The organism is Mycobacterium venezuelense (genome assembly GCF_054919535.1).
The window spans coordinates 1-57,671 of sequence record NZ_JBONDW010000031.1; the positions used below are offsets into that span (position 1 = coordinate 1).

General features: G+C 63.7%; 38 protein-coding genes (1 of these 38 running past the window's edge). 14 read left to right on the top strand and 24 right to left on the bottom strand.

Annotated features, from left to right (window positions below):
• Nucleotides 1–492: aldehyde dehydrogenase family protein (locus ACRCUN_RS31985; protein ID WP_462145624.1), on the bottom strand; the 492-nt coding region annotated here is incomplete at its 3' end.
• 87 nt (nucleotides 493–579) lie between these two features.
• Between ACRCUN_RS31985 and ACRCUN_RS31990 the strand changes: the two genes are divergently transcribed.
• Complete coding sequence (locus ACRCUN_RS31990) at nucleotides 580–1,473, top strand: LysR family transcriptional regulator (protein WP_462145625.1); 894 nt, start codon at nucleotides 580–582, stop codon at nucleotides 1,471–1,473.
• A 4-nt stretch (nucleotides 1,474–1,477) separates the two neighbouring features.
• On the opposite strand, the gene ACRCUN_RS31995 is transcribed toward ACRCUN_RS31990, so the two are convergent.
• Together ACRCUN_RS31995 and ACRCUN_RS32000 are read right to left on the bottom strand one after the other, a co-directional pair.
• Nucleotides 1,478–2,893, bottom strand: coding sequence for an amidase (locus tag ACRCUN_RS31995; RefSeq protein ID WP_462145626.1), 1,416 nt, complete (start codon nucleotides 2,891–2,893; stop codon nucleotides 1,478–1,480).
• A 35-nt stretch (nucleotides 2,894–2,928) separates the two neighbouring features.
• A complete protein-coding gene (locus ACRCUN_RS32000; RefSeq protein ID WP_462145627.1) occupies nucleotides 2,929–4,392 on the bottom strand; it encodes a purine-cytosine permease family protein in 1,464 nt (487 codons plus the stop codon).
• Between the two features lie 379 nt (nucleotides 4,393–4,771).
• On the opposite strand from ACRCUN_RS32000, the gene ACRCUN_RS32005 reads away from it, so the two are divergent.
• A complete protein-coding gene (locus ACRCUN_RS32005) occupies nucleotides 4,772–8,086 on the top strand; it encodes an NAD-glutamate dehydrogenase domain-containing protein (RefSeq protein WP_462145659.1) in 3,315 nt (1,104 codons plus the stop codon).
• Here the strand turns inward: ACRCUN_RS32005 and ACRCUN_RS32010 are convergent.
• The 7 genes from ACRCUN_RS32010 to ACRCUN_RS32040 form a co-directional block, all read right to left on the bottom strand.
• Nucleotides 8,083–8,958 (bottom strand): LysR family transcriptional regulator ArgP, encoded by an 876-nt coding sequence (locus tag ACRCUN_RS32010; RefSeq protein WP_462145628.1) that lies wholly within the window; start codon nucleotides 8,956–8,958, stop codon nucleotides 8,083–8,085. The genes ACRCUN_RS32005 and ACRCUN_RS32010 overlap by 4 nt on opposite strands.
• Entirely contained in the window at nucleotides 8,916–9,455 is a 540-nt protein-coding gene (locus tag ACRCUN_RS32015) for a hypothetical protein (RefSeq protein WP_462145629.1), read from the bottom strand. Before ACRCUN_RS32015 ends, ACRCUN_RS32010 begins: the two co-directional genes overlap by 43 nt.
• Nucleotides 9,456–9,635: 180 nt before the next feature.
• Entirely contained in the window at nucleotides 9,636–9,980 is a 345-nt protein-coding gene (locus ACRCUN_RS32020; protein WP_462145660.1) for a type II toxin-antitoxin system PemK/MazF family toxin, read from the bottom strand.
• On the bottom strand, nucleotides 9,973–10,209 hold the full coding sequence (locus ACRCUN_RS32025) for a type II toxin-antitoxin system antitoxin MazE7 (RefSeq protein WP_462145630.1): 237 nt from the start codon (nucleotides 10,207–10,209) through the stop codon (nucleotides 9,973–9,975). The genes ACRCUN_RS32020 and ACRCUN_RS32025 overlap by 8 nt, the downstream gene beginning before the upstream one ends.
• A gap of 90 nt (nucleotides 10,210–10,299) precedes the next feature.
• Nucleotides 10,300–11,178: a sugar phosphate isomerase/epimerase family protein gene (locus ACRCUN_RS32030; protein ID WP_462145631.1), complete on the bottom strand. Its 879-nt coding sequence runs from the start codon at nucleotides 11,176–11,178 to the stop codon at nucleotides 10,300–10,302.
• Between the two features lies 1 nt (nucleotide 11,179).
• Nucleotides 11,180–12,199, bottom strand: a complete 1,020-nt coding sequence (locus tag ACRCUN_RS32035; protein ID WP_462145632.1) for a Gfo/Idh/MocA family protein — start codon at nucleotides 12,197–12,199, stop codon at nucleotides 11,180–11,182.
• 6 nt (nucleotides 12,200–12,205) lie between these two features.
• A complete protein-coding gene (locus ACRCUN_RS32040) occupies nucleotides 12,206–13,624 on the bottom strand; it encodes a sugar porter family MFS transporter (RefSeq protein ID WP_462145633.1) in 1,419 nt (472 codons plus the stop codon).
• 147 nt (nucleotides 13,625–13,771) lie between these two features.
• Here ACRCUN_RS32040 and ACRCUN_RS32045 point away from each other — a divergent pair, with 147 nt between their 5' ends.
• On the top strand, nucleotides 13,772–14,764 hold the full coding sequence (locus tag ACRCUN_RS32045; RefSeq protein WP_462145661.1) for a LacI family DNA-binding transcriptional regulator: 993 nt from the start codon (nucleotides 13,772–13,774) through the stop codon (nucleotides 14,762–14,764).
• A gap of 37 nt (nucleotides 14,765–14,801) precedes the next feature.
• Nucleotides 14,802–16,271: an amidase gene (locus tag ACRCUN_RS32050; RefSeq protein ID WP_462145634.1), complete on the top strand. Its 1,470-nt coding sequence runs from the start codon at nucleotides 14,802–14,804 to the stop codon at nucleotides 16,269–16,271.
• 22 nt (nucleotides 16,272–16,293) lie between these two features.
• On the opposite strand, the gene ACRCUN_RS32055 is transcribed toward ACRCUN_RS32050, so the two are convergent.
• From ACRCUN_RS32055 to ACRCUN_RS32070, 4 genes are read right to left on the bottom strand one after another with little or no spacing between them, the layout of a single operon-like run.
• Nucleotides 16,294–17,013 (bottom strand): hypothetical protein, encoded by a 720-nt coding sequence (locus ACRCUN_RS32055; RefSeq protein WP_462145635.1) that lies wholly within the window; start codon nucleotides 17,011–17,013, stop codon nucleotides 16,294–16,296.
• Nucleotides 17,006–18,400 carry a tyrosinase family protein gene (locus ACRCUN_RS32060; RefSeq protein WP_462145636.1) on the bottom strand — a complete coding sequence of 465 codons (1,395 nt, stop codon included), beginning with the start codon at nucleotides 18,398–18,400 and terminating at the stop codon, nucleotides 17,006–17,008. Before ACRCUN_RS32060 ends, ACRCUN_RS32055 begins: the two co-directional genes overlap by 8 nt.
• Nucleotides 18,401–18,430: 30 nt before the next feature.
• Nucleotides 18,431–19,786: a ferritin-like domain-containing protein gene (locus tag ACRCUN_RS32065; RefSeq protein WP_462145637.1), complete on the bottom strand. Its 1,356-nt coding sequence runs from the start codon at nucleotides 19,784–19,786 to the stop codon at nucleotides 18,431–18,433.
• 9 nt (nucleotides 19,787–19,795) lie between these two features.
• Complete coding sequence (locus tag ACRCUN_RS32070) at nucleotides 19,796–21,502, bottom strand: WD40/YVTN/BNR-like repeat-containing protein (RefSeq protein ID WP_462145638.1); 1,707 nt, start codon at nucleotides 21,500–21,502, stop codon at nucleotides 19,796–19,798.
• Between the two features lie 218 nt (nucleotides 21,503–21,720).
• Between ACRCUN_RS32070 and ACRCUN_RS32075 the strand changes: the two genes are divergently transcribed.
• Entirely contained in the window at nucleotides 21,721–23,241 is a 1,521-nt protein-coding gene (locus ACRCUN_RS32075) for a gluzincin family metallopeptidase (protein ID WP_462145639.1), read from the top strand.
• On the opposite strand, the gene ACRCUN_RS32080 is transcribed toward ACRCUN_RS32075, so the two are convergent.
• From ACRCUN_RS32080 to eccA, 5 genes are all read right to left on the bottom strand, one after another.
• Complete coding sequence (locus ACRCUN_RS32080) at nucleotides 23,230–23,412, bottom strand: hypothetical protein (RefSeq protein ID WP_462145640.1); 183 nt, start codon at nucleotides 23,410–23,412, stop codon at nucleotides 23,230–23,232. The two genes, ACRCUN_RS32075 and ACRCUN_RS32080, sit on opposite strands and share 12 nt — an antisense overlap.
• Nucleotides 23,413–23,443: 31 nt before the next feature.
• Nucleotides 23,444–23,680 (bottom strand): hypothetical protein, encoded by a 237-nt coding sequence (locus tag ACRCUN_RS32085; RefSeq protein WP_462145641.1) that lies wholly within the window; start codon nucleotides 23,678–23,680, stop codon nucleotides 23,444–23,446.
• Nucleotides 23,681–23,828: 148 nt separating this feature from the next.
• Nucleotides 23,829–24,452 (bottom strand): FMN-binding negative transcriptional regulator, encoded by a 624-nt coding sequence (locus ACRCUN_RS32090; RefSeq protein ID WP_462145642.1) that lies wholly within the window; start codon nucleotides 24,450–24,452, stop codon nucleotides 23,829–23,831.
• Between the two features lie 26 nt (nucleotides 24,453–24,478).
• Nucleotides 24,479–25,582, bottom strand: coding sequence for a MinD/ParA family ATP-binding protein (locus ACRCUN_RS32095; protein ID WP_462145643.1), 1,104 nt, complete (start codon nucleotides 25,580–25,582; stop codon nucleotides 24,479–24,481).
• 15 nt (nucleotides 25,583–25,597) lie between these two features.
• Nucleotides 25,598–27,415 carry a type VII secretion AAA-ATPase EccA gene (gene eccA, locus ACRCUN_RS32100; protein ID WP_462145644.1) on the bottom strand — a complete coding sequence of 606 codons (1,818 nt, stop codon included), beginning with the start codon at nucleotides 27,413–27,415 and terminating at the stop codon, nucleotides 25,598–25,600.
• A gap of 216 nt (nucleotides 27,416–27,631) precedes the next feature.
• Between eccA and ACRCUN_RS32105 the strand changes: the two genes are divergently transcribed.
• The 9 genes from ACRCUN_RS32105 to ACRCUN_RS32145 all read left to right on the top strand — a co-directional run bounded on the left by ACRCUN_RS32105 (nucleotide 27,632) and on the right by ACRCUN_RS32145 (nucleotide 33,210).
• Entirely contained in the window at nucleotides 27,632–27,937 is a 306-nt protein-coding gene (locus ACRCUN_RS32105) for a hypothetical protein (protein ID WP_462145645.1), read from the top strand.
• Nucleotides 27,934–28,290, top strand: coding sequence for a YbaB/EbfC family nucleoid-associated protein (locus ACRCUN_RS32110; RefSeq protein ID WP_462145646.1), 357 nt, complete (start codon nucleotides 27,934–27,936; stop codon nucleotides 28,288–28,290). The genes ACRCUN_RS32105 and ACRCUN_RS32110 overlap by 4 nt, the downstream gene beginning before the upstream one ends.
• Nucleotides 28,291–28,682: 392 nt before the next feature.
• A complete protein-coding gene (locus ACRCUN_RS32115) occupies nucleotides 28,683–28,967 on the top strand; it encodes a hypothetical protein (RefSeq protein WP_462145647.1) in 285 nt (94 codons plus the stop codon).
• Nucleotides 28,968–29,223: 256 nt separating this feature from the next.
• The gene (locus ACRCUN_RS32120) at nucleotides 29,224–30,288 is read left to right on the top strand and encodes a hypothetical protein (RefSeq protein WP_462145648.1); all 1,065 of its coding nucleotides are present in this window, start codon (nucleotides 29,224–29,226) and stop codon (nucleotides 30,286–30,288) included.
• A 23-nt stretch (nucleotides 30,289–30,311) separates the two neighbouring features.
• Nucleotides 30,312–30,608: a PE family protein gene (locus ACRCUN_RS32125; protein WP_462145649.1), complete on the top strand. Its 297-nt coding sequence runs from the start codon at nucleotides 30,312–30,314 to the stop codon at nucleotides 30,606–30,608.
• A gap of 50 nt (nucleotides 30,609–30,658) precedes the next feature.
• Nucleotides 30,659–31,753 carry a PPE domain-containing protein gene (locus ACRCUN_RS32130; protein WP_462145650.1) on the top strand — a complete coding sequence of 365 codons (1,095 nt, stop codon included), beginning with the start codon at nucleotides 30,659–30,661 and terminating at the stop codon, nucleotides 31,751–31,753.
• Nucleotides 31,750–32,571 (top strand): ESX secretion-associated protein EspG, encoded by an 822-nt coding sequence (locus ACRCUN_RS32135; protein ID WP_462145651.1) that lies wholly within the window; start codon nucleotides 31,750–31,752, stop codon nucleotides 32,569–32,571. The genes ACRCUN_RS32130 and ACRCUN_RS32135 overlap by 4 nt, the downstream gene beginning before the upstream one ends.
• Nucleotides 32,572–32,636: 65 nt before the next feature.
• A complete protein-coding gene (locus ACRCUN_RS32140) occupies nucleotides 32,637–32,909 on the top strand; it encodes a hypothetical protein (protein WP_462145652.1) in 273 nt (90 codons plus the stop codon).
• A 13-nt stretch (nucleotides 32,910–32,922) separates the two neighbouring features.
• Nucleotides 32,923–33,210 carry a hypothetical protein gene (locus tag ACRCUN_RS32145; RefSeq protein WP_462145653.1) on the top strand — a complete coding sequence of 96 codons (288 nt, stop codon included), beginning with the start codon at nucleotides 32,923–32,925 and terminating at the stop codon, nucleotides 33,208–33,210.
• Between the two features lies 1 nt (nucleotide 33,211).
• On the opposite strand, the gene ACRCUN_RS32150 is transcribed toward ACRCUN_RS32145, so the two are convergent.
• From ACRCUN_RS32150 to ACRCUN_RS32170, 5 genes are all read right to left on the bottom strand, one after another.
• Nucleotides 33,212–33,766, bottom strand: coding sequence for a hypothetical protein (locus ACRCUN_RS32150; protein ID WP_462145654.1), 555 nt, complete (start codon nucleotides 33,764–33,766; stop codon nucleotides 33,212–33,214).
• Nucleotides 33,767–33,948: 182 nt separating this feature from the next.
• Entirely contained in the window at nucleotides 33,949–36,192 is a 2,244-nt protein-coding gene (locus ACRCUN_RS32155) for a TPR repeat domain-containing protein (protein ID WP_462145655.1), read from the bottom strand.
• A gap of 2 nt (nucleotides 36,193–36,194) precedes the next feature.
• Nucleotides 36,195–36,536 (bottom strand): hypothetical protein, encoded by a 342-nt coding sequence (locus ACRCUN_RS32160; RefSeq protein ID WP_462145656.1) that lies wholly within the window; start codon nucleotides 36,534–36,536, stop codon nucleotides 36,195–36,197.
• 110 nt (nucleotides 36,537–36,646) lie between these two features.
• Nucleotides 36,647–38,389, bottom strand: a complete 1,743-nt coding sequence (locus ACRCUN_RS32165; RefSeq protein ID WP_462145657.1) for a hypothetical protein — start codon at nucleotides 38,387–38,389, stop codon at nucleotides 36,647–36,649.
• Nucleotides 38,390–38,515: 126 nt separating this feature from the next.
• A protein-coding gene (locus ACRCUN_RS32170) for a toxin glutamine deamidase domain-containing protein (protein WP_462145658.1) crosses the window boundary here: on the bottom strand, nucleotides 38,516–57,671 show its 3' portion. The gene runs 3,650 nt beyond the window's last position; the window shows 19,156 of its 22,806 coding nt (coding positions 3,651–22,806); its start codon lies off the right edge, out of view; its stop codon occupies nucleotides 38,516–38,518.

Genomic DNA, 57,671 nt, shown 5'->3' on the forward strand with positions numbered 1-57,671 from the left:
CACCATGGCGGGGAAGTTGAACGGGCTGATCACACCGACCGGGCCCAGCGGCTGCAGTACCGAATGCACGTCGACGTTGGTCGAGGCGTTCTCGGTGAACCCGCCCTTGAGCAGACTCGGGATGCCGCACGCGAACTCGACGACCTCCAGGCCCCGGCTCACCTCGCCGAGCGCATCCGACAGCACCTTGCCGTGCTCGGCGGTGATCAGCGCGGCCAGCTCGTCCTTACGCGCGTTGAGCAATTCCCGAAACGCGAACAACACCGACGTCCGCTTGGCCAGCGACGTGTCTCGCCACCCCGGAAAAGCCGCCACCGCCGCATCGATCACCGCACGCGCATCCTCCACACTGGCCAACGCGACCTCACCGGTCACCGCACCCGTCGCCGGATTCGTCACCGGAGCGCTAGCGCCGGACGTGCCAGGAAAAGGCGTGTTGTTCAACCAATGTGGGATGGGTTGGATCCGGTCTGCGTGCGTGGTCTCCGTCATAGGTCCATGCTCGGCGGGCATTGATGCATTGGTCAACGGCCAATGTTGCACATTGTGGTGCAAATTTGCACGTGTAGGTTTGGCCTGATGCAAAGCGCGGACAATCTTCGTTTCTTCCTCGAAGTGGCACGCACGGGACGCCTCAACGAGGCCGCCCGCAATCTCGCGGTCGACCACACAACTGTCGGGCGGCGGATTACCGCGTTGGAGAAGGCGTTTGGGGTGCGATTGTTCGACCGCTCACCGGGCGGTTGGCATCTGACCGAGGCCGGTGCGGATCTGCTGCCGCGTGCCGAGTCGGTCGAGTCGGCGGTGATCGCGGCCTATGACGCGCGCACCTCGGCGGCCGGGCCGTTGACCGGGACCGTGCGTATGGTGGCGCCGGACGGGTTCGGGGCATTCGTCGTGGCTCCACGACTTGTCGAACTGCGGCGCACCCATCCCCATCTGGACGTCGAACTCGTCACCGCGACCGAGCACGGTTCGCTGTCGGCCCGCCAGTTCGACATCGCGGTGACGCTGGAGGAGCCGCTGCCCCGTGCCGTACAGGTACACCGCCTGGCCGCCTACGACCTGTGCCTGTATGCCGCACCGGACTATCTCGCGTCCGCGCCGCCGATATCCCAGCTGGCCGATCTGACCGATCACACGTTGATCTGGTACATCGATGCGCTGCTCGACGTAGCGCCGCTGCGAATATTGGACTCGTTACCGCACAAGCAGCGCGTGGCGGTTCAGACCAACAACATCACCGGCCACTGGACGGCGGCTCGCAGCGGTTTGGGCATCGCCCCGCTGCCGCAGTACATCGGCGAACCGGATATCTCGCTGAAAATCGTTCTCCCCGATTCATTCTCGGTGCGCCGTACCTACTGGCTGGTCATCCCACGCGAACTGCAGCAGGTCGGTCGGGTACGAGCCGTCGCACAGTTCCTGCGATCGACTGTGGCGACGAACCCGTACCTCACCTACCTGGGCTAGCCGCTCACAGGTCGGGATGCTGCTTATTCCACGGGGTTGCGGCCTGGAACGCGCCGACCACATCGACAAGTCGCCGCTCGTCGAACGCGCTGCCGACCATCTGCAGGCCGACCGGGAACGGATTGCCGGCCTCGGTCGTGGTGAAACCACCTGGAAACGTGATCGTCGGCAACTGCGACAGCGTGAACGGAACCGTGAACCGGTGTACTCCGGCCGTGGTCTCTTCGTCCATCCGGATCATTTTCTCCACCGGCGGCGCGATGAATGACATCGCCGGGATGAGAACGGTGTCCACGCGCGAGAGGGCGGCCTCCATCTGGCCTTTGAAGATCAACCGTCGTTGCAGCAGTTGATCGTATTCGATGCCCGACATCGCGATTCCGCGATCGATGAGCTCGCTGAGAGCCGGACCGTAACTGTCCTTCTGCTCGGGGTACAGCCCCTGGTGGGCACGCGCGGTCTGCACGGCACACACCCCGAACCAGTCGGTGATGGCCTCGGTGGGATCGGGCAGCGTGACGGGGATGAGCTCGGCACCGAGGTCCCGCAACACCTGCTCGGCTTCCTGATGTGCCTTCTCGACGTCGATGCTGACGTCGCGATAGCTCCACTCCGGGTCGATGCCGATCCGCACGCCGCTCAGGGAGGCCGGTGTGGTGGTGCTGAACCCGGGGACTGGGCGCAACGACGCCGTCGGATCCCGGGGATCGGCACCGGCAATCGCACCGAGGATGAGTCCCGCGTCACGGGCGGATCGGCAGATCGGGCCGACGTGATCCAGCGTCGCGGCGAGTTCGACGACGCCCGCGCGGCTCACCCGACCCCACGTGGGCTTCAAGCCCGTGGCTCCGTTGGAGGCCGACGGCATCCGGATCGATCCGCCCGTGTCGGATCCCAATGCCCCGTAACACAATCCGGCCACCGGGGCCACGCCGCTGCCGCTCGACGACACTCCGACCCAGCGGTTGGGATCCCACGGATTCAGCGGGGCACGGAACGGCGGCGTGTGTTCGGTATAGACGCCTTCGGTGGTGTGCACCTTGCCGACGATCACCGCACCCGCCTCGTCGAGACGCTCGACGACCGTTGCCGTGCTTGTCGCGACCTGGCCCGAACGCACGGCCATACCGGCTTCGGTGCGCCACCCCTGCTTGTCGTAGATGTCCTTGATGGCCAGGGGAATACCGTCGAGTGGGCCGCGCACCGTGCCGGCCTTGCGGCGTTCGTCCGATTCGGCAGCCTTGGCCAGGGCCTCGTCCGGCGCGACGAACGCGTACGCGCCCAACCGCTCGTCGACCGCGGCGATCCGGTCGAGGGTCGACTCGGTCAGTTGCCGTGCGGTGACCTCTCCGCGGGCCAACAGCTCCACCAGTTCACAGATCTCGCGGTAGTGCAGTGCGTCGTCGGTCGTTTCAGTCATCTCGTCAATCTCTCTGTACCGTAACTATTTCGGGTTCACTCGACCGCTTCGGCCACCTCGGTCCTGCGGCCGTCCACCACGTCGTCGTCGGCAACCCGCGTTGGTGAACCATACTGTGAGCCCTTGGTCAGGACCGCCAGGGGGATGTAGACGATCGGCCCCACCAGCATGGCCGCGAACGACGCGAAGTGCATCGGGTACGCGCCGGCAACCCCGAGCGCTCCCACCGCGAGCCCGGTCGCCAGCGCCGCCATCCCACACAGGTTCCAGTCTTTGACCCGACCTTCGCGGTATTCGATCTGGCTGCTGGGAGCCAGCTTGAACAGCTTGCGGCAGACGAAGTAGTCACTGAGCAAGATGAAGATCCAGGTGTTGGTCATAATTCCGGTCACCGCAAGGAACTTGTCGGTGTACTGCAGCACGTTGATCGGGTAGAGCACCACCCCGAGCACGACGAGCAGCACCATCCACCACTGCCTGCCGATTTTTCTGGGAGACAACACATCCCAGGCATTCGACAGCGCAAGCGAACCCGAGTACAAGTTCATCACGTTGATCCGGACCTGCGTGAGGATCGCGAATATGACTCCGAGGACGCCCATTACGACCGCGAAGATCAGCCCTGGGTCCGTTGCGGCCAGCTCCTGCTCGGCGCGAGTGCCGTCGAAGTGCGAGATCATCGTGAAACCGAGGAACACACCCAGCACCATCACGACCGAGATCATCAGCAGTTCGACGAGCATCACGCCGGCGGTCCCCGCATAGGACACAGACCTCTTGACGAACCGTCCGTAGTCGGTTGCGATGAGCGCCTGGAACACCACCTGGCCGTTGGCAAGGCTGAGCGCCTGCCACATCGCTGTAGCGGTCACGCCGTCCTGCACGGCCCACTCTCCCGGCCCCACCAACACGTAACCGTTGGCCAGCATCACCATGCCGATCACGAACAGGATGAGGAATATCGGCATACCGAAGCGCTGCAAGATGTTCATCGAGTGCATGCCGCGCCACGAGTAGTACAGCGCGATGAGCGCGACGACAGCGAACACTACGGTTGCGCCGGCCGAATCGATTGATATACCGGCGATCTCACTGAGACCGTGCGAGACGATGCTGCCCTCGAAGATGAAGTAGAAGACATAATTGACCGCATAGACGAACGACGCGATCGCAGAGCCGCGTGCACCGAAGCCCAGCCCCCGCGACAGCAGCGGCAGTGACAAGCCTTCCTGACTGGCGATCCGCATCACCAGAGCACCCACGATCGTTGCGCCGATGACCATGTAGGCGATCGGGATGAGCAGCGCGGGCCAGCCGACCAGAAAGCCCATCTGGCCGCCGAGCGCGAACCAGAACATCGCCGTCACGTTTCCGGTCAGCACGAGGAGAATGGCGGGCCGACGCCACCGCTGACTATCGGGCACCCGCGTGGTGGCGTAGCTCTCGATCTGATCATCCAGGCTCGTTGCCGGGCCCTGGAAGTAACTGCTGAGGCTCAACGCGTGAGTCCTTTCCCGCCTCCGGTGCGCGCGCCGATACCAGCGCACACGGGAGGAGATCGATCCGTTTCAAGACCGCAGGTGCACTGTCGGCGTTGCCTGGACGGGTGGCCGCGCATCCTTGCGATGTGAATTACATCCCAGCCTGGGACGAGAGCTAAGTCAACGAACAGTGCTGCACTCCGAAGTGCATAAATGCACGAGCGAGCACGCAATTTCTCTCGGGCGGGACAGGAAGCGCAGCCTGAGGACGCTTACAAAGTGTAAATATTCCGCCCAACCCGTTTACGTATTGCAGACATCGGGCGGCTTCTTTCGAATCGAGGCTTAGTCCATCGTCGCCCACCGTCCCTACCACCGAGGAGTACACCCCGTGAACGTGTCGAGCGCCAAAGCCGTCACTCACCGTTCCCCGGCAAATCCCGCCGATCTGCCGCCGTCCGTACCCGATCGGCTCATCGAGGCCGAGCAGATCGACGCGCTCGTCGGGGACGCCATCGCAGTCGGTCTCGAGCAAGCCCATGACGACGGCCGCCTACGGTTCGCGCTTGCGGCGTTGGAGGCGGTCCCATTGCGCCGGATGCTCCCCGCGCTACAGAGTATGGACCTGGAAGTGCTTCAGGAGCAGGCGGGTTCGTGGACGCGCGCCGACGGCCGAGTGTGCCACGTGTATCACCTCGTTCTCCAGGCCGGTAACGACGCGGCAGATGAACTGGCGCGCCACGACAGCGCAACCGAGACCCGTATCTGCGAAACGTTTCAGGCGATTTGGGCTGGACGTGCGGAATCTGACAGATTCAACGCGCTGATCATGCGGGCTGCGCTGGACTGGCGACAGGTGTGTGTTCTGCGAAGCTACAGTCGGTACCTGCGCCAACTGCCGTTGCCATACGGCCAGAGTCGAATTCAGCGGATCCTACTGGACAACCCCACGGCGACGCGGGCGCTCATGGCGCTGTTCGAAGCACGATTCGGCCGAGTCGAACAGCCCGCCGACAGCCCACACCGGGTCGCACGTATCGCCGAGGCCGAGCACGTCGTTTCCACCGAAATCGACCAGGTATTGCATATCGATGCCGACCGGACTCTACGGGCCTATCGCAGCCTGATCAATGCGACCATGCGGACCAACGCATTCGCTCCGGATGCGTTGAGCATCAACGCGCCATACCTGGTGCACAAGATGCGGGCCCACGACATCGACGAGCTTCCCCAGCCCCGTCCTCTCTCCGAGATATTCGTGTACTCACCCGAATTCGAGGGCGTACACATGCGCTTCGGCCTCGTGGCACGGGGCGGCCTGCGCTGGTCGGACCGGCACGACGACTACCGCACCGAGGTCCTCGGGCTGGTCAAGGCCCAGGCCGTCAAGAATGCGATGATCGTGCCCGCCGGAGCCAAAGGCGTCTTCGTGGTGAAGGCCCGCGCATCGCTCGACGGCGACGCCATGCGCACGCAGGGGCTTCGTTGCTATCAACAGTTCGTCGCCGCGCTTCTCGATGTCGTCGACAACACCACCGAGACTGACGGCCGTGCTCCGTACGGCGGTCTGGTGAGCCATGACGGACCCGACCCGTATCTGGTGGTGGCCGCCGACAAAGGCACTGCGACGTTCTCCGACTCCGCCAACGCAGTGGCCCTCAAGCGCGGATACTGGCTCGGCGATGCGTTCGCCTCAGGTGGGTCGGCCGGCTACGACCACAAGGCCATGGCCATCACCGCGCGCGGCGCCTGGGTCAGCGGCGACAGCCATCTCGCCGACCTCGACATCGATTCGCGGACTGACACATTCACCGCGGTCGGCATCGGTGACATGAGCGGCGACGTCTTCGGCAACGGCATGCTGCTGCGCCGGGGCCTGACCCTCGTGGCCGCATTCGATCACCGCCACATCTTCATCGACCCACGCCCTGACATCGAACGCGCCTTCGCTGAACGACGCAGGCTGTTCGGGCTCGCCCGATCATCCTGGGACAGTTACGATCGCGCGTTGGTCAGCGAAGGCGGTGGTGTGTGGCCGCGCACCGCGAAGACCATCCGGACAACTCCCCAGATGCGCGACGCCCTTGGCATCGCCGGGCCCGATACGGCCATGACGCCCAATGAACTGATCGCCCATATCCTGCGCGCTCCGGTGGATCTGCTGTTCAACGGCGGCATCGGGACCTACATCAAGGCGGCCGACGAACAACATGCCGACGTTGCCGACAAGGTCAACGACCCGGTTCGCGTCGATGCCGCCGATGTGCGGGCTCGCGTGATCGTCGAAGGCGGCAATCTCGGCGTCTCGCAGCGCGGACGTGTCGAGTTCGCGCGGCGTGGCGGACTGATCAACACCGACGCCATCGACAACGCGGCCGGTGTCGACTGCTCCGACCACGAAGTCAACATCAAGATCCTCCTCGACGGGGCGGCTCGGTCCGGCGCTGTCGCGAACAACTCGCGAAACCGACTGCTCGCCGAGATGACCGACGAGGTCACCCAACTGGTCCTCGCCAACAACCAGGCCCACAATCGGTTGCTCAGCGACGCGCGGTTCAACGCCGCGCAGATGGTCGACGTGCACGGGCGAATGACCGCCGACCTCCAGAACCGCCGCGGCCTGCACCGCGAACGCGAAAACCTACCAAGTATCAAGGGATTCGCCGAACTGGTCAAAGCCGGGCAGGGCCTCACGACGCCGCAGCTCGCGACCTTGATGGCCCACGTCAAGCTCGACCTCAAAGCCGATCTTCTCAGCGCCGACATGTTCGACGATCCGTATTTCGAGGCGACGCTGACCCAGTACTTCCCCGCAACGCTGCGACACCGCCTCGGCGAACCGCTACCCGACCATCCGCTACGGCGCGAGATCATCACCACCTCGATCGTCAACCGTGTGCTGGCCACTTCAGGGCTGACCTACGCCTTCCGCCTCGCCGACGAAACGGCCGCGACGACAAGCGATATCGTGCGTGCACACGCGATCGTGTCCGACGTCTTCGACTTGGACACTTTGTGGGCCGACATCCACGCCGCCGAGCTATCCCCCGCGCTGACCAACACCCTGATCATCGAAGGGCGGCGGCTCCTCGACCGGGCGTCACGCTGGTTCCTGCTCAACCGCCCGCAGCCACTCGACGTCGGTGCCGAGATCGACCGGTTCGGCCGAGCCGTTGCTGCCCTGCGGGGCCGGCTCGGCTCGATGCTGCGCGGCAACGAACTGGCCGCGGTCACACATGCCCGCGAGGAACTGACCGAATGTGGCGTACCCGCCACGATCGCCACGCACATCAGCGAATCGCTCTACGCCTTCAGCCTTCTCGACATCATCGAGATCGCCGATGCCGACGGTGCGGATCCCCTTCACCTGGCCGGAATCTACTTCGAACTGTCGGACCACCTCGGTGTCGACAGCCTGCTGCTGGCCGTCTCCTCGCTCCCCCGAGGCGGTCGCTGGCACGCGCTGGCCAGACTCGCACTACGCGAGGATCTCTACCGCTCGCTACGTGATCTCACGCTCGACGTCAGCAGGCGCGTCGCCGAACCGGCTGACATCACGGAGACCATCGAGGAGTTCGAGGCGTACAACCGGCCGCGGCTCGACCGGGCCCGGAGAACCCTGCGAGAGTTCCACGAGACCGACGAGCCCGACCTGGCAGTGCTGTCTGTCGCGTCAGCACAGCTGCGCAGGCTCACCGGCGCGCGGGTTTAGCGTAGCGGCCTACCGGTCAGCCGCAGACTTCCCGCGGCTGACCGGACCGCGTCGGTGATGGCCGTGACCGTCGGGCTGTCTAGCTTCCAGCATTGCCAGAAAAGCGGCACATCGAGGTGGTGTGTGGTGATCGGCACGAAGGACGCGTCGACGAGTTCTTCCGGGTACATCCCCCACCCCAACCCGGACTTCACCGCCGCGCCGAACCCTTCCGCGGTCGGGATGAAATGCGTCGGCCGTGCGACGTCTTTACGAAACGCCTTACGGACCAGTTGATCCTGTAGCGCGTCATCGCGATTCCATGCCAGCGACGGCGCGTTGGCCGCAGCCTCTCGCGTGAAGCCATCGGAAAAATGTCGTTGCACATACTCGGCACTGGCGACGGGCACGTAGCGCATCGCTCCCAGCGGATAAACCCGACAGCCTGACACCGCAGACCGCTCAGTCGTCACCGCGCCCATCACCACGCCCTCACGCAGGAACCGCGCCGAGAGATCCTGGTCCTCGATCCGAATGTCGAACAACACCTGCGGCAGCTGCCCGAACACACCGGTGAACCAGGTCGCCATCGAATCGGCATTGACTGCCAGCGCGATCCGGGTGCGCTGCGCGGAACCGCCACCCATCTCCGTCAGCGTCTCCGACTCCAACAACGCCGTCTGAGCCGCCAACCGCAACAACGGAACCCCGGCCGACGTTGCCGTGCAAGGCTTCTCCCGCACGACGAGCACCTGGCCGACTCGCTGCTCCAACGCCTTGATCCGTTGGCTCACAGCCGATGGCGTGACATGCAACCGTTGAGCCGCGGCATCGAAGCTGCCGAGCTCGATCACCGCGGCGAACGCGGCGAGCTGTTGACCGTCGATCTGCACATTAACGATGCTAATGCGATGGCCACCTGATCAGCTCCCTTCATGCGCGAGCAGACGCGCGGGTACCCGAGAACCGCCTTCGCTCCACTCGGTGCGTTCCCCGAAGCTGGTGTGCCCCTTGCGGTCATCAACGGCAGGCCCGTCGACGGGAACAACCGGTTGGTGAGGTCGTCGGCGGCATGGCTGCGCGCCAGCACTGGAAGTAGTCGGCTGCTGCCAAGGTCGGCGGTGACCGTCGCCTTCGAGGTCTCCAGTCGCTCGCCGATGCGCGTGGCGTACGAGATGAGGAACGATTGGCGAAACGATCGCGTCCCGTTCTCTCCGCGACTGCTGACATGACGGCCGGCAGCGAGCATCGCCCGGTTGGCTTGCACCAACGGCGATGTCGCCAGGAGTTCGACGAGTTCGAGATCGGTGTAGGCGCCGACGACCGTGATGAAGCCGAGGTTTTCCGCCCATACTCCGCGGCAGCGGTTCGCGGAGGCCACTACCAGCACCAGCACCGCCTTGGCCCCGGCGTACGGGCTGTCGATCCTTGTGCTTGGCGGCGCGCTTCTCGCGGTTGCGTCGGTTCATGGCCGGATTCTGGCCGAAGGGTCTGAGAAGATCTTCGGTCCAGCCCGCTCGGTCAATCCCATGCCTCGTGTATCCGAGATTCGTCGGCTACGAAAGCCGTGTCACCTGATCCCCAGAATCAGAGCGAGGGCATGTTCGATTTGGCGCATCGTGTCCGGTGTCAATGCGCCTAGCCGTTCCAACAGACGGGAGCGGGCCACAGCGCGAACACCGCGGCAGACTGCAACGCTCTCGGTATCAACCCCTTCGGCGGGCACGACCGCTGGCCTCAACGGGGACCCCGAGCGAAAACTCGACACTGGTACGACTACGAGGAGCTCATCCTCAAGGCCGGTGAGTATCTCATCAGCCGAAACCACGACGGCCGGGCGATGTTTGGCAGGTTCACCGCTGCGACCGGCGCCGAGCGCGACGAGCCAGAGCTCGCCGCGGCGGGGCTCAGGCAACACCGTCGCCGGTGGCATCGTCCCAATCGCGGTCCTCTTCACTCGCCGCGCGGACCTTCGCGTCAGCCCGTGCGGCCTCCCGTTCAGCGTGGAAGAACGCCTCGCGCTCAGCACTGGAAGCCAGCTCGGCGAGTAGCGCGGCGATGGAGATCCCCCGGTCACGGGCTTGTGCAGCGAGCCGGTCACGGGTCTGGGTTGGAACCCTGATGGTCGTCGTCTGAGTAGACATACATGTAGCCTACTCCGTATACACGTGCAGCGCGTCTTTCAGCTACCAGCTCGTCAGCCGTCGCTTGACATCGGAGCTATTGCTCGACGCTCAAACTGACCGGTACTTGTTCATGTACTCCGTCATGGTGGCGAGTTGATAACGCGAAACCTCCTCGGCGTTCTCGTCTTCGGCGAAGACCGACGACACCATGACGGTGTCGGGGCGGTCATAGAAGCCGACCTCGGCGAGGCCGGAGAAGAACTCGTCCCAGTTGATGTCGCCGTCACCGATCTTGAGGTGTTGGTGTACCCGCACCGGGTTGCCGGGCGGATTGGTGATGTAGCGCAGGCCGTGTGAAGCATGGTGATCCATGGTGTCGGCGACGTGGACCAGCCGCAGCTTGTCTCCGGCCGCCCGCATGATGTCGAGCATGTTGCCCCCCATGTGGTAGGTGTGGCACGCCACGTACACCATGCCGATGTTGGACGAGTTGACGCCGCGGATGATCCGCAGCGCCTCCATGCCGTCTTCGACGAAGTCGTCGGGGTGCGGATCGATCCGCACGTCGATCCCTTCACGCTCGAAGATCGGCACGAGTTCTTCCATGGAGCGGAAGAACGCCCGCTCGGACTCCTCGGCTTTCTCCGGGCGCCCGGAGAACTCGGTGTTGATCACGTTTACACCGAGATCGACCGTGATCTGGATGACCCGCTTCCAGTAGCGCAGCGCGGCTTCACGGGCGTCCTCGTCGGGCCCTGACCACCGCAACACCGGAAGCACCGACGCGATGCCGACGCCCGCGTCGGCACACGCCTTACGGAACGCCGCAACTAACGCATCGTCGGCGCGAGGGTGGTTGAAGAACGGGATGAAGTCCCGGTGCGGGGTCAATTGCAGGTATTCATAGCCGAGTTCGGCCACGAGCCGGGGAAACTCCAACAACCTGTGCGAGTGGTGAAACGGCGTCGGATCAAGCGCGATCTTCATGTCAGGCTCCTGGGATGGATTCGCGGGCAACCATGTTGACGGCAACGGCCTCGCCGGAGTTCAGCGATTGCACGCCGGCCTCGCAGACCGCCGCGGCGGCATAGCCGTCCCACGCCGTGGGTCCGTCGACGTTGGACCCGGCGCGGACGGCGTCGACCCATCGCTGGATCTCGGTGTCGTAGGCGCGCCCGAACCGCTCACGGAAACCGGGTGTGATCCGACCGCCCCACGTGCCGGGCGCATGTTTGCGTACGAGTCCGACATCCAAACCGATCATGGCCGAGCCTGTTTCGCCGACGACCTCGGTGCGGACCTCGTAGCCAACGCCGGTGTGGACGAACAACTCGACGTCGACATGGCGATCGCTCACGGTACGCAGGATCGCGATCTGCGGATCGGCGAGACCTTCTGGGCCAGATGGATTCGGGGCCGGCTTGATGATCTGGATCGAGGCGATCTCCTCGTCGAACACGAACCGCGCGACGTCGACCTCGTGGACAAGGGAATCCCGGACCACCATCGCGCTGCCGAAACCGTGCGGTACGGCGGGATTGCGGTGAACGCAGTGCAGCACCAGCGGACGCCCCAATCCGCCGCTGTCCAGCAGAGCTTTCAGCTCCTGGTACTCGTGGTCGAATCGGCGCATGAAGCCCACCTGTATCAGTCGCCTGCCCAGCTCGGCTTCCCGGCGCACCACCTCCAGTGCGGTCTCCTCATCGGTGGTCAGCGGCTTCTCGCACATCACCGGTTTGCCGTGTTCGAGGCAGGCCAGCAGCTGCTTCTCATGCGTCGAACCCGGCGTGGCCAGTACGACGGCGTCCACATCGGCGTCGGCGATCGCGTCCAACGGATCGGCGACCGCCCGGCACCCGGGTATGCCCGCCGCGATCTCCTCGGCTTTCTCCGCGACGTAGTCGTTGACCACCGCCACACGAGCGCCCACGATCCGGCTCGTGATCCGAGCGACGTGGTCGCCCCCCATCAGGCCGACGCCGAGAACGGCAACACGTAGATCCGACATGACTTTTCAGATTCCTTTCGATGTGACGGCGACCGGCTCGGTGCCGTGTGATTCGAAGCGTTCCTCAAGTTCTTCGAGGGTGGTTCCCTTGGTTTCCGGCACGTAGCGGCGGACGAACAGCCATGAGGCGATGTTGACGGCGACGAACAGGCCGAAGGCGCCGGTCGAGCCCAGTGCGGAGTTCAACAGCGGGAACAAGAACGAGATGACGGCGTTGGTGCACCACAGCACGAAAACCGCTACACCCATGGCGAACCCGCGGATGCTGAGTGGGAAGATCTCGGCAAGGAGCAGCCACACACACGTCCCGATGAACATCTGGACGAAGGCGACGAACGCCACCATGCACGCCAGGATCACGTAACTGCGAGTCGTCGACTCCGGAAGCAGAAACACAAGCGACAGGACGGCCTGCGACGCAGCCACTCCCGCGAAGCCGATGAGCAGCATGGTGCGACGGCCCACGAAGCCGAGCAGAATGATACCGATGATCGTAGTCACCACCGACGTGACCCCGACGGCGATCGTGGCGACCAGCGCGGCGCTGACACCCAGACCGCTCTTCTCGAGAATCGTTGGGGCGTAGTAGTTCACGGTGTTGATGCCGGTGGCTTGCTGCACGACCGCCAGACCGCATCCGACGAGCACCACCCGACGGATCCATGGCACGTCCCGGATCACCGACATCGATGGGGCGGTGCTCTTGAGCATGTGCGCGGTGTGCTCGACGATCAAGTCGTATTCGGCGTCGGCCTCCGCGGGAGGACGGCTGAGCCCGAGTACCGAACGGGCCTCCGACATGCGGCCCTTGAGGCCGTACCAACGTGGCGAGTCGGGCAACACCAACATGCCCAGGAGCAACGCGACGGCAGGTATGGCGGCCACCGCGAGCATCGTGCGCCATACGTGCGGGTCGTGGATGAGCCGGTCGAGCAGCGCATTGGTGGCGAAGGCCAGCATCTGGCCCGTCACGATCATCAGCTCGTTGATCGTCACCATGCGACCTCGCCGGTCCGCGGGTGCCATCTCGGCCAGATACAGCGGGCAGGTGACGGCCGCCGCGCCGACTCCGAGACCGAGGACGATGCGGGCCGCGACCATGATCTGCACATTCGGCGCCAGCGCACATCCGAGCGCGCCGATCAGGAACAGCGCACCGCAGACCAACAGCGTCCGCTTGCGACCGATCCGGTCGGCGACCCGCCCGCCGAACAGTGCGCCGAACGCCGCTCCGGGAAACAGCAGGCAGCTGACCACCGTCGCCTCGCCGAAGGCGCTGAGGCCCAGGTCGTCCTTCATGTAGAGCAGGGCGCCGGAGATGACGCCGGTGTCGTAGCCGAACAACAGCCCGCCCAACGTGGCGATCACCGTGAGTTTGGTGAGGAACTTGCCACCGGTTCTGTCGCCTTCGGATGTGCGAGACATATCGGACCTCATTTCGAGCCTCGTACTAACGCGCGTTAGTAACGCGCGTGAGGTCTACTATGGGTGCGTGACCGAAATGTGTCAACCGTCACTTCCGCGGAACACCCCGTGACGCCCGCACCGCGGGCGGGGAGCCGCAAGCCGACGATGGCCGATGTCGCGACCCGAGCCGGCGTATCGCGCACGCTGGTGTCATTCATCCTGGACGGCAAGCCGGGCGCCAGCGAGGAAACCCGACAACGCGTTTTGGCCATCGCCGACGAGATCGGCTACCGGCCTGACGCCGCGGCACGACTGCTCGCGCAGGGCCGCAGCCGCACGATCGGGGTCCTCAACGATGTGCACCAGCTCTTTCAGGCCGAACTGGTGACCAACATCTACCCGGCAGCCGAGCGACGCGGCTACGACATGCTGCTGACAGCCAATCTCCGCGGCTATCCAGAGGCAGCATTCGTCGAGTCGCTGCTGAGCCACCGCTGCGGCAGCCTCATCCTGCTGGGCCCCCGATCCACTCAGGACTACTTGCAACAACTCGCCGAGCGAGTTCCGACCGTCGTGGTCGGTCGCCGCCTCGCGAACATGTCCCATGCGACCGGCATGCTCGCGACCGTCCGGACCAACGACACGAAGGGCATCCGGCTGGCCGTCGATTACCTCGCCGAGCTCGGACACCGCGCCATCCACCACGTCGACGGCGGTGACGACCCCGGCTCCGCTGACCGCCGTCGCGCGTACCGTGCCGCGATGCGCCATCACGGGTTGGACGACCACATCGCCGTCATCCCCGGCGCCCACAACGAAGAGGCCGGGGCGGCCGCCGCACAGGCCGTGCTCGCCGCGGGCGATCTCCCCACCGCGGTACTTGCCGGCAACGACCGCTGTGCGATCGGACTGCTCGACGGCTTCACCCGCGCCGGTGTCGATGTACCCGGTGAACTGTCACTGATGGGCTATGACGACAGCCACCTGTCCGACAACCCCCGCATCGATCTGACCACCATCCATCAGGACGCTCCCGAGCTTGCGCAGCACGCAGTCGAGCTGGCCGTCGAGCTGCTCGAGGGCAGGCGCACCGAGCCCACCGACGTGGTGCTGGAACCCAAACTGGTCGTGCGATCGACGACGGCGCCGCCCGGATAGCCCACTACCGGAGGTTCGCGCGGGATACGTTCAGACCGTGAACTTCGACGAGTACCGGGCGTACGACGCCACCGGATTGGCGGAACTGGTTGCCAACAGGCAGGTTTCGCCAAAAGAACTGCTCACGGTGGCACGCGAGCGCGCGTCGGCGGTCAATCCGCGGATCAACGCCATCGTCCGCGAAGTACCGGCCGAACCAGCCGATGACGCGAGTGGCCCATTTGCCGGCGTCCCGTTCCTCATCAAGGATCTCGCGCAGGACTATGCCGGACTGCCCACATCAGCCGGTTCGCGCGCGCAGATGTCACTGCCCGCCGCCGAGCATTCCACCATCGTCCAGCGCTGGCTCGACGCGGGGCTGGTCATCTTCGGCAAGACCAACACTCCCGAGTTCGGCGCGAAGGGCATCACCGAGTCGGTCGCGTGGGGTCCGGCCCGCAATCCATGGGATCCGACGCGCACGCCGGGCGGCTCTTCGGGTGGATCGGCTGCCGCGGTCGCAGCGGGTATCGTTCCCTGCGCGGGCGCGAACGACGGTGGCGGATCGATACGCATTCCGGCGGCATGCTGCGGGTTGGTCGGTTTGAAACCGGGTCGCGGGCTGACCCCGTTCGGGCCGGGGACAGCCGAGTCGATGCATGGTGCGGCCGTGCAGGGTGTCGTGTCGCGGACTGTGCGGGACACCGCGGCCATGCTCGACGTCATCAGCGGCAGTGAACCGTGGGGTCCGTATGTGCCTGCCGCACCCGAGTCGTCGTACTTGTCGTGTGTACGAACACATCCCGGCAAGCTCCGGGTCGGCGTTCGGGTGCCCTCGGCGATCACCCCGGCGCCGCATCGCGAGGCGGTCGCGGCCGTCGAAGGAACCGTCCGAACGCTGACCGAGCTCGGCCACCACGTCGAGGAACTGCCCGAGGCGCCGTTCGACGATGCCGCGCTCGCCCGCGACTTCCTGCTGACCTGGTTCGTCTACGCCGCATGGGAACTCGCCGAGGCGAAGCGACTGACCGGTGCCGGTGACGAGTCGTTCGAACGGGACACGCTCATCATGGCCGCCCTCGGCCGGTCGACGAGCAGTGTCGACTACGTGGATGCCGTCCAGCGCCGCCAGGACCACACGCGGCGGCTGAGCACCTTCTTCGAGTCCTACGACCTGCTGCTGACACCCACGCTGGCGACGCCGCCGCCGAAGGTCGGCGAGTTCGACCTTCCCGCCGTCCTTCAACATGCCGCCGACGCATTGCTCAAGACACGGATGGCCCGGTTGCTGCGCTACACCAAGATCATCGATGACATGGTGGACAAGAATCTAGGCTGGGTGCCCTACACACAATTGGCGAATCTCACTGGCCGCCCCGCTATTTCACTGCCATTGCATTGGACGACGGACGGCCTGCCGCTCGGCGTCCAGTTCGTCGCCCCGCTCGCGGGCGAGTCACGGTTACTCCAACTGGCAGCCCAACTTGAGCTGGCACTGCCATGGGCAGATCGCGTCGCGCCGATCTGAACCCATCGGTGCCGCGCGGCTCTCAGACCGGGATCGGGGCAAGCATCGCGACGCCGACAGCCAGGTAACCGGCGGCCAACGGCACGCGAATGTCGCGGCCGCGCACGCTGAATCGCTCCCACCACAGCAGCCCGGTGATGAGCGCGGAAGCGGTGAGAGCCGGGCTCAACGCCATCAACGTCATGGGCACGGCGCACAGCCGCATGCAGCGGTAACAAGCGTCGGCACCCCACCGCAGCCCGCCGCCGACTGGGCGACCCGGCCGCATGGGCCGGGTTCGCCGACAGGCGGTCAACCGGAGTGCACGTCCCCGACTCAGCTGCGTCGCCACACAGACACCCGTCAGCACGACGACGGCGCCGACCGGGGTCATAGTCACCGTCACCACCTCGCCGGCCAGGTGCATACCGACGGCGACGACGCACCAGATCCCGATGAACGCGGCCCACGCCGCCGAGATGGCCAGCGCCGCTTCGGTCCACAACGTGGTGCGGGCAACCGTATGCAACAGCGGAAAAGCGAACGGACTCATCATGATCAGCGTCGTACCGACTATCATGAGCACATGGCTGAAGTGGTCGGCATGCGTGTGGCCGGCGGCGCCGTGCGATCCACCCGTCTCGGCCTGCACCGCGGCTACCAGTAGCACGCCGGTCAGGACTCCGGCGGCACAACACCACAGGGGCAGCGTGTCCGCGTCGAGCCGCGGACGTGCCGGAATGGCAACCTGTTGATCAGTCATGAGCAACACTGAGCGCGACCGTGCCGACGTTGATCGGTGGAGCCGCGACCGCAGCCGGCGGCGCATCGGCCTCGGTGCCCGCAATCGGAAGAAGCGACACCCGCAACTGGGTGAGCTCGCCTGCGACAGCGTCGCCGCCTACCACATCGGTTACGTCGAACGAATAGCTCAGTGGCTTAGCGTCTTTCGATCCAGTGGTGTGCTCGATCCCGAAGAAGGACACCAGCCCGACCCGATGACTCTTGAGCGTCGCGGCGTCGGCGTCATCGGGCACGTTGACATAGACCCCGTAGATCACGTCGGGGTTGTGCACGCCGGTGATGTCGGCCAGACGAAGATAGAACCGCGGTTCGCCACCTTCGACCGCGCCACGTGGGACGGGCGGCAACGCACCGACGGCAAGCTCGGCTGATGCGCCGTCGCGGCCGAGTTCGAGCGGCTCGGTCTGCTGTGCGATGGTCTTGACCTTCGACTCCGGTGGCATCGGCACGCGCTCCTTGGGTTGGCCCGCGATCGCTGCGATCGGCGCCTCAGCCGGCAGCTTGTCGTAGGTGTAGTTCAGCTTCTCGGTGTTGACGACGTCGCTGACCGCCATCTGGACGAGCGCGCCGGACTTGTCCCGCAACCGAAACGTCTTGGTGAGCCATTGTCCGGCGGTCGGGTTGTTGCCGGTCTTGATTCGCCAACTTTCCCAGAGCCGATCGATATTGGCGTGGTGCAGCCAGAAGATCGGATCGAGTGCCGCGGTGTCCGGGTTGTTCATCAGGCCACCGATCCAGCCGTGGATGATGTCGTGCGGTTGCTGTTCGAGATCGCCCTTGACGCCGTCGAAGCCGTGGTGAAAGCCCGTCATCGGGCCGCCGAATCCCCCCGGGGTGCCGTTGGGAGGAGTGATGAACTGCGTATCGTCCATCGCGTCGACGGAGGATGCGAATTCCTCGGGCATCGGCACGCCCGCGTTGACCGCTGGCCGGCGCCGCTGCACGCGGAGCGGGTTCGGTGATCCGTCGGTCAGCGTCGGCTCGGTGAATGCCGGCGGGATCTCGAGTGCCTTGTCCGAGCGCTCGTAGTTCCAGTACGGCAGTGCCCAGTCTGCCGGGCCGTTCTGCGCGACGATCTCAGCTCGCACGATCTCCTCGAAGTGATGGAGGTACATGCGATGCCATGGTGCGAAATACCAACTGGCGTGCTGGCATTCGTTCCACGGCGCACCGGGTGGAGGCGGCGTGTTCGCGAGCCCGTGCACCGCGGACTGGTAGCGCCAACTGGTGGGGTCGGACATCGGTTTGTCTTGCATGGCGCGGATGGCCCGGGCGTACCACAGCAAGGTATCCGGCCATATTGTGTTGGCGCTCAGTGCCCATGCGTCTTGTCGGGTGAAGGTCATCATGTGCTCCATCTCGTGAAGTGGGTGAATTCAGACCGGGGCATTCGCGGGCATATCGGCGAGCCGCCGGGTGTCCTCGTCGACCAGGGACATCAGGATGGGATCCGCCGCGTCGAGCGGTTCCCGCCGCATCTGCGCGATGTGGGCCACCGACTTCTCCGTGCGTGCCCGGTGCAGCGCCCACCGCTCCGCCTGATCGGCAGGCAGGTGCAGGATCTCCGGCAGGCCGAATGCGACGGCCCCCGGCCCCGGGAGTTTGACGAGAGTTTCGTTCAGCCCGGCCAGTTGGAACATCTCTTCCAGCGCCCAAGAGGCCACCTTCCTGCGTTCACCGGCATCGGCGGTGAGCAGATAATGCTCGATGAAGCCCAGCATCAACCCGTATCGCAGGTCGGCCAGCTCGCTCCAGGCACGGGTGCGGAAATCGGAGAAGGTCGAGGCGACAGGATCGATCGGTAGGGGCCGGGTTGCGACGAAATCGTCTGGCGGGAACCTCTTCACGCCGTTCTGACCGACGAACATGTTGTGGTACCGATCGAAGTGGGACTCGATCCCACCGTCCGAGGGTCCCTCCCCCTGCACCGCGATGTCGAGGATCGCACTGCGCGCACCCGCGCGGTCGGCGATCCGGTGGATCGGCACTCCGTTGTTCTGCCAGTCTGTTCCGTCGCCCTGCCAGGTCAGGGTGTCGCGATCGATGACGTCGTCGGTGAGATGCCACGCCGCACGATCGGGGTTCTGCTCGTAGGCCGCCAGCGCGTACAGACGCAACGTATCGTCCCAGTCCTGGCTGATAGATCCGCCGTCGATCACCTCCTGCTCGGTCGAGAACACCACGCCCAGTAGCCCGTACAACGCCCCCACTCGATTGACCGCCATCCCGGCCGCATCGGCGGCAAGAGCCACGATGTCGCCGATGTCTGCGTCCCTGGGAGCCTCCGCAGTCACGTACTTGGCCAACGAACGCTGGGTGAGCGGTTCGAGGTGCAGCTTGAAAGGATAGAGATCCTTGCGTGGCGGGAAATCCTCGCGCTCCAGACTGGGCGCCAGGCCGACGGCCAAAAGCAGGTTCTGCACCGTCATTAGGTGGCCCATCTCGTCGGTCGCCGTATCGATGAGCAAGGCCTTCCACATCTTCAGCGCCGCCTTCTGCGCAGCGTCGCTAACCTCGCCGCGCGCCTTCAGCGAGAAGGCCGCGTACAGGTATTGCACCAGCAACGCATGTTCGATCTCGGCGGCGGTTTCGAGCAGGATGCGCATCTTGTCCCGTGCGGTCGGCCAGCCGCCCAGATCCGGGATCATCACCTCCTCGTCGTGGGCGATCGCGCCGGCGCGCCCGGGCCGCGCGACGGCGTAGGTCACCCATTCAAAGACCGGAGTTACCATGGCTTTCCCTCACTCCTCGATGCGCAGCAGCGTGCTGTCGGTCCGGTCGTCGATGGTGGCGCGCACCATGTAATAGCCCGGCTCGAGCGGATCGCCTGCCTCGCTGTCGACCGCCCACACGATCGTCCGCTGTCCACTGGCGGGCTGAGATTCGCGGACCAACTGCCGGACGTAGACGCCGAATCGGTCCCATACGTCGACCGACATTTCGGCGGCGTCGGCCGGAATATTCAGGGTGAGCCGCACGGGACGTGCGGTCGTACGCGGTCCCGGTTCGGTGAACAGCGACGGCGCGGGTGGCAGCGCACCGACCGGGGGTGCCCCGGATTCGGTGCTGTACTTGTAGATCGTGTTTCCCGACGCGTAGCCGACGGTGGGCGAATCACCCACGAACCGAAAGCGGTTGAGAAACTCGCCGGTCTGTGGTTCGCCCCAGTCGACGCTGGTCCAGGTCTGCCCACCGTCGGTCGTCTCACTGCTTAGTCCGTTCGGATTCAGGAAAGCCGTTGTGCCCCAACCACCGACCCAGCCGCGGTTCTCGTCGACGAAACCGATTCCTTCCAGGTTGGCGTTCTTGTTCGCGTCGTTGATCGGCAGTCGCGTCCACGTGCCACCACCGTCGGTGGTCTTGAGGATCGCGCCCTCGCAGAAGTTCTCCAACGATACGAAGCCCACCTGCTGATCGAGGAAGAAGATCTTCCAGCCCCATTCCCCGAGCGGGAATTGTGCTTCCATCCCGGCGAGCCGATTGGTCCAGCTTTCACCGCCGTCGGTGGTGTGCAGCACCACCGGCTTGATCTTCGAACGGGCGAGGTTTCGCCGGCACCGGCGATCAGCCGGCGTGACGGGGTGTTCCAGCCCGCCGACCACCCACCCGGTGTCGGGATCGGTGAAGTAGATGTCGATGAGAATCGAGGCGTGGTCGGTCATGTCCCGTGACTGCCACGTCAGACCGCCGTCGACGGTCTTCATGACCCGCGGGGTGTCCGTGGGTTCGTTGGTTCCCGATGCGTAGACCACGGCCTCATTGACGACCGAGATTCCGCACACCTTCGCGGGCGCATCGGCAGGCAGCCTGTCCACTGCGGCCCAGGTGGCGCCGCCGTCGCTGGTTTCGAACAGCTGGGCCTCGCCCGCGGTCGTACCGACCCACCCGCGGTTCTCGGTGGCGAACCCGACACTGCGCAGCCACAGGCTCGACAGCGCGACGGGTACCTGGAACTGGATCTCCCAATGCTTGCCACCGTCAGCAGTGCGCAGGATTTGGCCTGCGCTGTTGACCGCCCAACCGAGTTCGGTTGAGAGGAAACAGATGTCGTCGTAACGTTGCGCCGGCGGAGCCGTCGTCGGCCGCCACGCGAGCCCCCCGGCCATCGGCTCGTCACCCTCCGGACAACCGTCGTCGATCCAACCTTCGATGAATCCGATGTCGCTGTCGGACACGGGATCCAGTCCGACCGGCATGCGCGGGAATCGTGCCCCCGGCGGAGGATCGTCGAGATCCTCGCCGAATGGGAACTCACCTCGCAGCGACCGCACGAGATTCGAGGCTGCACCGTCTCCGACGACGAGGAGACTGTGAACACCGAACACTTTGAACGCCACGAAGTCGTCGCGGGTGAGTCCACGCCAGAACGGGCCGTGTCCGGCAAACCCCGCGTCGGGACCACCGATCGACTCGTCGAGGATGTCGATCACGCGCTGGAAACGGTTCACTGTGGACCTCCTTCATCCCGGCCAAGCGTCACGCCCGCGTTAGCCCGGACACACGCGTAGGCGACTACTCGAATTCCGCTCGACCACCACGTTCGGCCGTCGGACCGACCAGCGGGCGGGGCTCGTCTGATGCGAAAGTCGAGTAGTCAGCTACTCGTTCACTGTCGAGGTAGCGCGATTAACGTCTGCCGCATCAGCCCGCACAGGCAGGAGTGGACATGATCAACTTCATTCCCAACGATCCGCTCGTCGTCGACGTCATCCCCATGCGCCGGGTGACCGCCCGCCCGGATCGCGGCGCGGGCACCGCCGGGATCACGCTGGCAAGCAACGCCGCCGAGGGCATGTTCAAACCGGGCAATCCGGATTTCGTCGCATGGCAGGCCCGTCAGGCGGCGATCCTCGCGGTCGAAGCCTGGGAAGAAGTGCTCGGCCAGCCGTTGACATCCTGGGCGCAGGAAGCGGTGAACCCCGCCGCACTGATGCTCGTCCCCGATGCCGGCGAGGAGGTGAACGCCTATTACGACCGGGAAAGCCTTTCGTTCTTCCACGCGAGCAACGGCAACGGCATGACGTTCACCGGCGCCAGCACCGATGTGGTGGCACACGAGGTCGGGCATGGTGTTCTCGACGCGCTGCGCCCCGATCTGTGGTTCGTCAATCTTCTGGAGGTGGGCAGTTTTCACGAAGCGTTCGGTGACATCACGGCGATCCTCACCGCGTTGCGCGACGAACCGACCCGCAAGGCACTTCTCGATGTCTCGCCGGATCTGAGTGAACCCAACTTCGTCGAGGCCATCACCGAAGACCTCGCCGACACCGCCCGGCATCTGTTCGGCGCAGACTTCTCGGCAGCCAAGCCGCGACGTGCCCTCAACACCTTCAAATGGCAACTGCCGCAGACGATGCCGCAGTCAGGCGGACCCGATGTCATGATCGCCGAAGTTCACAGCCTCGGCCGCATCATCTCCGGCTGTTTCTACGACGTCCTGCGCGGAATCTTCGCCGCGGGCAACCAACAGACCGCGGCCGGATTGTGGAAGGCGACCAAGACGACGGCGGCCCTCGCCTACGAAGCCGCCCGCACTGCGCCTGCGGTTCCACGGTTCTTCCGCGCGTTCGGGCGGGCGATGGTGCTAGCCGACAGCACACTCAACGGCGGCGCACACAGCCAGATCATCGGAAAGGCGTTCTTCGATCACGGCATCGCACTGGGCGCGCAGGCGTTCCTTGCGCCTGAACTGCCGTTGGCCGGCGGCTCACCCAGCCTGAGCGCCGATGGTGTGTCGCTGGAACGAGCGACCATCAGCGATCTGCGTCGCCGCGTCGGCGCAGGCGCCAGGGCAGCGGCCACCGTGAGCCTGGTTGAGATGGGTGGGGCGACCATGGCGAACGTGACCATCCACGACGAGGTGGCGTTGGACAAAGTCGACAAGCGGTTGCGCGGCGTCGTCGCCGGCGTCGAATCGGTCGCCTTGGTCGGCGACTCGGGTGGGGCTGCGGCACTGATGACCGCGCCGCGTGCCGGTGCGGCCTCATCTGAGGTGCTGGACTTCGTCGACAGCCTGGTCAAACACGATCAAGTCGATTTCGGTTCCGCGCCCGCGGCCAAGAAACGCGCCGTCAAGGCACCGGACAAGCACTCCCGCGTGACGACGCATGCGGTCAGGAAACGCGGACGCAAACAGGAGCTACAGCGGGTCCGCTTCGCGTGCGGGGCCGGCGTGTCAGAACGCTGACATCCGCTTCCGGCGCACCTTGCGCTCACCGGATTCGTCTGTCGTCTCCTCATGGGTGGCGCCCGGCGGCAGCTCCTCGGACTCCGAGTTGGCAAGCTGACCGTGCCTGCGCAGGGATTCTTCGAATAGTTCTTCTTCGCTGCGCTCAGGGTCGTCGCGTTTGGTGGTCAAGTGGCTCACCTCCCGCCACCACGCTACCGCTCTACCCGGCGGTGCGCTGCTGCGTCAGCAGAACCTGACGGGCACGGTTCACCAGTAGTGCATCCCACTCGCTGAGTTCCGATATCTGCAGTTCAGCGGCATCGGTCACCGCTGCGAACCGTGTCCACAGCTGATGGGCGCTCATGCCGAACTCCGGAAACGCGTCGTCGTCGGTGTGTCCGCCGAACGGTGCCCAAGTCAGGACGAAATTGAGTACGTGGCGATCGAACTCGTCCACTTTTGCGGCTGCCTCTCTCGGTGCGTAACGCTCACGACGGAATTCCGTTACCCGCCATTCACTTTGTGTTCCAACGTCTTTAGCCAGCAAAAATGGCTCTGTTAGCCAGTTTACGGTGAACCGGCGCCACGGGCCTCTTGAGCGACGATCAGCGGTCGGAGTTCCGTGCGGCGACGCGTTCGGACACCGTCAGGTCCGACGGCGAATCCGACGCCGCCAACCCCGCGATGACACCCTCCCGGTTCCGCGCGGGTTGGTTCTGCGACATCTTCGCCTTGGCCTCGACCCGGTCAACCGGGAGTTCGACCCCCACGATGGCGTTGAGCTGGCCGCGCGTGAACGTCTCAGGTGCGTCGGTGACCCGCCATGGCTGCGGCCGGTCCTGTTCGTGCCGGTCGGTCAACTTGGTGACCATGGCCAGGACCCACTCGGGATCGTCGTGCAATTCAAGCCGGCCATACACGTTGAGCACCTCGTAGTTCCACGTCGGCACCACTTTGCCGGTCTCGGCCTTCGTCGCATAGAAGCCCGGCGACACGTATGCCTGCGGCCCGGCGAACACGGCCACGGACTCCGCACCCGCAGCCTGCGAATGAGGGTTGGCCCGCGCGACGTGTCCGATCAACGAATGCCGCTCGCTGTCATACAGCAGCGGGAGCGGCGTCACGACGAGACCGCTCGACGCATAACTGACCAGATGCGCGAAACCCGCCTGCTGCAGCGCGGCGCCGGTCTCCTCAGCGGTCAACGCGAACTTCGGGGGCAGGTACATGGCGGCACTCCAATCCTGTCCGCAGCCTACGCGCGCATCCCCACTCTTATTGCGGTGAAGCCCGCCGAGACTGTTGCCGCGAAATCCTCCAGTGCCTTGCGCGTGTTCGCCGCGACCAGATCGAGGTCGATCTCGGCGCCTTCGGCCAGATGATCGTCGAACGGAATCACGTGCAATGCCCGCACCCGCGGCAGGAAATGGCTCGCCAACCGGTCGATGTCAAAGCCGGTCGCGCCGGGGCGCGATGCGCTCATCACGACCGAGGCGCCCGGTACGAGATGTGAGTATCCCTGCCGGTCCAGCCAGTCCAGCGTCGCCAACGCGCTTCTTACCGAATCGACTGCGGGTGACGCCACGACCACCACGGCGTCGGCCTCGTCGAGCACACCGGTCATGGCCGAATGAACAAGGCCGGTGCCGCAGTCGGTCAGGATGATGTCGTAGAAACGCTGCAGCACGCTGAGCACACCGCGATAATCCGACTCGGAGAACGCCTCAGAAGTTGCCGGATCACGCTCGGACGCCAGGATTTCGAGGCGGCTCGAGTTCTGCGACGTGTGACGCCGCATGTCCGAGTAGTAGACGATATTGGGGTCGACCAGAACGTCGCGCACAGTCGACCGGCTGTCGTTCGGTCCCCGCTGTGCAAGGGTGCCGAAATCCGGATTGGCATCCATTGCGATGACCCGGTCACCGCGGGTGGCCGCGAGAATCGCGCCCAGCCCCACGGTGACCGTCGTCTTGCCGACCCCACCCTTCTGCGACAACACCGCGATGCTGAAGGGGCCCCGTGCCGGCTGGTTCGTCCGCGCGACGGGACGACGGTCGGATTCCTCGACCGATCCGCCGATCGTGCCGCCCGTGGCCCGCTGTAGCGCCTTGTGCCAGCTTCGTCGCGGCGCCGGCCGTACGCGCACCAACCCCAGCTCGCCGCTGGTCGGAACCATGGCTTGCGGCGTGTTGCTGCGCGCGGAGCTCGTGAACGGCGTCATCGAAGCGGGTTGGCCCAGAGCAGATTTCGGCTCTTCTTCGGCCACCATCTGCGCCGGTGCCGGTACGACCGCCAGTGGGATCGTGGCGTCGTCGAACGGCGAACTGGCGTCCGCAGGCGATGGAATCGGTTCGGTCATAGCTACCTTCGATCGTCAGTTCACCGTGAGCATGCCGAGCACCTGTTTGAGCGCGGCCTGCATGTCGGACAATTCGATCCGCATCAGTTCCGCTTCCTCGAGGTCTGCGACATTGCCACTGTGCATCTCGCTCAGCCGGTACTCGCGCTCCTCCTCGGCAGCTTCGATCACGTTTCGCACGAATCGGCCGTTACCGGCAAGGTCGATGCTGTGCCTAGTCTGGCCCGCTGGATCCACTGCCTGGCCATGGCACAGCGTGGTGCATGTCGTGACCAGTTCGTCATATGCGGCGTCCGACAATTCCGAGTCACGGGACCTCGCGATCAATCGACCGATGTCACCCAACTCGGGCGGCGAGTACGAGGCGAACCTGATCCGTTTCGAAAACCGTGACGCAAGGCCCTCGTTCGAGGCGAGGAAGCGGTCGATTTCGGCGTCGTAGCCGGCGATGATCACCACGAGGCGGTCACGGTCGTTCTCCATGCGTGCCAGCAGGGTGTCCACCGCCTCACGACCGAACGCGTCGCCGCCGGATAGTCCGGTCTGAACCAGGGTATAGGCCTCGTCGATGAACAACACCCCGTCCATCGCCGAGTCGATGAGCGCGGTCGTCTTGATCGCGGTGCTACCGAGATGCTGTCCGACGAAGTCGTTGCGCTTGGCCTCGACCACGTTCGGGGTGCGTAGTAATCCGAGCCCGCAATACGTTTGCGCCACCACCCGCGCGATCGTCGTCTTGCCCGTGCCGGGCGGGCCGGTGAACGCCAGGTGCAATGTGCGTGACGCGGCGTTGAGGCCCTTGTCACCGCGAACCTTGGCCAGCAGCGCCGCCGATTTGAGTTTTGCCACTTGCCGTTTGACTTCAGACAGACCGATCTGCCGGTCTAGCTCTTGCTGCGCCGCGAGCAGATACTCGTTGCCTCGCTCAGACACATCGTCGCCGAGCAGATCTTCGGCACTGGGCGCACTCGCCGGGTCCCACCGATCGGTGCGAGAGTCGATCACCTCTTTCGTCGTGATGACCAACCGATACTTCGGGTCGGCGAGCGCGGCCGCGTTGGCCTCGAAACCCGGTTCCTCGCTGTAGATGCGCTCGAAGATGACGCGCGCGTCTTGCTCGTTGCCGGTTTCGCGCAACGTCAGACCTTTACAGAACTCAGCGGCCCGCCGCGCCGCCGGGATGGGGCCGGCGATCGCCTGGTCAAGCCGCCGGACGCCCTCACCGAACAAGCCCAATTGTGCGCACGCCGAACCAACCATGAGGTGAGCGCCCGCAGCGATGTAGGGATCGGCGAACACAGCGGATCTACTGAGGGCCGTGAGCACGTCAGGCCAGCGCTGAGTCGTGAAATGCAGGACTCCCCGGATATAGGCGCAAATCTCAGCCGAGGGTTCATCACCGCCCGGCATGGCCGCGCGCAACGTATCCAACTCGTCGAGGACCTGTTCGGCTTCGCTGAAATCACGCGCGCTGATCATGCTGGCCGCATAGGCAAGCCACATCTCGGTTTTCGTACTGAGTGGATAATCCAGGTACATGCCGGTCTGAAACCGGGCGGCGAGCGCGCGTGGCGGGAGACCGAGCCTGCGCTGCTCGCGGTACGCCGAAACCTTGCTGGTGCGGTAGAGGTGGTAGATCACCTCAGGGCCCGCATCGCCGGCCGCTGCGCGGCCCAACCACGCGTCGCACATATCGGGGTCGTACTCGGTGGCGCGCTTGAAGGCCAGCGCCGCGTACTGCACGTCACGCTCGGCCTCGAGCCCGTCGATCGGAATGCCGAGCGAAAGCACGCCGGCATCGAACACTCGCTGCGCGTCACTGGTGCCACTCATCGGTGGTGACCTGTCTCCTCACTGCGCGGTGGAGCTTGACTGCTGTCACACCAGCAAATGTGCGGCCATCATGGGCATTTCACACGTTTGCCGAACTGCCGAGCCCCCTACAGACGTCCGTGATTGTACTAAGTTTGGAGCCTGTCACAGGCTGCCGCCATACATCCGGGGTGGCTGCCGCACAGCCGAGGGGGCCAAATCATGTATGCGAGGCCAGTGCGATCGCCAGGTGGCACGATCTCGGTGCGCACCACCGAACGCGGGCTCCCGGTTGCCCTACACCTGGAAGCCGTCGAGTTGGCCAAACCGCCCGAGCAATTGGCGCGCGACATCATGGCGTTGTGCCGGCTGTCGGCCGCCCGTGCGCAGGTGGCACGCCGAAACGAGCTGGTCGAGAACGGTTTCAGTGCCTCGGTGATCCGCAATCTCAACTTGGCCACCGACGAGGACCTGGAGCGTGCGGAACACGAGGCCATGGGCGAGGACGACGAATTACCCGTGAGCTGGAGGAAAACGGTGTGAGCAGCCTCGCCGAATCCCTGATCGCCCGTATCGTCAAGCAGCGCGACCTGATGGCCGCGATGAGTGAGCATTGCCAATCGATCTCGGCCCGGGTCATCAGCCGTGACCAGAATGTGAGCGTCGAGGTCGACGGCTCGGGTGCGATGACCGGACTGTGGCTCGCGCCGCAAGCTCACACACTGGGACCCGACGCGCTCGCCGAATTGATCGTCGATACCGCGCGCGCCGCAGCTCAGGTCGCAGCCGATCGGCAGAGTTTTCTTTCACAAGAGTTCAGCACCCGCATGCGAGAACTGCAGCAAGCTCCCCTGACCCGTTGGGATGGCACGACTTTCGACCCTGGCCAGGCCTGATTCTGCGTCGGCCACGGCGGTGGCAACCTGCTATTCACATTGCGTTTCAGCGCAATTCACGTTCGAACTCGCATATTTTCTGCACAGTGCGACGGAATGTCGGCGACTGCACTGCCGTGTTGCTCCGCGTTGCGCGAAGCCGACCTGGGTGCTGCGCCTTCTCACCGCATGACCACTCATGTTGCGCCCAGGCGACGCCGGCAGCGTCGTCGCACAACCTGTACACAGTCGTTTGCTCAGCCACTCCACTGACGCTTCCTACAATTTTCCGTCGTGCTGTGGATATCCAATTCGTGCTGAATCTGCGTTAGCTGCAGGCGCAATCCGCCGCTATAGTCAGTTTGTCTTGGTTTGACGCAGCGCTCATACCGAATCGAGAAGGTATTAATACAATGGGTGAGGTCTTTGTCGCCGTTCCGCCCGGTATGGCGGCGTTCTCCGCCGCCAACGAGGCCGCATCCGCGGCCATCACCACCGCGGGTTCCGCCGATTCCGCAGCGATGCTGAACGCGGCCGCGATTGCCGTCGGGCCCATCGGAGCGGCATACCTGATGGCGTTCGGGCCTGCGCAGGCAAGCAATTTGGCGGCGACGCTCCTAGTCGGCGGAGTGCATGCGGCCATCGGCGCCGCCACCACCGCATCTCAATCCGCTGTCGTAGCAGCAGACAACGCCTGATCCGTCGCCGACGATGGCAGCAATTCCGCCACCAGCCCCGGTCAAACCGACTGAGGTGCTAGCTCAACAGCTGCCCGGCTACGATCCGACGCCGGTTATCGCTGCTCAAGAGCAAAGTCTGCAAGATTATCTGAATTTGCCAGTGTCCGAGATTCTGGCGAAGCTCGGCATTTCCCCGATTGTTGACCAACGGCCTCCTGAAGCCGGTGTGCAACCGGAACCGCCGCAGGAAGAGGGGCAACCTCAAGCGAGTCCGATGGACCCCAGCGCGCTGATCAGCCCGGTCACCGATGCGCTCGGCACGTTGGGCTCCGGGCTCTTCGAAGCCATGGACCCCACCGCGATGTTGGAGGCGATCTCTCAGGTCTTCCAGGCCACCGGTGGCTCGTTGCAGCAGTCGATGGGAGCGGTCGACGAATCCTGGCAAGGTCAATCGGGTACTGCCGCAACGACCAAGACCGGCGATGCGATCAACGATGGCGCCGAGGTCGCCGCACAATCGGAGACGTTGAAGAGCAGCTTGGCCACGGCCTCCACCAATGTCGCACAAGCCCGCGGCCGCCTGATCGAGATCATCGCCGAATTCCAGGCGACGCTCGCTGCGATCGGGCCCAGCATCATCTTTCCGTGGGGTTGGGCGGCAGCGATCGCGGCCGCCAACAAGGCCATTGCGATGACCGCCGAGGTGATCACGGAACTGCAATCCACGTTGGGTGCGGAGGCGGCGCGCGTGACCGCGGCCGGAGCACCGGTGGACGTGGCGTCGGCTCCGACGCTCGGCAGTTCGATGCTGCAAAGCTTGGCATCGCCCCTGATGTCGATGGCCACCAAGGCCGCGCAGTCTGGCGTCCAGGCTGGCACCGGGGCCGCTTCGGCGGCGAGCCAAGCCGCCGGCCAAGTCTCGTCTACCCCGCCGCCAACGCCGGTTGCCGACGACGCGCTTGCCGCGGGAGCTGCAGGGCCGATGGGCGGTGGCGCCGGAGTCGGCGGCGGTGGGGGTGGTGCAGGTGCGACCATGGCATCGCGGTCATTTGCGACGTCTCCCATGGTCCAGCCCGAAACGGCTTCCACCTCAACCCAAACCGCCACCGGCCGCGCGGTCGGCGCAACTGGAGCGGGGATGGGCATGATGGGGGCGCCCTACGGACCGATGGCGGGCGGGCACGGGGCACAGACCTCGACGAACAGCCACACCGCCGCAGATTTCTTGCACACGACTCACCAAGGCGACGAGATCGTCGGTGATCTCGGCACCGCCGCGCCTCCAGTGCTCGGTGAAGCCGACCCCAACGAACCTCCGGACGTCAGGCTCCGGATCTAAATGTCTTCAGGGAGGGAACCATAATGGCCAACAACGTAGGGATGTCGATTCAGCCCACCGAAGTGGCGGAGGTCAGCCGTCAACTCGACGAACTCGCCAACCGGGTGCAACGGGCTCTACAGAACGAGGCAACCAACCTCACGGTGATCGCCTCGGGGCGCGACGAGGTATCGCAGCGTGTTGCCCACACTCTCAACGATGTTCACACGGCATTTCGCACCTCGGTCGACCAGGGCCTTACCGAAATGCACGAAGTGGCAGCGACATTGCGTGGTCATTCGAACACGGTCGTGGCGTCCGAGGACGACTTCGTCAGGTAGTCGCCGCCAGCTCCAGCTTTAACACCTGATTGACGAGGGGGGGTCTCAGCATGGGTTTCACCGACGTGGCGTGGTCGTCGCGCAGCACGGAGCAACTTGCTCGTGACCTCACCGACGGACCGGGGCCCGCGTCTGTGGGTGGAGCAGGCGGCGCCTGGGTGCGGATCGCCAACGAACTGGCAGGCATTTCAGGCGACTTCGACAAGTTGATGGTCCGGCTTCGCACGGTGTGGGAAAGCCAAGCCTCCGGTGCCGCACTGCAGCGCATGGAAGAGTTCGGCAAGTGGTTGCAGGCGGTCAGTCTCAGCGCCGCCGCGAACGGCCAACGTGCCGAAGAAGCCGCCGTCGCCAACACCGTCGCCGTAATGTCGATGCCCACGGTGCCAGAAGCCATCGAAGCCAAAGCAGCACAAGACATGATGGCCTCTCTCGCGGCGTACAACGGCGCGATCCTGACCGGCAGTTTCGCTGAGTTCGACGAGGCCGCCACCGCCGATCAAGCGAACGCCGCCGCGGTGATGACGCAGTACGAGGAGTCGGTCGCTCACCTTGCGCAGCCGTGGGAGCAGCCCCTGCCGCCTGACGTATCGAAAGGCAATGCGCTACGGGCAGAGCAGCACGCTCAAAGTGAAGCCGCCGCGAGTGGTGGCGGCGCCGGCGCCGACGTCGGCAGTGTGGCGCCTCCTCCTCTCGCACCGATGCCCGCCCAGGCTGTCAAATCGAGTGCTGAGGCGAGAAACCTTCAGAAGACCGGATTTGTCTCGTCGGGAGGCTCAGCGGGCGGATCGGGAATGGGTGCGGGTTATCCCCCGTACGCCCCGATGGGCGCCATGGGCCGAGGTGACCAGAGTCAAGGCTACGAATCGAGCCAACCCGCAGCGACTCTCGAGGGGGCCGGCGAATCGGCCGCCGGATTGTCGGGCTCGGGAAACTCATGGCTTCCTGATGCGGCACAGAATGATTCGCCGTTCACGGTGTCGAACGTCAGTTGGGGGCCCGATACCGCGATCTTCGATGAGCTTGCCCTGCCCGAGCAACCCGAGGTCGAGGCGTTCGCCGATGAGCCGGAGCCAACTCTTGAACGCGTGGACGACCGGTGGGTGTCACCGCCGGTGATCGGTGTCGACAAGGGGCTGAACCTGTGACGGCCACGCTTGCCCCGAAGTTCGTCGTCACCGACGAGGAATTACAGGTCATCGCCGCTCGAATCGGCGTGCAGACTCTGCCGGTGGTCTTGGGAATCCGGACGCGGCGCAACACCGAAACAGAGTTGCTCGCGGCGTTCGACCACGCCACCCGCACCTTGGCCGACCGCGGATTGATCAGCGCGGGCGAGGTATTGCCTGACCTGGTTCCGGTGCTACGCGCCATGCAACGGCCCGACCGTGAGCTGGCGATGCGCCTGGTCACGCCCGACGGCAATGCGCGCGTGACTGTCCTCCGGCGAGGGTCGGATAGCGTGTCGGCGCGGCGGATCGGCAACGAAGTCGTCCTCGAAGTCGTAGACGGCGGATCGGCCGCAACATCACAAGAACCGGCCGTCCGTTCCCTCCTGCGCCACTTGCCCGCATCGCCCGCGGCAGACGTCATTCCGTTCGGTGCACCGCTCGATGCGCTCGGCGAGGCACTGTCGGACAGCCACGACGCGACGCGGCTGTCAGACCGCATCCGAGCGCTGGGAGCGGAAGCCCGCACCGCGCTGCTGCTCGGCTCGGCTCTCGCCACGCGTCAAGCGTTCGCCGAGATTGTGTACTACGCGTTGGATCGTGAGGCAGATCGAGTGTTGCGTTCCCCGGCTGCGGTTGGCGTGTTCTACACCAAGCGGGGACGAATCGTCAGCGCCCCGAGCGCGTCACCGCGTGGCCAGCTATGGACCACCCTCAAACCCGGATCCGACCACGCCATCAAGCAGGCCATCGGCCGGCTTGTCGAGCTTTCCACCGAGAGATGGGAGGACTCCTAGATCCACCTCGTTGCGCGAATTTCAACAGCACCAGGCGATTCAACCGATATCCACGAGAGGAAGATATGACCGAGCTTAGCCTCACGCCGGCCGAAGCCCAGGCCAAGATCACACAAGTAGACGAGGCGATGGCGACTGCCAAGTTGATGGGTGACCGGATTCTGGATCAAACCGAAACAATGACTGCCGGATCATGGCAGGGTGGCCGGGCCGCCACATTCCGGGCCATCATGACCCAGCACCGCGAAGATTTCGGAGCCGTGATCAACCGCCTGCAGGCGGTTGCCGACAAGGGCAAGGCAGACATCCAAAAGATCACCGCACACGACGAAGGCTAGGAGAGGATCGAACATGGCCGACACCATTCGGTATCAGTACGAAGCCAACTTCGCCGCTCTGGACGACATCCAGACCGCGACGAACGAAGCACAGGCATTGGCGGATTCAGTGAACAAGGTATTCGACGCGCTCACCGACGTGTATCGGGGTCTGGCCGCCAACGAGCTGCAGACGCAGCGCATACAAATCTCGCAGGCGATGGATGCCGTCCTGGTCGAGATCACTCAAACCCGTTCCGGTGGCAACCAGTCGCAGGACGACGCCCGGGCGCTCGACGCCCACCTCGCCGGCGGATTCTGATCTAGGCGCCGCTTTTCGGCCAGCCGGGATAGCTGGTTGACGTTGGGAGCCGGTCCGTGACGTACGGACCGGCTCCGCGCGTCTGAGGCCATGAGCCGGGCTCGACGCCAGGCAACTCTCTACCCGTGCACGGCGCGCCGTCGGGAAAATGGCCCAGTTTCCAGCTTTTGGTCCGCCAGTCACCGAACTTCTCTGCTAGCGGGAGTATCTCAGCGCCTCGCTGCTGTGCTGGTGGCCCATCCCCAATGCGGTCGAAGGTGATGACGGCACTGAACGGGCCGGTGCCGCCGAATTCATAGGCGCCTGTTCCGATTTGCGCGTGCCCGACCTGCTGGTTGTACGTGCACACCGTCACGGTCACGGAGTTGGCGTCCTCAACCGCATCGAGCACTTCGTAGCGCTTGACGCCGAACTCGGGCTGGACGGGACCCATCCGGAAGAAGTCCTCGGCTGCTGTCTTGGCCGCCTCGTCGAGACTGTCCCAAAAGCCCGGTGCCGCGACGGCCGTATTGCCATTCGCGGCACTGACATCGAGAGATTCGACCGATGCCCTCACATACGTGCCTTCGGGTGACATCAGATCGAGCCCAGCCGGATCGGTCCAGACGATCGAGTACTGCGTGCGTGCGAAACCGTTGTGCGCAGTGCTTGTTTCGGCTGTATCAGGGGCCCTGCTCGGATCTGAGCAGCCGCACGTGCATACGACTACCAGTAGCGCGAGACAGCCCAACCACCGACTCAACGGGGTCCGGCGACCGCGATCTGGCCGGTGTGCATCCCGATGTTGAAGTTCGTGTACCAGCTTTCGACGTTGATGCCGTAGCGCTCGTACAGCAGATCCCGGATCTCGGCCTGATCGTTGAGGTCCTCGACGTTGATGTATGCGTCACCGTTGTCGTTGATGTCGCGATACTCGGCGAAGGCGGGATCATTGATGATCGACGGATCCTCGGCGGCGACACCGTTGACGATGCTCTCCACCGTCGTGTTGGAATCGACGAGCGTCGTGGCGGTTTGGTTGGGCACGGCGTTGTCCGGGTTGACGACGGCGGCGTTGTCCACCACGCCTACTACGGAGGGCCGCAGAGCCGGGCCCGCGATATCGATCAGGTACTTGAGCGGCTTCAAGCCGGCCATGTCCGCGACCGCCGCGGCGGTCGCTCTCGCAGAGTCGAACGAAGCGGTGTTGGCGGCTTGCTCCCACCGCGCCTTGTAAACGTCGCCAGAATCCATTTTGGCCTGCGCCGACGCGGTGCCGGTCTCCAGTGCGTGCTGCATCTGCCCGGCGATCTGGGCGTAGGTGCTGGGACCATCACCGGCGCCGTACGCCGCCGCGAGCACGTTCTGCTGGGCGTACGTGTGCTGAGCGGCCTTGACACCCGCATCGGGGTTGGAGGCCAGCACCGAGTACATGTCCGAGAGCTGCTTGGTGGTGTCGAAGTGCCCGACATCCGGAATCGCTTGCGCGCCGGCGAATGTGCTGTAGTACGGCGCGAGGTCATCAGCCAGGTTGATCAGCAGGTCGGGGTTGCGCTCACCGGCCGACGTGCTCACATCGTCCGGCAGACGCAGCAGATCAGTAGCGTTCCCCGACATGTATCGAGCCACACTCTCGGCGATGTCGCCGGAGTTTTTGGCCAGCTCCACATCCGGTGCGTTGTTCGGATCCGACACCGCGTCCTGCGTGCTGATATCGAACAGTTCAGATGCCGTCTTACCGTTGTCGGGCCACTCGTGGGTGAAGACGTCGTTCAGGAACGCATCGCCTTTCGGGCCGGACACGAACTGCGCGACTGCTGCCCGGTCTTCGGCCACCGAGTGCAACATCTCCTCGGTGAGCGGCGCATTGAAGTCCGCGCCTCGCCCGTCGACGAAAAACAGATCGTCCTTGTCGGCAGCGTTTTGCGCGTCGAGGTAGGTCGCGGCCGCATTGAGCACCGCGGTGTCCAGTCCACTGCCGTGCTGGAACGTTACGTCGCTCATGCCGGCAATGCGGGCGGCCGCCTGGTTATCGGCCACCCCGTTGAGATTCCAGGTGTTGTAACCCCAGTTACCGACGATCTCCCATTTGTTGGTCACCAGATCGTCACGGGTCAGCGACTCGTACATCTTCTTGGGCAGCAGGTTTGCGCGACCAGTTGTCGGAACTTCGCTGTCACCGGACACATTCGCACGTACGGCCGGGTTGGACAGCAGTTGCAGCGCGTTGGCCACGCCCTTACGAGCATCGGGTGGAAGACCGTTGAGCAGATCTTCGATCTCCTGAGAGGACTTGCCATCCAGCGCCCGGGCCAGGGCATTGAGGTATTCCATCTGGGAGGCGGGGATATTGACGAAGTCGCCGGACGACAGCGCGACGAGTTGCTCGGGCGTGAGCGAGCCGGCCTCGATAAGTCGTTGCAGCTGCTCTGGAGTCAACTTCGAGGGATCAGTCAGGAGTTGATTGAGGTCACTGCGTGCCTGGTCGGCTCCCAGCCCCGCCGGGGCCACGAACGCCACACGCAGACCCGCACGCGCATTGTTCAACGCGGTCTTGACATTGTTGTCGGCAGTCTCGGCGTCATTGGCCGCGTCGGTGAGCTGCTGCTGCCACTGCGCCTTCGCGGTCTGTTGGGCTTGGGTCAACGGCCCCATGAACGTGACCGTCAGGTTCTCGGTGACGGTGAACCCGGCAGCCTCAGCCCCCGTGATCGCGTTGCGGGCACGCTGCAACGGTGGGTTGACCTCGTTGAAACCGTCGATGGCGATCTGGGCGACACGCTCGAGATGGTCGACGACGCGGACGGCTGACACCCGGTCAGACTCGGCCCGGTTCAGCGCGGCATCTGCGGCCAGCCCTTCCCAATGGCCGTCGTTGACACCGGCCACCGTGGACTTGTACCGGTTGAACAGGCCTTCGACGTTGGTTCCCAACGTCTTCCAAGCATTACCGATGGCAGTCAAGGTGGCGGGGTTCCAAGACTCCACCTGCGTGCGGTTCATGCTCACCGCGGTACCTCGGGGACCACCCAGTCACCGGTCGCATCGGTGTAGATCCTCATCGCCACTTCCAGCGCCTCGTCATCGGCGTTCTGGAACTGGTTCTTGACGTTCACCATGATCTCGCCGGTCTCGGACAGGCGTTCCTTCACCGCGTTGATCAACGTCGTGTCGACCAAATCGTGGGCGATGCTGGCCGCCTCGAGCACGGCAGGTTCCATGCCGCCGGGTACCGACAGGTACGGTCCCGCGGACGGCCCCGTCCGCAACAGACTGGCCTCGGTGGCCAGCCCCTGCAATTTTGGCCCGAGTTGACCGAGAATCTGCATATCCGCGTGCAATGTCACCGAAAACCCCCTCGCAGCACAGCAATTCACGCTATAGGCGCGGGGGCCACGGGGCTATTCGGGTCGGACTTGTTCACCTATTGTTCATCTACAGTCCGACGGAATCAGTGTCACACGGTTAACAAGCCGGCCAGGCTGAGTTGGTTGACGGCGGCGTCGACGTCAACATCGGGCTTGCCGGCGAAGACCGCAGCGACTTGTGTTGCGGTCGCGATGCGGTCGACGGCGCCTGACAGCAAAGCGGCGCACTGGATTTCGACGTCAGCGCCAATTTGCTCGACCATCGCCCGAATGGTCTCGCCCGCGGTCAACACCGGCGGCATCGCCGCGTTGAGTTCGCCGGACGTGTCCGTTGCGCCGCGGCGCCAGCGGCCGTCGAGCCACCAGAAGCAGAAAGTCAGCAATCCGTTGCGGTTTCGCGCGTCGATGACGCTGTCCGTGACCCACGCGGGAGCCCCGGTGTAGAGGTCGGGCAGCTGTTGTCCGCGGTTGTAGGCTGCGTCGAGCAATTCGGAGTTCCACCTCCCACCGGACAGCACTGCGCGGTCGCCGGGCAGCACGAACAGCGTGGCGCCGTTACGGCCGCCGGTCTCATACGACGCATAGCCAGGGTGCATCTGCGGACCCGATTCAGCTCCGGTGCCGGCTCGTATCGCCGATAGCACGGCCCAGCGCGCCCAAAGTTCGTGCAGGGAAGGAACATCCCCGGTAGCGATCGAGTGCCGTCCGGCCTCGGCATCCTCTGTCACCGCAGTTGCCGCCTGCCGAGCGCTGCGGCCCTGGGCATCGGGGGCGGCGATATAGCCGGCGAGCCAGATCGGCAGCTGCGGACGCGGGTGGGTCTCCACATCATTGCGGTAGTGCTCGCTGGCGACTAACTGCCCTTCGGGGAACGGCTCATCGCCGTAGTCATAGTCAACCGTGGCGTCCCCGCTGTTGGTGCATGTCAAGACCAGCCGCCACCACGGGCCGGCGGGGACCGTCGACGTCTCCTCTCGATGCCGGCGCACCACGTCGGCGATCGGCTGCGGTACCGGGACAATATCGGTGCGGTCGTCGGAGCGGAACTGCAACTGAGCGACTTCCGAGGTGGCGGTCAAGGCAAAAGCGGCGGTGAACTCCTCCCAACCGATCGGCCCGAGCCCACCGAGTTGCTGGAATATCTCACTGAGCAGTCCCGTGGTATCCGGGAAGGCCACGGCTCCCCCGACGTACGTGATCGCGATGGTGGCGCCGCGGCGTGCGGGTTCAGCTGAGGTGATGTCGAACTGCCGCTCGAATTCGGCCATGGCGCTGTCAGCTTCGCCGCGGGTGGTCTGCGGTGCCCTTTCCTGCAAGGTGAACCTGTCATACGCCAATTGGGGTGGCATCGACGACGAGACCTCCTCAACACGTCCGGAGTCGCCGACCAGGAACACCGAGCGGCCAACGGGGATGTCCAAGAACGACATCGGATCACTCTCATCGACCTCGACAGGCGCATACACAGTCCAGCCCGAGGCGAATCGATCCGCTGCCAAGCCCTCGGTCGGGTAATCGATACCGCGCGCACGGATCCAGTCGGACGCCAGTGATATCGCCTGATCTGCATTCTGTGCCGACGGCCGCGCGTCATCCGCCGGCCGGCGACCGACACGTTGTTCGGCCTCGATCTGATCGGCCAACGCGGCACGCTCTGCTTGATGTCTGGCGAGGAGCTGAGCGCTGAAGGCCGTCCACGCGGCATCCTCGTGCTCGGTCATCGCGTCGGACAACTCCGCGTCGATGTCCGGGTGTGTCTCCAGAAACTCTGCGAACAACAGCCCCATCTCCTGACTGTGCCTGCGGTTGAGCTCGATTCGTCGCGGATCCATGGTTACTCCTCGCTGAATGTTCGTGTTCTGCTCGATCGACGTGCCGCCGAGTTCGGTCGTGTCATTTTTGGTGGCTACCGTGTCGGCATGCCATGGTTGCCTCAGCGCATCGAATCGGAATGCGTACTAGACAGGCTGATCAACCACCTTCACTATCACATCGGCCAGGAAGTTTCGGCTGTCGGTGGACTTTCGAACTTTCAACACCAGCAATGTCTGTCCCCGAGGCAGGATCACTTCCCTTTCGACGTGCGCAAATCCGCTCGACGAGAGTCGATTTCCGTCAGGTGCGCCACCGACGTAGATTCCCCGTTGACCGGGCATCATGGTATAGATCACGCGCACACGTCCCGGGTATCCGGGCATCGTCGACAGCGAAGCCGACGTGAATGCTCGTGACACATAGGTCGCACCTTCGAGTCTCTTCAAATCTTTGATGTGGGTTCTGGAAAACTCTGAGCCAAGGCTGTTTTCGTTGAACTCCAACGCCGTCGTGGCACGGGTGACCACAGTAAATTCCGCAAACCGGCTTGTACGCATCGCAGCATCAAGGTCCTCCAGGCCAGCAGGACCATCTCCGACTCCGTAATGCAGCCAGGCGTTGAACCCCTTGGATTCCTTACCAGTGTAGGCACGGATACTCGCCAATTGCCGTGAATCCCAATGTGATTCGTGTTGTGGAGTCATCGAGCTTCCGAAGGCTTGCCAGTCCGCCGTGTCATCCGCGCGGAAGTAGTGCGGGTTTCCTTCAGAGCCCACCCGCCCACGGCGATCAGGCACCACAATTCGCCCCAACCGCTTGTACTCCGTTCCCGCCGGGTTGACGCGCATTGGTGTGTAGTGCGGATTTGATTTGATTTCAAGCGCTGTAGGGGCCGACAGCGGAACGGGCTCGTTCGGCATATGTTCCGGGCTCATCGCGGTGTACTTTCCGCTTTGGTCGAACATTCCATGCGAGGTTGACTGGTTCGGAATTTCGTCATAGCTTCCGAGCGCCGAATCTGTCGGAGAGCTCACCTCCACGATCACGTCGACCTCGATCCGACTCCGAGGATCGTCCGCCGTTGACTCTCGAACTTCCACCACGCGGAACGTCTGCCCCCGTGGAAGGATGACCTCGCGTTCCTCGTAAGGACTGCCCGATAAGCGGTCGCCGCTGGGCGCACCGTCAACATAGATGCAGCGTTGACCGGGCTTCATCGTCAGTATCAACCGCACCCGCTTAGGAAAGAGCGGGACGGTTGCCAATGACATCGACGGAAACCCCTGCGACACATAAGTCGCGCCGACCAGGGAGCGAAGCTGCTCAACCGTGGCGTTGTGGGAAAACTGAATCTGTCGGCTGTTGGCGTTGAACTCCATCGCCGTGGTTCCTCGGACAACCACAACGTGAACACCAATGGGTTCCTGCGCCGACATCGCCGCGTCGAGCAGCGCAACATCCGCTGGTTCATCGCCATCGCCATGGCGCAGCCATGCGTTGATCTGGTAGCCCGTCTGACCCGTGAAGCGCTTAATCGCGAGCAGCTGCTGCGCATCCAAAAGCGTGTCGTCTTGCGGAGTCATCCAGCAGCCAAAGGTCTTTGAATCAGTGGAGTCCGCCCCAAAGTAATGCGGATTCACCTCTGTGCCTACCGGTGCATCGATATCTGACACCACGCTCTGCCCAAGGCGGCGAAACTCTGTTGATACCGGATTAGCTCGCACCGGTTGGGGTCTCTGCGGCGAGTCGGCTGTAGCGTCCCATCGCTCACCGGCCCGAGATGACGCGGGTTCGGCGACATCGACATCACCTTGATCGGTGCGTGTTGGGGCTGATAGACCGGATTCATCCGCGGCACTCGATGTTTCGCCGGTGACGGTGCTGGGCGCGTTCTGATCGTTGCTACCGTCGGGCAAGCGGAAAGGAATGTCGACGCTCGGCAGTTCCTGCACGTGGTGCGGTTGGACTACGACCTCTACGAGTACATCAACCTCGAATTCGGCCGCCAACGACTTTCGAACCTTCAACACTCGCAATGTCTGACCCCGCGGCAGTATTACCTCACGCTCGCCGCGACGCTGTGACAGTGAGGGGCCGTCGGGGGCACCACCGACGTAGATGCCGCGCTGACCGGGCTTCATCGAGATGATCACCCGCACGGGGTTGAATCGAACCCACGCTGGGATTGTCGACAGCGACGTCGACATATAGCCGTCAAACACATAGGTGGTACTTTCGAGCGCTTTCAGGCGGTCGAGAGAGTCGGATGGCGAGAACTTCAAGTCAGAACCATTGAAATCTCTAGCAGTAGCACCTCTTGTAAGGAGAACCGGCTCCGCGAACGCACTCGACTCGAGGAACGCTTTGTCAAGCAGTCCGATCAACATGGGTTGTTCCACACCCGGATCACGTTCGCGCAGCCATTCATTGACGACTTTGTGGGCATGCAGGCCCGTGTATGCCTGCAGCGCTTTGGCCGCATCCCTGTCTGACCAGCGGTTGACATCCTGCTCGGTCATTGCGCTGCCGTACTCCGCAGCTGCCGTCAAATCATCCGGCCCGAAGAACACCGGGTGGTCGTCGGATCCTCTCGGCGAGAGAATGTTAGGGACGACTTCGGTTCCCAAGGTGTCGTACGGGTCTTTAATCGAATGTCTGCCGGCGTCGGCTGTATGAGCTCCCGGCCGCCGCATGTGCCGTTGCGTCGTGTCCGTGGCGTTCTCGGCGGGATTCAGTGCTGCCAGCGGAGTTTCCGTCGACGGAAGAGCGCGAGAAGACTCATTGGCCGCCACGACCCGCTCGATCGCCTCGTGCAGATGTTGCAGCTCTGCAGGTGTCAGCTTGAAGGCACACAGGTCGTTGAGGGCTTGACCACGCAGATCCGCGGCGTCGAAAATCTGCTTGAGCGCGCCGACGACCGCGCGGGGTCGGACACTGGGATCGGCGCTGTAGGCCTCTGCGATCAGGTGTTCGCCCCGGACTGTCAACACATCTTCGGTGCCATGTACGGCATTCAGATGCGAGCCCGAGACACCTTCGAAGCTCTCGTCGTTTGTGTAAGCAGGCGCGACGACACCTTGCAGCGCCAGCCGGATGCGATCCCATTTGTGGGCGATCGCTTCGGGCGTCGCCGCTTGGGTGTGCAGACTTCGGCTCAGCGCATGCGCATGCACCTGGCTGCTCTGCCAGTCCTGCTCAGTCCAGACCGTCTGATCCTCATTGTTCAGGCCGACCGTGCGCCCGAGCTGATCGGCCCACTGGTCCATTTTACCGGTGTCGATCAGGCTGCTGATCCGGCTGGCGGTCAGCGATACTGTGGCCGGCCAGTGGACTGTCCCTGCTCGAACATCTCGGTTCATTGGGTCGGTCAGTTCAGGACCGACTGGCACGCGCTCGACCGAACTCAGCGGCGCGGGCAGCGGATCACCCAGCTTGCGGAATTCCATTTGGGGCCAGCCAGATCCGTCAAAAACCGGATTGTCCTGTTCGTCGAGCATCGGTACGGTCCGGCCGTACTGCCATGGCTGAGAGTAATGCAACCACCGGTCCGCTTTGTTGCCGGTGTACTCCCTTGCCGAAAGGTATACCGTCGGCATGCCGAGAACAATCTGTGTCTCGAGCGCTCCGCTCTCCTGGCCGATCTGCACGACGTCGCGCAGCTGCCCGAGCCGATGGAAGAACAACGCCTGTTCGGCGCGGGTCAGGCTGTCCCTCTCCCAGAATTTGATCAACGTATCCGTATCGACCGTGTCCAAGACGCCTTCACGACGCCATGATTCGCGCAGTTCCGGACGCCCTGCGAACAGATCATCGCCCACCAGCAGGACTTGCCGCTCGGGCTGCCGAGCCCGCAGCATGTCGAGGATCTGCCGAACGTGCCCTGGGTTGGTGTCCAATTCGGGCCCGCGTTGGCCGAACGGCCGGGTGTCACGAACCCACAGCAGTGTGTACCTCTTTGGGCCACCGGTGCTCTCGTGTGCCGCGATGAATCGGTCCAACACCGAACCTACGCGCGCGCTACGTTCTTCAGCGGTCTTCCCATCACCAAGGAGTGCCTTGACGATGGCTCCCCTCGTTTCGATCGGGCTATCCCGGATGTGGTTCAGCGTGAACAGGTGCGCTCGCAGCCAGCGCGACATTGCCTTACCGGAATGACGATGCTCGCCGGCATACACAATTCGGATGCGATGTGGTTCGACGCCGTAGTCGCTGATAAGGCGAGCCCGGATGAGTAACGCAGAGCGCAGCGGCTGCGCATGCAAATCGAGCAGTTCCCGAGTCAGCTGCGCCGGCGGAATGTCGTTGGTCAACTCGCCCCGCGCCCACCGGGCGAAGGCGACGGCGTTGGCCTCAGCGGCTGTCATGCCCGCGGGCAACTCCCCCAGGTAACTGATGTGCGACTGATGCGCGTCAAGTTTGCTCTCATTGAGCATTTGGTAAGACTGGTAAGCGATTTCGAGCGTCGTACCCGGGTCGGTTACCAGAGCCATGGCGTGTATGTACTGCTCACCGCTCTGTTCTGGGTAGATCCGCAGATGCTTGTCGTCCATGCCGGTGACTTCTGCCGGCGTGCCACAGTGCTTGTTCAGCTCGCGATGCAGCCGCGCAACCATCTCGCGGACGGTCAGCTGAGCGTCCAACATCAGGCGGTCGATATAGCCGTCAAGACTGAGTTCCCGGTGAGACGCGTCGGCAAGTCGGTCCCAGTCCGCTACTTGGTCCGGGTGAGCAATCACCATGGAAACCGGGCCGTCACCCGTGCCCTCGATGATGCGCACGTCCTTCGGTTCAGGCGTGGCTTCGACCTGCCTACCGTCAACCGGTGCCGGCATTCCCACACTCGGATTGCCCATCGAGCGCTCGTGGGCTCGGTCGCGGGCCGCTCGCGGTAGGCCCTGGGTATTGGCGACGTGCCAGGGGTAGATCTCAATGAGAGCATCCTGCTGACTCTGGCTCAACCGCCGCCACCATGTGGCGTTGGCCTGCTCACGCCGCCGCTTCAACTGCCGGTTATTCCGCGGCACATTGACCAATGCGTCGGGTCGCGCAATTCCGCGTTGTCTCAAAGCATCCGCGGCCTCGACAATTCGGGCACGACGTGCGTCAGCACTGTCGCCGGAATGCCCTTTGACGTTACCGATGGCGTCGGCCGGGGTTAGCTGAAGTCGAATGGGAACGTCGACCTCAATGGGCCTGACCGGTACACCATCGGCGTCCACATAGCCGGCAACGGTGCGCGACACCGCATCCTGGCCCCAATACGGTGGCCACCCCGAGCGGTGACCAGTTTCGTCGACGAGGAAGATCTCACCACCCACATTCACTGCGAGGTAGGCGTGTCCGCCGCGTCCCCAACCCGCCCAGCGCGATGCCAAGACGGCTGCCGATCCAGATGGCATGGATCGCAGGGTGTTCGCCACCTCTTCGTAGGTCGCGAATCGCACGCGCGATCCGACTGCTTCGAACAATGCCCGAGCAGGCAGGCCCGCCGCTGTGGGTTTCGTCGCGACAGATATGTTGCGGCCATAGTTGTTTGAGAGCAGCGTGGCGACTCGGTGAGCACAGTTGGTCTCGCCGTGCCCAACCTCCTGCTGGCCGCCGATATGCGTCAGGTACTTCGCGCCGAACCATGGAGTTCCTCGTAGCAGTTTCTTCCCGAGGTCGGGGTGGCCGGGCGCAGTCAGCCGTGCTAGTTCGTCAGGCTCGGGCATACGGGGGTGTGTTGGATCCAGCCTCGTCACCACCTCATCGAGAACCGCCCGTGCATCAGGACCGACCGAGTCCCGAAGCCGCTCAACCGCATCCCGGATGAACTCGCACGACAACTCGAGCGATATGGGATTGGGGTCCCAGGTGTAACCGGATTTTGCCCACACGTACGCGCCGTCGCTCACCGCCGCCAACACGATCCGGTCGACACCGCAGCGGGAGTAGTAGCGCTCAAGTTCTTGCGCCAACGCCGTCGAGAAGCCCTTACCCTGGAAGGCGCTAGCAAAAATCTTGACGGCTCGGTGATAAGCGACGAGGTCACCGTCGTCATGGAAATAGGCCCGCTCAATCTCACCGATCGCTCGGCCGGCGTAGACGATGTCACCGCTCAGGAGAACAGCGTCGTCGACGCCGACACCGTCGACCGGGCCGACTCTTGCACTGATCATCTGGACGCGGTATGGCCCGTACACGCCTGAAAGATCCAGTGCCAGTTGGCGAATCTTGCGCGGGTCGAGGCTGTCGACCACATGCCCCAGCGGATCTGCGAAATCGGTATTGACGCGACGCCGGCCGGGATCTTGGTGGCGGTACCCGCGTTGTGCGCGCGCAAAGTTTGCGCCGTCAGGATGTCCGTGCACGGTGCCGATGGCATCGGCGGCGCCAAACTGCAACTGCGGCGAAACGTCAGCATTAGTGGGTCGGACCGGGCGACCATCGGCGTTCAAATAGCCGACGACTGTCCGCGACACCGCGTCCTGTCCCCAATGCGGAGGCCAACCCGATCGTTGACCGGCTTCGTCGATCAGGAAGATTTCGCCGCCATCGTTGACGGCAAGATAGGCGTGACCACCTCGGTCGAGGCCGGCCCAGCGTGATGCCAACAATGCCGATGATCCAGATGGCATCGCCCGCAACGTGCTGGCAACCTCCGCGTAGCTCACGAAGCGCGGGATCGACCCGACGGCCTCGAACAGCGCGCGCGCCGGTACTCCCTTGTGGGACGGAGCAGCCGAAATATCGAACGAACGCCCGTATCTGTCCGATAGTGCATCGACCACGGATTGCGCACAGTTCGGCGCTCCGGGCTTCGCTGTCGGTAGATCGTTCCCAAGGAACATCGCGGCATGCCAGTCCGCGCCCCGCAGCAGTCGCGCACCCAGATCGGGTTCGGCGTCGGTGGCCAGGTGCGCCAACTCCACTGGTTCGGGCAAACGCGGATGGCTCGCATCCAGCCGCTGCATGACGTCGCCGAGGAGCGCTCGTGCCTCTGAACTTACGCTCGATCGCAAATCGCGTACGGAACCCTTGATCTTCTGCAACGAACTCTGCAGCAGGGCCGGGTCCGGGTTCCAGGTCAGACCCAGTCGAGCCCAGACGTATCCACCGTCATCGTCCCCGGCTGTCAGCACAATCCGATCAACACCCGAACGCTCGTAATACTCGCGTTGGCGCGAAAGGAAGGCACGCGCAAACCCCTGCTGCTTGAATTCATCGCGGAGCCAGAGAGACTCGTGGTGTGCGACCAGGTTGCCATCGCCATCGCGGACGAAAGTCCGCTGAACGCGGCCGGCCAGTCGCGTACCGTCCCGGATGTCGCCGTTAATCAACAAACGGACTGTGTCGCCCAACTCGAGCAATAACGTCCAGTTGAAGTCGACCCGATATGGGCCATACATGCCCGAAAGATCTCGGGCCAACGCTCGAACCTGGTGCTCGTCGCGACTGTCGACCACATCGCCCAAAGGGTCGGCCAAGTTGGTTTCGACTGGACGCGTCGTGGGATCTTTCGCCCGGTAATCCTCCTGGCGCCGCCGACTATCTGCGTCGCCGGCATGACTCCCGGCTTTGCCGACGTGGGGTAGGACACTCGTCTCGTCGGCTCGGTCACGCAACGGGGTGGTGCGATCACTCAGATACTTCACACCGTGCCACTCGGTATCCATCAACAGATCGCTGCCCAGGGAGGGGCGCCCGCGCGTACCGAGGCGGGCCAGCTCAAAGGGTTGCAGCAGCAGCGGGTGATTAGGCGTCAACCATGACAGGATCCGCTCGACGAGTTCATTGGTATCCACGTCTGTACTCGGGTCGTTCTGAATGGTCTCAGCCGACGTTTTTAAGCTATCGAGCGAATCTTGTAGCTTGTCGGGATCGGGACTCCAGGTGAATCCCCAACGCGCCCATACATAGGCACCGTCCCAACGCGCATCCGCCTCCACCCGATCTACGTTGGAACGCTCGTAATAGGGCTGTAGTTGCGAAGCGAGTGCGGTCGCGAAACCCTTGCCCTGCAGGTCTGTTTCGTTGATCTCAATGACATCGTGATAGGCGACCAGCAGCCCGTCGTCGAGGTCACGGCCCAGCACCCATGTGATACGGCCGATCACCCGGGCATCGTGCAGTATTCGGCCACTCATCAGGATTTCGCCGGAACCCCTTGCTACCTCAGCAGTCAGCTCGACGCGATATGGCCCGTACATACCGGACAGATCGTCGGCAAGCTGGCGCGCTTGTTGCGGATCAAGATTATCTACGACCTCATTCGCCGGATCGGCGTAGCGGCTGTCCACTTCCCGAACCACTGGGTCAGTCGCGCGATACTCCGCTTGGAGCTCTAGATATTCCGAATATTTCGGTGCACCTTGCACATTTCCGATGGCCTCGGCGGCGGCGAGCTGTTCGGGACTGCCGTCGAAGGGCAGCACGGGCCGGCCGTTGGCTCTCAAGTATCCGACTGCCGTCCGTGACACGCCGTCATCGCCCCAGTACGGTGGCCAGCCTGAGCGCTCTCCTGTTAACGGGTCCATCAGATAGATCTGGCCGTCGTCCATGACCGCGAGATACGCGTGACCACCTTGATGGGTGCCCCCCGGCCAAGACGACACCAACAACGCCGCAGGACCGGGACCGTCGGGATCACCGGGATTCATCTGCCAAAGCATCGCTTCCACTTCGGCATACGTGGCGAACTCGGCGCGAGAGCCAACTGCCTCGAACAGCGCCTTGGCGGGAACACCTTCGGCGGATGGCGCGGAGTCGAGGGGGATTTCGATGTCATACCTGCTCGACAGAAGTTCGGCGACCCAGTTGGCGCAGTTCTGACTCGGGTGCAACCGCGTGCTCCACAGGTATTGCACGTAATGTAGGCCACTGCCGTCCCCTACCGAACCGGCAAGGTCGAGCAGTTGACGCCCGAGCGAAGGCGCGTCCGAGGTGGCGATAAGCGCGATGTCAGCCGGTTCGGGCAGTCGCTGGTTTGTTGGTTGCAGCAGTTGCACGATTTCGTCAAGGACCCGCGCAGCTTCGTCGTCTAGGCCTGTCCGCAGCTCCGCTGCTGCCTGTCTGAGGTTGCCGAGGGACTCTCGTAGTCGTGTGGGCGTGGGATCCCAGGTGTCGCCGAGCTCGGCGGAAACATACCCGGTGGTTCCGCGCGTGGTCGATACGACACGGCTGATGCCGGAGCGCGTGTAATAGGGCACCAACTGACTTGCCACCGCGTCGGCGAACGCGTCTCCCGGAAAGCTCTCGTCGTCGACGCGTAACACATGGTGTGCCGTGAGATTGCCGTCGGCGTCACGATCGAATGACCAGCTGACCGTCCCCACAGGTTGCGATCGGACGATGATCTCGCCGCCGAGGACGAGGCGGTGGCCGTCAACATCGAAGCCCTCCAGATGGATTCGGAAACCCCCGTAGCTGCCGGACAGGTCGTTGGCCAGTTGGTCGATCACGTCGGGCCGGACTCTGTTGACTACATCATCGACCGGATCCGCGTAACGTGCATCGACCATGTCGATTGCGCGGTCACGATTCCGGTAATCGTGCTGACGATGCTGATAAGCCGGCTCCTCGGGACCGCCCGTGACGTTGCCGATGGCGTCCGCAGCTCCAAGGAAGAACGGAACCTCGACTTTTATCGGACGCAGCGCATGTCCATCGGCATCCAGATAGCCAACGACAGTGCGCGATACCGCATTCTTACCCCACGACGGCGGCCACCCGGACCGCTTCCTTGTGGCGGGGTCGATCAGAAAGAGCTCGCCACCATCGTTGATCGCCAAGTAGGCATGTCCGCCTCCGCGCGAGCCGGACCACCGCGATGCCAGCACCGCCGAAGCCCCATCGCCCAGTCTCCGCAGAGCATTGGTCACTTCGTCGTAAGTGGTGAACTGAGCCCACGATCCCACAGCCTCAAACAGCGCCCGCGCCGGAACTCCAGCGGCTGTGGGGACCGAAGCCACCGCGAACGTGCGGTGGTATCTGGTCGACAACTCAGCAGCAACTCCATGCGCGCAACTGGTGTCCGCAGTGGCCGTAGCATCGCCGGAGCGCTCGAACGGCAACTGGAACTCAGCGTCCGGCGACACTGCCGCCTGAGCCGTATCCGTCCCGTCGAGGTACATGACACCGTGCCAGGCAGTGTCGAGCATGAGCTCCATCCCAAGGTGCGGATGGCTCGCAGTGCTCAGCCGGGCAAGCTCGATTGGCTCGGGCATTTGGGGGTGGCCGACTTGCAACCGCGCGACAATGTTGTCGAGGAGCAGCCGTTCTTGGAGCCCGAGATTTCCGCGTAACTCATTGGCTGACAGCAAGATGCTCTCGAATGATTCGCGCATCCTTGCGTGATCTGGATCCCAGGTGAAGCCCCAGCTGGCCCACGCATAAGCTCCGTCCCGCGTGGCCTCAACCTCTATGCGGTCGACACCAGATCGTGTGTAGTAGGGGAAGAGTTGTGAAGCAAGCGCTTTCGCGAATCCGTTTCCTCGTAGGTCGGAATGCAAGTCGTGGATGTCCACAAGGTCAAAAGACACGACCAGGTTGTCTGCGTCACGGAAGTGGCTGAAATTCACAGTTCCGATGAGCCCGTCGCCGCTCATGATTTCGCCCTCGACACGCACTTTCCCGAGAAACGCTTCGACCCGCGCGGTCAGGTCAAGAGCGTAGGGTCCGTACTTCCCTGACAAGTCTTCGGCGAGCCGGTTCACCTGGCGCGAGTCGAGCGCATCGACCACGTCACCGACCGGGTCCGCGTAGCGGGGGTCGGCCGGCCTAGTGGCACGATCTCCCCCGCGGTACTCCTGCTGCCGGCGCAGATAGTGCTCGGCACCTGTCCGTTCGAACGGCAGCTTCTTCATCAGCTCCGCGGTGACGCCTTCGAGCAGTCTGCGGCCCAGATCGGGCATATCACTCGTGGCTAGACTCGCGATTTCCATCGGCTCTGGCCGCAGGCTATGACCCGGTTCGAGCCGCTGAGCGATTTCCGCAAGAACCGCGCTCGCCTCGGCATCGACAACTGCTGCCAAGCGGCTAGCCGAATGCCTGACTCTCGCCAGCGCCTGTTGCAGTCCGACCGGATTCGAACTCCACGTGAAGCCTTGACGTGCCCAGGTATACGTGCCGCTCTCGTGAGCAGTCAATTCGATCCGATCAACGCCAGAGCTTACGTAATATCGCTCCAGCTCCGTGGTCAACGCTGTGGCGAAGCCCTTACCACGTAAGTGCTGATAGTCGTCGTTGATTTTCAACCCGGTGTGATGAGCAACAAGTCTGCCTCGTTCATCACGGCCGAACCATCGGCGGACCGTCCCGATCTGCTCTTCACCATCAAAGATATTGCCATCGAGATAAACTCGTGCGGTCGACGAGAATAGGACCCCGTTGAAACCAACACGGTAGGGCCCGTAGAAACCTGATAGGTCATCGGCGAACTGCCGGACTTGTTCCTCGTCAAGGCTATCGAGCACTTTCGCCAGTGAGTCGGCGAAGGTCGTGTCTACCGAGCGAGTAGTCCGGTCCTGGGTTCGATACGCCGCTCGCCTGCGCACGACATCGGCGCTCCTATCGGAATGGCCTCGGACGTCGCCGACGGCGTCTGCTGGTGCCAGCCGCAGGCTGCTAGTCGGCAGAGGATTGACCGCATCACCGTCAACACTGAGGTACCCAACCGCGGTCAACGCCACCTGCGAGCGCCACCGGGGCGGCCACGGCAACCGCTGACCATCCGAGTCGATCAGATAGACCCGACCGCCGTCATTGACCGTCAAATAGGCATGGCCAAACTCTCCTTCTCGCCACGAGGACACCACCACCGCTGATGAACCATGCCCCAAGCCCAATAGCGTGTCCTCGATCTCCTTGAACGAGGCGAATCGCGCATCCGATCCCACCTCCTCAAATAGCGTGCGGGCCGCCACGCCTTGCGCCGCAGTCACCGCTCTAATCTCGAACTCACGTTCGTACCGGTCCGACAGCAGGTCCGCAACCCGCACTGCGCAGTTTTCGCCTTCGGGATGCATGCGATTGGGATCGGTAGCGAAAGACAATTCGGATGCATTGATGGTCGACACTTCGTCAACAACATCACGGCCCGAATTCGAAGGCTGTTGCGTAAGTTTCCCATCGCCAGCGATTCGTGCCGGAGCATCCCCGCCGTAATCGAAAAGTGTGACATCACGAACATGTGCATCCAAGCCGGACCGCATCGCATACGCCACAGCCACCGCAACGTCGCCGTTATCGACGACGACTCGACTGACAAATGGCTGGGTGGCTTGCCCCTGACTCTCAGCCAGTGCACCGCGGCCGGCGATGAACGCCGCGATGTCGCTGTGCAGGATTGCGCCGGTGATGTCCGGCGATTCGGCACCGTGCTGAGCGCTGAAACCGATCCAGGCGATAGACGCCACGGAAGTCGTAGGTTCGTCCTGAATACTCTCCAGCACATGATCCAGCGCTCGTTGCAGTACGGAAGTCGATTGCTGATTGCTCAATGCAGCGTCGCCTGCACCGACGTGCCATGTAAGCGATGCGACGGCGAACGGATCAGGCGCGGAACCGAATCCGACGACGAACCGTCCGGGTTCAGGTGTGTTCTGCGACGGGTACGCAAGCAGATACACATGGACCCTGGCCAGAGCCGCACGAATCGTGACCCTGTGCAGCTCGAGCACGAACGATTGAAGTGCATTGGGCCCACCGCTGCGATCACGTGCGTCGTCAACCTGTTCGCTCTCGAGCAGGTCACGCTGCAACGACCAGAGATTCGCATCATTTCGGTGTTCTGCCGAAACTCCCTCGGAATTGCCAATCACCCAGGAATGCAGCGTGATTAGTGTCTGCTGCTGGTGTGGTTCCAGAGCGGCCCACCATGCGGCATTCGCCCGCGCTCGCTCCTGTGCCAGCTCGACGTGGCCAATGGGATTGATCAGCTCATGAATCCGGTCGGTAGCATCCTGCCACGGCAGCAGATCCGGGAACCGCGAGCGCACCGGGTCTTCGGGGACATTGGGTGTCTGCTCGACGGGTGAGCGGACGAGGAAGAGCTCGGTAGCGGCCAGAAGCGTCGCGCCGAGATCAGGTGTGTCCTCGGTGCCAAGCTGCGCCACATCCTGAATCGTTGGGATGTCGACGCCATAGAGCGTGTCGGTGAGGCTCATGAGCGCCTCGATCGCAGCCGGGCTCGTCGACTCATCGCCCGCCATCCGAGCGATCTGACCAAGCAAGCTATCGACTGACGCATCCAGCATCAGCGGGTCCAGAACGTACCCACGGTTCGCGAGGTCGTTCGCAGCTCGCGCACAGAGCTCGACCCGGTTTACACCGGATCTGTCGTAGTACGGTTCCCACAGGTCATACAACGCGCTGATGAATCCTTGCTGTTGAGCCCAAGGCGCCAAATACATGTGCCAGTGGTGGACGACGAGTGATCCGTCGACGCTATAGAACACAAGACGCACGAATTCACCGGCACGGCGCCCATCCTCAGACGTCACGCTGCCGCGCAAGGACAAAACTTGATCGGCCGGCCACGCCGCAGACCGCTCACTGAGATCCAGGTAATGGGCTTCGAATGTCTCTGCGTCGATGACAGATGCCTTGATATCCACCGAGAATGGTCCGTACCGCCCCGATAAATCATCTTCGGTCTGCCGCATCACCTCTGAGGAGCGATGTGTTTGAACCTTGTCCAATACCTCGTTCAAGGGATGAGCGAACCGAATATCGGCGGTGCGCGTCGGTCGGTCTAGTCGACCGAGTGAGTGGATGTGCTCGCTTAGCCGTCCTTCTTCTGCTGCAGCACGCAGAACCGCTGTCCCGTAGCCATACCCGAAGATGTCATTACTGTTGAAGCTGCTGCCGTTTGTCGTTGACGCGTCGCGGCCGGCATTAAATGCGGTGATCGCGCTGTAAAGGCGCCCGCCGACGATGCGAGCCAAGTTAGGTGTGTCGGCACGATCGCCGTCATGACCGATCCAGGCCGTCGAAGTCACCGCTGTGGTCGGATCCGACACCTGCCTCTCTACAAGGTAACTCAGTGCAAGGTGCATGCCGGCGCCCAGTAGTTCGTCGCTGTGCATCGACACGCTCACACCGACATGCCAAACGACCGAATCCGCGGTGTAGGGATCGGCACCGAACGCGACCGCGACGCGGCCGTCACCGCCAAACTCCGCGGGATCGAATGCCAGCAGGTACATCGCCAGCCCGGCCCGTTGTGCGGCAAGCTCGGCCTCGGCCAGGCTATGCGCCACCAGGGCAAAGCGTGCCGCTGCGACCTCGTCACCGTCGCCGAAGCTCTCCTCGCCTTTCTGCAACGTGATGCGATTTGCCTTGTCGCGGTCGGTTGCAGGAATGCCCTCAGAATTTCCGATCTGCTGTGGGTATGTCTCGACAAGTGCCAGTTTTTCGGCATGGGACAGCCCAGCCCACCAGGCGGCATTGTCTCGAGCCCGCGCCACAGCGACCTCAGCAACGTCCAACGGATTGCGCAGCGCTTCGGCAGCTGCGATGCCTCGGCGCGTCAAGCCCGCGTCTGCCAGTCTGGAAACAGCGTCCGTCAGCTCGCCCCCACCTGGATGGCCTTTGACCAACCCGATCGCATCTGCCGGTGCCAGCCGCAGGCTGCTATTCGGTACGGGATTCACCGCCTCACCGTCGGCATTGAGGTAACCAACAGCGGTCAGTCCGACCTGTAGTCGCCAAGCAGGCGGCCACGGCGACGCCTGACCATCCGGACCGATCAGACGAACCCGACCGCCGTCATTGACGGCCAAATAGGCATGACCGAACTTGCCATTGACCCACGACGATGCCAAAACTGCAGACGCACCACGACCAAGGCTGCGCAGCTCAGCTTCCACGTCGCCGAAAGTGGCGAATTGCGCATCTGACCCCACAGCTTCGAACAACGCCCGCGCCGGCACACCCGCAGCCGAAGGCAGTGCCCCGACAACAAATTTGCGCCCGTACCGATCCGACACCAGTTCGGCAACCCGCAGCGCACAGTTTTCGCCCGCCGGATGCACACCGTCTAAATCACCGGCGAAGGACGATTCGGCCCTGACGATCGCCAGCTCCTGGTCGACCACGTCGCCACCCGACATCGGTTGTCGCTGTGCGATGTCCGACACCATCGGCACAGCGGACAGGCGGTAGTAGCGATCCAGAACGTCGAGCAGCGCCGCATAGGCGTCACGGTCGGTGTGGGATTCGAAACCGACGAGTTCGTGATATACCGCCGGCGCCCCACCCTGGCTCCGCTCGACCAGAATCCGCAAACCGCCCACCTCGCCGCTGCCGGCTGACCACACCGTGCTGGTCAACCGCAACGACGACGGTGTCAGATCGGCGAGAACGAAACGCGCACTCCACAGACCATTCTTGCCGCATCGGCCCGACAGGTCCGTAGCCAACTGGAATGCCACCGCCGGGTCAACAGACCCATCCGCCCGGCGTGCACTCAGAACCACGTCGAGCCGATCGGCAAACCGCGGATCGATCCGACGCTGCGACACATCCTGAATCCGATACGTCGCCCGACCCACATCACCATCAACCGGAATCTCAACCACCCGTGCGTGTCCCGGTATCTGATTCCATTGCGATGCCGCACCGCCGAACAGACTGAACGCTCTGTCGGGCGCGTCGATCAGCCGAACGCGATCGATATGAGCCGGCAGTCCGTTGCGCCAAGCATGTCCGAGCACCAAAGCGCCGCCACCGTAACCAACGACCACGTTGTGCGGTGACCGGCTGCCGGACAACGCATTACGTCCGGACGCGAACGCAGCGATATCACTGGTCAGGACGGCTCCCGCGACATCGGCAAGATCGTGGGCGTCGGGAAGACCTGCGTTGGCGGTACGGTAGCCGATCCAGGCGACGGAGGCCACCGGCTCATCGCCTGGTGCAGAATTCACGTACCGCAAAGCTTCGGCCATAGCAGCATCCAACGACGCAACCATCGGCTGCCGCATTGCCGGCACGTGCCAGGAAACCTCTTCTGCGGTATCTGCGTCGGCGAAGCTGACCATGACGCGGGCATCGCGACCCGACTCGTGCGGATCGTATGCCAGCAGGTAGGTGTTGACCTTGATCTGCCTAGCCCGCAGATCAACTGCTTCGAGAGCCACAACCACCTGCTCGGCAGCGGTAAGAGACTCACCTCGATCGCGTTTAGCCTGCAATCGCAGGACATCACCACCCGAATCGCGGTCCAGGGACATGCGGTTCAGTTGGTCACGAATTTCAGCCGGAATGCCTTCGGCATTGCCAATCGATCGCGGGTACGTCTCCATGACAGCGACTCTTTGGTGGTCGGTCAGATCGGCCCACCAACGGGCGTTGGCGCGTGCTCGCGCACATGCAAGCTCGGTCTGCCCCCATGGGCTGATGAGCTCCGTGCCGGCGAGCGCAGGCCGCTGCCCCGGCGTTCGACGTGCCAGGGCCTCCTCGGCTACCCGGCGAAGATCGTCACCGCGATCTTCCTGTTCGACATCCGAAGTTTGGGGCACTCGCACGTTATCCTGCGGTACTGCGTGTTTCGGTCGGACGATGAACTCGATGACGTCGCCATCGGTCGGATGCGCGGATACTCCGAACAGGTCACGCACCGCGGCATCCGCCCCGACCAGTCGGATCTCGTGTACCCGAGAATCGAGGCCGGCTTGCCACGCGTTTGCGACGATCGTGGACCCGTCGCCGTGTCCCACGATCACGTTGTTTGTGAATTCGATATCTCCGGCGGCGGCGCCACGGCCCGCGTTGAACGCAACAACATCTCGGTCAAGGACCGCACCGGCGTCGTGCGCTGTGCCGATGCCGGCAGGACCGGTGCGGATCCAGGCGATGACAGCCATGGGGGTGGGATTCTGAAAATCAGTGGGAGAGTGGGTTGCCGGATCAAGCAAGGCTGCCATCGGGTCGTGCATGGGTGCCACATGCCAAGCAACCTCCGCCGCCGCATACGGATCACCGAACGCGACAACAGCGTGCACGACGCCAGTCCGGTCACGTTCATAGGACAGCAGGTAAACGTTTTCCCCGCCCTGTCGGGTGGCTCTGCTCAGTGCGTCGTGAAACTTGTCGAGCTCGGCCAGTGCCTCCCGCTCGGAGGTACTGAGTGCCCCTCCACTGTCGAGCACTGTCCACAGTCGTGCGCGGTCGGCGAACAGTAATGTCCGGTTGACCTGGTCACGGTCCGCAGTCGGGATGCCCTCCGCGCGACCGATCGTCCGCGGATAGCTCCTGAACAGCGCAAGCTTCTCTTTGCCTGACAGTTGTGCCCACCACGCGGCGTTGTCTCGGGCGCGCGCGCGGGCAACCTCCAGATCGCGTACCGGTGTGGCGATGTCGGCGAGTGCGCGTGCCGGGGGCAGCCCCGCCACGCGCCGCGCCAACGCTGCGTCGGCAACGGCGCGGACATTCTCCTCGGGTGTTCCTTGGACGTCACCCACGATGTCAGCCGCTCTGAGCGCAAGCTGCAGGGGCACGTCTCCGAGCGGCCGCATCGGTTGACCAGCAGCGTCGAGGTACCCGACTGCGATGTGGCTGACGGCGTCTTCCCCCCAATACGGCGGCCAACCGGATCGCTCACCCGTGCGCCCGTCAATCAGGAACAACGCACCGCCGTCGTTGACGGCCAAATAGGCATGGCCGCCTTGTCTCCCCTCCGACCACCGCGACGCCAACACCGCCGAAGACCCATCTCCAAGGTCTAGAAGGCATTGCCCGGCTTCGGAATACGATGCAAACTCGGCTTGCGTACCCAAAGCTTCGTATAGTGCCCACGCAGGGGTTCCATGGGCTGAATGGGCCGATTTCAGACTGATCTCACGGTCGTAGCGCGCCGCCAACTCCTCAACGACCCGGTGCGCACAGTCACTACGCGGATGAGCCGCCACCTCGTTGGGAACCGGGCGCGGCAGATGCCGGATGAAATACACGGATGTTTCACTCAGCAATCGCTGACCGAGATCAGGCTCGGCAGGGGTAGCGAGATTCGCGAGGTCGATCGGCTCGGGCGGCTCGGAACTGCCGGGATCCAACCGTTCGAGAACAGAGGAAAGGACGTCGCGCCCTTCGTCGCTGAGTCGGTTCGGTCCGCGCAGCGCCAACAGCGCGCTTGCCGAGTTCTTGATGCTGTTGAACGACGATAATAAATGTTCCGTAGCCCAGGTGAATCCGCGTCGCGACCAAGCGTATGTGCCCTGGTTCTCCGACACCAGAAGGATGCGATCGACACCTGAACGGACGTAGTAGCGCTCGAGCTCAGCGGTCAAGACCTTCGCGAAGCCTTTTCCCCTCAACTCCGCGAAGGCCGGTGTGACTTCCAACCCGATGTGGCGGGCGACAAGCCTGCCGTCACGGTCGTAGGAGAAGCGCCGCTGCACGGTTCCGATCCGGTCATCACCGAATAAGATGTCGCCCCTGAGGTAGACGCTCCCGGCGATCTCCGAACTTTCGAACGCCACCCGGTAGAGCCCATATACACCGGATAGGTCCTCGGCCAATTGACGGAGCTGATCCTGATCCGGGTTCTCGACCACCTCACGCAGCGGAACCGCGAATCGCGTGTCCACAACCCGGGTTTTTCGATCTTTCGGTGCCCGATACGCATCCTGTTTGAGGAAAAACTCACGTTCGGCTCGACGTCCCTGGACGTCACCGATTGCGTCAGCAGCTGCCAACCGGAGACTACCCGGAGTCAGGGGGTCGGTCGGATTGCCTTGGCCATCAAGGTAACCGACAGCAGTGAGGGCGACCTGAAGCCGCCACGAAGGTGGCCATGGCGACCGTCGTCCGCCGGGACCAACAAGGTAGATGGTGCCGCCATCGTTGATCGCAAGGTACGCGTGTCCCCCTTGCACATTGGCCCATGACGACACCACCACCGCCGATGCCCCGCTACCCGCCCGCAGGAGCTGATTTTCGATCTCGACGAAAGTTGCAAACTTGGCTTCGGACCGCACGGCTTCGAACAAGGTTCGCGCGGGTACACCTGTCGGGGACGACGCCGTCGGCACCACGAATTCACGGCCATACCGCTCAGACAGCTCCGCCGCGGCACGGTGCGCGCAACCGCCATACGCGCCGTGCCGAACCTCGGCGATCGAAAAGTCCTCTGGCGCCGCGTCTATCGGTCCGATGCCGCCGTCCCACACCGTCGATACCTCAGACATGCGGTAGTAGCGGTCCAAATCGGCCAGAAGCACTCCAACATCCCATCGGAACTCTGGCCGGCGAAGCAGGAGATGGTGGTACACCACGAGGCCGCCATCGCGATCCCTCTTCACCAGAATTTGGATGTCG

What these genes read in the sequence shown, in the direction of transcription:
- ACRCUN_RS31990 (WP_462145625.1), top strand. Translation starts at nt 580, where the DNA reads ATGCAAAGCGCGGACAATCTTCGTTTCTTCCTCGAAGTGGCACGCACG.
- ACRCUN_RS31995 (WP_462145626.1), bottom strand. Translation starts at nt 2,893, where the DNA reads ATGACTGAAACGACCGACGACGCACTGCACTACCGCGAGATCTGTGAA.
- ACRCUN_RS32025 (WP_462145630.1), bottom strand. Translation starts at nt 10,209, where the DNA reads ATGTCTACTCAGACGACGACCATCAGGGTTCCAACCCAGACCCGTGAC.
- ACRCUN_RS32030 (WP_462145631.1), bottom strand. Translation starts at nt 11,178, where the DNA reads ATGAAGATCGCGCTTGATCCGACGCCGTTTCACCACTCGCACAGGTTG.
- ACRCUN_RS32035 (WP_462145632.1), bottom strand. Translation starts at nt 12,199, where the DNA reads ATGTCGGATCTACGTGTTGCCGTTCTCGGCGTCGGCCTGATGGGGGGC.
- ACRCUN_RS32040 (WP_462145633.1), bottom strand. Translation starts at nt 13,624, where the DNA reads ATGTCTCGCACATCCGAAGGCGACAGAACCGGTGGCAAGTTCCTCACC.
- ACRCUN_RS32045 (WP_462145661.1), top strand. Translation starts at nt 13,772, where the DNA reads ATGGCCGATGTCGCGACCCGAGCCGGCGTATCGCGCACGCTGGTGTCA.
- ACRCUN_RS32055 (WP_462145635.1), bottom strand. Translation starts at nt 17,013, where the DNA reads ATGACTGATCAACAGGTTGCCATTCCGGCACGTCCGCGGCTCGACGCG.
- ACRCUN_RS32060 (WP_462145636.1), bottom strand. Translation starts at nt 18,400, where the DNA reads ATGACCTTCACCCGACAAGACGCATGGGCACTGAGCGCCAACACAATA.
- ACRCUN_RS32065 (WP_462145637.1), bottom strand. Translation starts at nt 19,786, where the DNA reads ATGGTAACTCCGGTCTTTGAATGGGTGACCTACGCCGTCGCGCGGCCC.
- ACRCUN_RS32075 (WP_462145639.1), top strand. Translation starts at nt 21,721, where the DNA reads ATGATCAACTTCATTCCCAACGATCCGCTCGTCGTCGACGTCATCCCC.
- ACRCUN_RS32090 (WP_462145642.1), bottom strand. Translation starts at nt 24,452, where the DNA reads ATGTACCTGCCCCCGAAGTTCGCGTTGACCGCTGAGGAGACCGGCGCC.
- ACRCUN_RS32095 (WP_462145643.1), bottom strand. Translation starts at nt 25,582, where the DNA reads ATGACCGAACCGATTCCATCGCCTGCGGACGCCAGTTCGCCGTTCGAC.
- eccA (WP_462145644.1), bottom strand. Translation starts at nt 27,415, where the DNA reads ATGAGTGGCACCAGTGACGCGCAGCGAGTGTTCGATGCCGGCGTGCTT.
- ACRCUN_RS32115 (WP_462145647.1), top strand. Translation starts at nt 28,683, where the DNA reads ATGGGTGAGGTCTTTGTCGCCGTTCCGCCCGGTATGGCGGCGTTCTCC.
- ACRCUN_RS32120 (WP_462145648.1), top strand. Translation starts at nt 29,224, where the DNA reads ATGGACCCCAGCGCGCTGATCAGCCCGGTCACCGATGCGCTCGGCACG.
- ACRCUN_RS32125 (WP_462145649.1), top strand. Translation starts at nt 30,312, where the DNA reads ATGGCCAACAACGTAGGGATGTCGATTCAGCCCACCGAAGTGGCGGAG.
- ACRCUN_RS32130 (WP_462145650.1), top strand. Translation starts at nt 30,659, where the DNA reads ATGGGTTTCACCGACGTGGCGTGGTCGTCGCGCAGCACGGAGCAACTT.
- ACRCUN_RS32140 (WP_462145652.1), top strand. Translation starts at nt 32,637, where the DNA reads ATGACCGAGCTTAGCCTCACGCCGGCCGAAGCCCAGGCCAAGATCACA.
- ACRCUN_RS32145 (WP_462145653.1), top strand. Translation starts at nt 32,923, where the DNA reads ATGGCCGACACCATTCGGTATCAGTACGAAGCCAACTTCGCCGCTCTG.
- ACRCUN_RS32155 (WP_462145655.1), bottom strand. Translation starts at nt 36,192, where the DNA reads ATGAACCGCACGCAGGTGGAGTCTTGGAACCCCGCCACCTTGACTGCC.
- ACRCUN_RS32165 (WP_462145657.1), bottom strand. Translation starts at nt 38,389, where the DNA reads ATGGATCCGCGACGAATCGAGCTCAACCGCAGGCACAGTCAGGAGATG.